The organism is Cellulophaga baltica, from assembly GCF_900102165.1.
Taxonomy (GTDB): domain Bacteria; phylum Bacteroidota; class Bacteroidia; order Flavobacteriales; family Flavobacteriaceae; genus Cellulophaga; species Cellulophaga baltica.
Genome location: NZ_FNBD01000003.1, coordinates 173,015 through 230,354, shown reverse-complemented (window position 1 = coordinate 230,354; position 57,340 = coordinate 173,015). Strand labels below are relative to the sequence as shown.

Annotated in this window: 58 protein-coding genes and 1 pseudogene (1 of these 59 only partly in view); 44 read left to right on the top strand and 15 right to left on the bottom strand. The window is 34.6% G+C overall.

Translation table 11 applies throughout. The features are described 5' to 3' along the window. From BLQ19_RS06705 to BLQ19_RS06690, 4 genes are all read left to right on the top strand, one after another. On the top strand, positions 1-492 hold the 3' portion of the coding sequence (locus BLQ19_RS06705; RefSeq protein ID WP_074537812.1) for an ABC transporter ATP-binding protein. The gene continues 336 nt to the left of window position 1, outside the view; 492 of the gene's 828 nt are visible here — the last part of the coding sequence; its start codon lies off the left edge, out of view; the stop codon is at positions 490-492. 42 nt (positions 493-534) lie between these two features. Continuing rightward, entirely contained in the window at positions 535-1,821 is a 1,287-nt protein-coding gene (locus BLQ19_RS06700; protein ID WP_074537811.1) for an alginate export family protein, read from the top strand. Positions 1,822-1,960: 139 nt separating this feature from the next. Continuing rightward, positions 1,961-3,385: a DNA/RNA non-specific endonuclease gene (locus tag BLQ19_RS06695; protein WP_074537810.1), complete on the top strand. Its 1,425-nt coding sequence runs from the start codon at positions 1,961-1,963 to the stop codon at positions 3,383-3,385. A 137-nt stretch (positions 3,386-3,522) separates the two neighbouring features. Further along, positions 3,523-4,194, top strand: a complete 672-nt coding sequence (locus tag BLQ19_RS06690) for a response regulator transcription factor (protein WP_029450481.1) — start codon at positions 3,523-3,525, stop codon at positions 4,192-4,194. A 3-nt stretch (positions 4,195-4,197) separates the two neighbouring features. On the opposite strand, the pseudogene BLQ19_RS06685 reads toward BLQ19_RS06690, so the two are convergent. After that, a pseudogene (locus tag BLQ19_RS06685) lies at positions 4,198-4,953 on the bottom strand (DUF5995 family protein). A 117-nt stretch (positions 4,954-5,070) separates the two neighbouring features. Between BLQ19_RS06685 and BLQ19_RS06680 the strand changes: the two are divergent. The 16 genes from BLQ19_RS06680 to BLQ19_RS06610 all read left to right on the top strand — a co-directional run bounded on the left by BLQ19_RS06680 (position 5,071) and on the right by BLQ19_RS06610 (position 23,372). Next, positions 5,071-5,820 carry an SDR family NAD(P)-dependent oxidoreductase gene (locus BLQ19_RS06680; RefSeq protein WP_025616380.1) on the top strand — a complete coding sequence of 250 codons (750 nt, stop codon included), beginning with the start codon at positions 5,071-5,073 and terminating at the stop codon, positions 5,818-5,820. Positions 5,821-5,901: 81 nt separating this feature from the next. Beyond that, on the top strand, positions 5,902-6,198 hold the full coding sequence (locus BLQ19_RS06675) for a carboxymuconolactone decarboxylase family protein (protein ID WP_254788265.1): 297 nt from the start codon (positions 5,902-5,904) through the stop codon (positions 6,196-6,198). After that, a complete protein-coding gene (locus BLQ19_RS06670) occupies positions 6,198-7,241 on the top strand; it encodes a flavin monoamine oxidase family protein (protein WP_074537807.1) in 1,044 nt (347 codons plus the stop codon). The genes BLQ19_RS06675 and BLQ19_RS06670 overlap by 1 nt, the downstream gene beginning before the upstream one ends. Continuing rightward, positions 7,241-8,116 carry a helix-turn-helix domain-containing protein gene (locus tag BLQ19_RS06665; RefSeq protein WP_074537806.1) on the top strand — a complete coding sequence of 292 codons (876 nt, stop codon included), beginning with the start codon at positions 7,241-7,243 and terminating at the stop codon, positions 8,114-8,116. Before BLQ19_RS06670 ends, BLQ19_RS06665 begins: the two co-directional genes overlap by 1 nt. A gap of 168 nt (positions 8,117-8,284) precedes the next feature. Beyond that, complete coding sequence (locus tag BLQ19_RS06660) at positions 8,285-11,815, top strand: nitrate reductase (RefSeq protein WP_074537952.1); 3,531 nt, start codon at positions 8,285-8,287, stop codon at positions 11,813-11,815. Positions 11,816-11,826: 11 nt separating this feature from the next. Continuing rightward, positions 11,827-13,263, top strand: coding sequence for a rubredoxin (locus BLQ19_RS06655; RefSeq protein ID WP_074537951.1), 1,437 nt, complete (start codon positions 11,827-11,829; stop codon positions 13,261-13,263). Positions 13,264-13,336: 73 nt separating this feature from the next. Further along, positions 13,337-14,407, top strand: a complete 1,071-nt coding sequence (locus tag BLQ19_RS06650; protein ID WP_074537805.1) for a sensor histidine kinase — start codon at positions 13,337-13,339, stop codon at positions 14,405-14,407. Then, a complete protein-coding gene (locus BLQ19_RS06645) occupies positions 14,404-15,090 on the top strand; it encodes a LytR/AlgR family response regulator transcription factor (protein WP_034666419.1) in 687 nt (228 codons plus the stop codon). The genes BLQ19_RS06650 and BLQ19_RS06645 overlap by 4 nt, the downstream gene beginning before the upstream one ends. 95 nt (positions 15,091-15,185) lie before the next feature. Next, on the top strand, positions 15,186-16,466 hold the full coding sequence (locus tag BLQ19_RS06640) for a DUF3500 domain-containing protein (RefSeq protein ID WP_083332207.1): 1,281 nt from the start codon (positions 15,186-15,188) through the stop codon (positions 16,464-16,466). 331 nt (positions 16,467-16,797) lie between these two features. After that, complete coding sequence (locus BLQ19_RS06635; RefSeq protein WP_029447590.1) at positions 16,798-17,157, top strand: fructose 1,6-bisphosphatase; 360 nt, start codon at positions 16,798-16,800, stop codon at positions 17,155-17,157. A gap of 19 nt (positions 17,158-17,176) precedes the next feature. Further along, the gene (locus BLQ19_RS06630) at positions 17,177-18,022 is read left to right on the top strand and encodes a cell envelope biogenesis protein OmpA (protein WP_074537804.1); all 846 of its coding nucleotides are present in this window, start codon (positions 17,177-17,179) and stop codon (positions 18,020-18,022) included. Then, positions 18,009-18,497, top strand: a complete 489-nt coding sequence (locus BLQ19_RS06625; protein ID WP_024482482.1) for a Rab family GTPase — start codon at positions 18,009-18,011, stop codon at positions 18,495-18,497. Before BLQ19_RS06630 ends, BLQ19_RS06625 begins: the two co-directional genes overlap by 14 nt. A gap of 1 nt (position 18,498) precedes the next feature. After that, positions 18,499-20,037 (top strand): hybrid sensor histidine kinase/response regulator, encoded by a 1,539-nt coding sequence (locus BLQ19_RS06620; RefSeq protein ID WP_074537803.1) that lies wholly within the window; start codon positions 18,499-18,501, stop codon positions 20,035-20,037. 417 nt (positions 20,038-20,454) lie between these two features. Next, entirely contained in the window at positions 20,455-20,619 is a 165-nt protein-coding gene (locus BLQ19_RS21220) for a hypothetical protein (protein ID WP_158399874.1), read from the top strand. 198 nt (positions 20,620-20,817) lie between these two features. Beyond that, positions 20,818-22,269, top strand: coding sequence for an SLC13 family permease (locus BLQ19_RS06615; protein ID WP_074537802.1), 1,452 nt, complete (start codon positions 20,818-20,820; stop codon positions 22,267-22,269). A gap of 107 nt (positions 22,270-22,376) precedes the next feature. Then, positions 22,377-23,372: a YiiG family protein gene (locus BLQ19_RS06610; protein ID WP_074537801.1), complete on the top strand. Its 996-nt coding sequence runs from the start codon at positions 22,377-22,379 to the stop codon at positions 23,370-23,372. A 49-nt stretch (positions 23,373-23,421) separates the two neighbouring features. Here BLQ19_RS06610 and BLQ19_RS06605 read toward each other — a convergent pair whose 3' ends face one another. Then, complete coding sequence (locus BLQ19_RS06605; RefSeq protein WP_024482486.1) at positions 23,422-24,177, bottom strand: sulfite exporter TauE/SafE family protein; 756 nt, start codon at positions 24,175-24,177, stop codon at positions 23,422-23,424. 78 nt (positions 24,178-24,255) lie between these two features. Between BLQ19_RS06605 and BLQ19_RS06600 the strand changes: the two genes are divergently transcribed. Together BLQ19_RS06600 and BLQ19_RS06595 are read left to right on the top strand one after the other, a co-directional pair. After that, a complete protein-coding gene (locus BLQ19_RS06600) occupies positions 24,256-25,347 on the top strand; it encodes an acyltransferase family protein (RefSeq protein ID WP_074537800.1) in 1,092 nt (363 codons plus the stop codon). A 47-nt stretch (positions 25,348-25,394) separates the two neighbouring features. Continuing rightward, positions 25,395-25,637 carry a putative signal transducing protein gene (locus tag BLQ19_RS06595; RefSeq protein WP_158399873.1) on the top strand — a complete coding sequence of 81 codons (243 nt, stop codon included), beginning with the start codon at positions 25,395-25,397 and terminating at the stop codon, positions 25,635-25,637. Here the strand turns inward: BLQ19_RS06595 and BLQ19_RS06590 are convergent. Beyond that, on the bottom strand, positions 25,634-26,224 hold the full coding sequence (locus tag BLQ19_RS06590) for a riboflavin synthase (RefSeq protein ID WP_024482489.1): 591 nt from the start codon (positions 26,222-26,224) through the stop codon (positions 25,634-25,636). The genes BLQ19_RS06595 and BLQ19_RS06590 overlap by 4 nt on opposite strands. A gap of 58 nt (positions 26,225-26,282) precedes the next feature. Between BLQ19_RS06590 and pdxA the strand changes: the two genes are divergently transcribed. The 6 genes from pdxA to accC all read left to right on the top strand — a co-directional run bounded on the left by pdxA (position 26,283) and on the right by accC (position 31,370). After that, entirely contained in the window at positions 26,283-27,338 is a 1,056-nt protein-coding gene (gene pdxA, locus BLQ19_RS06585) for a 4-hydroxythreonine-4-phosphate dehydrogenase PdxA (protein WP_025616392.1), read from the top strand. Positions 27,339-27,494: 156 nt separating this feature from the next. Continuing rightward, on the top strand, positions 27,495-28,031 hold the full coding sequence (locus tag BLQ19_RS06580) for a YceD family protein (protein WP_074537799.1): 537 nt from the start codon (positions 27,495-27,497) through the stop codon (positions 28,029-28,031). 9 nt (positions 28,032-28,040) lie between these two features. Next, positions 28,041-28,238, top strand: a complete 198-nt coding sequence (rpmF, locus tag BLQ19_RS06575; protein WP_013550138.1) for a 50S ribosomal protein L32 — start codon at positions 28,041-28,043, stop codon at positions 28,236-28,238. 174 nt (positions 28,239-28,412) lie between these two features. Further along, entirely contained in the window at positions 28,413-29,411 is a 999-nt protein-coding gene (locus BLQ19_RS06570) for a beta-ketoacyl-ACP synthase III (RefSeq protein ID WP_024482492.1), read from the top strand. A gap of 31 nt (positions 29,412-29,442) precedes the next feature. Then, a complete protein-coding gene (gene accB / locus BLQ19_RS06565; RefSeq protein WP_025616393.1) occupies positions 29,443-29,931 on the top strand; it encodes an acetyl-CoA carboxylase biotin carboxyl carrier protein in 489 nt (162 codons plus the stop codon). 89 nt (positions 29,932-30,020) lie between these two features. Continuing rightward, complete coding sequence (accC, locus tag BLQ19_RS06560) at positions 30,021-31,370, top strand: acetyl-CoA carboxylase biotin carboxylase subunit (RefSeq protein ID WP_024482494.1); 1,350 nt, start codon at positions 30,021-30,023, stop codon at positions 31,368-31,370. 73 nt (positions 31,371-31,443) lie between these two features. Here accC and BLQ19_RS06555 read toward each other — a convergent pair whose 3' ends face one another. Both BLQ19_RS06555 and BLQ19_RS06550 read right to left on the bottom strand, forming a co-directional pair. Beyond that, the gene (locus BLQ19_RS06555; RefSeq protein ID WP_074537798.1) at positions 31,444-32,268 is read right to left on the bottom strand and encodes a formylglycine-generating enzyme family protein; all 825 of its coding nucleotides are present in this window, start codon (positions 32,266-32,268) and stop codon (positions 31,444-31,446) included. Positions 32,269-32,330: 62 nt separating this feature from the next. Next, entirely contained in the window at positions 32,331-33,113 is a 783-nt protein-coding gene (locus tag BLQ19_RS06550) for a glycoside hydrolase family 11 protein (RefSeq protein WP_083332206.1), read from the bottom strand. A gap of 463 nt (positions 33,114-33,576) precedes the next feature. Between BLQ19_RS06550 and BLQ19_RS06545 the strand changes: the two genes are divergently transcribed. The 5 genes from BLQ19_RS06545 to BLQ19_RS06525 all read left to right on the top strand — a co-directional run bounded on the left by BLQ19_RS06545 (position 33,577) and on the right by BLQ19_RS06525 (position 39,601). Beyond that, positions 33,577-34,269, top strand: a complete 693-nt coding sequence (locus tag BLQ19_RS06545) for a hypothetical protein (RefSeq protein WP_051327673.1) — start codon at positions 33,577-33,579, stop codon at positions 34,267-34,269. A 26-nt stretch (positions 34,270-34,295) separates the two neighbouring features. Continuing rightward, the gene (locus BLQ19_RS06540) at positions 34,296-36,542 is read left to right on the top strand and encodes a DUF1573 domain-containing protein (RefSeq protein WP_074537796.1); all 2,247 of its coding nucleotides are present in this window, start codon (positions 34,296-34,298) and stop codon (positions 36,540-36,542) included. A gap of 16 nt (positions 36,543-36,558) precedes the next feature. After that, a complete protein-coding gene (locus BLQ19_RS06535; RefSeq protein ID WP_074537795.1) occupies positions 36,559-37,956 on the top strand; it encodes a hypothetical protein in 1,398 nt (465 codons plus the stop codon). A gap of 12 nt (positions 37,957-37,968) precedes the next feature. Then, on the top strand, positions 37,969-39,081 hold the full coding sequence (locus BLQ19_RS06530) for an NAD(P)/FAD-dependent oxidoreductase (RefSeq protein WP_074537794.1): 1,113 nt from the start codon (positions 37,969-37,971) through the stop codon (positions 39,079-39,081). A gap of 64 nt (positions 39,082-39,145) precedes the next feature. Next, positions 39,146-39,601 (top strand): 3-oxoacyl-ACP synthase, encoded by a 456-nt coding sequence (locus BLQ19_RS06525; RefSeq protein ID WP_024482502.1) that lies wholly within the window; start codon positions 39,146-39,148, stop codon positions 39,599-39,601. Positions 39,602-39,634: 33 nt separating this feature from the next. Here the strand turns inward: BLQ19_RS06525 and BLQ19_RS06520 are convergent, their stop codons facing one another. The 6 genes from BLQ19_RS06520 to BLQ19_RS06495 all read right to left on the bottom strand — a co-directional run bounded on the left by BLQ19_RS06520 (position 39,635) and on the right by BLQ19_RS06495 (position 45,416). Beyond that, positions 39,635-40,090: an FKBP-type peptidyl-prolyl cis-trans isomerase gene (locus BLQ19_RS06520; RefSeq protein ID WP_074537793.1), complete on the bottom strand. Its 456-nt coding sequence runs from the start codon at positions 40,088-40,090 to the stop codon at positions 39,635-39,637. Between the two features lie 39 nt (positions 40,091-40,129). Continuing rightward, entirely contained in the window at positions 40,130-40,639 is a 510-nt protein-coding gene (locus BLQ19_RS06515) for a DUF3124 domain-containing protein (protein ID WP_029447604.1), read from the bottom strand. A 69-nt stretch (positions 40,640-40,708) separates the two neighbouring features. Further along, a complete protein-coding gene (gene arfB, locus BLQ19_RS06510) occupies positions 40,709-41,113 on the bottom strand; it encodes an alternative ribosome rescue aminoacyl-tRNA hydrolase ArfB (protein WP_029447605.1) in 405 nt (134 codons plus the stop codon). Next, positions 41,113-42,090 (bottom strand): ABC transporter ATP-binding protein, encoded by a 978-nt coding sequence (locus tag BLQ19_RS06505; RefSeq protein ID WP_074537792.1) that lies wholly within the window; start codon positions 42,088-42,090, stop codon positions 41,113-41,115. The genes arfB and BLQ19_RS06505 overlap by 1 nt, the downstream gene beginning before the upstream one ends. 84 nt (positions 42,091-42,174) lie before the next feature. Further along, on the bottom strand, positions 42,175-44,334 hold the full coding sequence (locus BLQ19_RS06500) for a prolyl oligopeptidase family serine peptidase (RefSeq protein ID WP_074537791.1): 2,160 nt from the start codon (positions 44,332-44,334) through the stop codon (positions 42,175-42,177). Between the two features lie 92 nt (positions 44,335-44,426). Then, on the bottom strand, positions 44,427-45,416 hold the full coding sequence (locus BLQ19_RS06495) for an aspartate-semialdehyde dehydrogenase (protein ID WP_029447609.1): 990 nt from the start codon (positions 45,414-45,416) through the stop codon (positions 44,427-44,429). Positions 45,417-45,538: 122 nt separating this feature from the next. On the opposite strand from BLQ19_RS06495, the gene BLQ19_RS06490 reads away from it, so the two are divergent. Next, on the top strand, positions 45,539-45,985 hold the full coding sequence (locus tag BLQ19_RS06490; protein ID WP_024482509.1) for a response regulator: 447 nt from the start codon (positions 45,539-45,541) through the stop codon (positions 45,983-45,985). 133 nt (positions 45,986-46,118) lie between these two features. Here BLQ19_RS06490 and mscL read toward each other — a convergent pair whose 3' ends face one another. The 3 genes from mscL to BLQ19_RS06475 all read right to left on the bottom strand — a co-directional run bounded on the left by mscL (position 46,119) and on the right by BLQ19_RS06475 (position 48,355). Then, positions 46,119-46,523 (bottom strand): large conductance mechanosensitive channel protein MscL, encoded by a 405-nt coding sequence (gene mscL / locus BLQ19_RS06485; RefSeq protein ID WP_024482510.1) that lies wholly within the window; start codon positions 46,521-46,523, stop codon positions 46,119-46,121. Between the two features lie 91 nt (positions 46,524-46,614). Beyond that, positions 46,615-47,721 (bottom strand): alanine racemase, encoded by a 1,107-nt coding sequence (gene alr, locus BLQ19_RS06480; RefSeq protein WP_074537790.1) that lies wholly within the window; start codon positions 47,719-47,721, stop codon positions 46,615-46,617. Continuing rightward, entirely contained in the window at positions 47,714-48,355 is a 642-nt protein-coding gene (locus BLQ19_RS06475; protein ID WP_024482512.1) for a thymidine kinase, read from the bottom strand. The genes alr and BLQ19_RS06475 overlap by 8 nt, the downstream gene beginning before the upstream one ends. A 111-nt stretch (positions 48,356-48,466) precedes the next feature. Between BLQ19_RS06475 and BLQ19_RS06470 the strand changes: the two genes are divergently transcribed. The 5 genes from BLQ19_RS06470 (at position 48,467) to BLQ19_RS06450 (ending at position 51,167) form a co-directional block, all read left to right on the top strand. Further along, positions 48,467-49,153 (top strand): DUF8457 domain-containing protein, encoded by a 687-nt coding sequence (locus BLQ19_RS06470; RefSeq protein WP_024482513.1) that lies wholly within the window; start codon positions 48,467-48,469, stop codon positions 49,151-49,153. Between the two features lie 72 nt (positions 49,154-49,225). Beyond that, the gene (locus BLQ19_RS06465) at positions 49,226-49,582 is read left to right on the top strand and encodes a DoxX family protein (RefSeq protein WP_024482514.1); all 357 of its coding nucleotides are present in this window, start codon (positions 49,226-49,228) and stop codon (positions 49,580-49,582) included. A gap of 9 nt (positions 49,583-49,591) precedes the next feature. Then, positions 49,592-50,272, top strand: coding sequence for a 16S rRNA (cytidine(1402)-2'-O)-methyltransferase (gene rsmI / locus BLQ19_RS06460; RefSeq protein WP_074537789.1), 681 nt, complete (start codon positions 49,592-49,594; stop codon positions 50,270-50,272). Next, positions 50,269-50,613: a HopJ type III effector protein gene (locus BLQ19_RS06455; protein WP_024482516.1), complete on the top strand. Its 345-nt coding sequence runs from the start codon at positions 50,269-50,271 to the stop codon at positions 50,611-50,613. The genes rsmI and BLQ19_RS06455 overlap by 4 nt, the downstream gene beginning before the upstream one ends. A 5-nt stretch (positions 50,614-50,618) precedes the next feature. Then, positions 50,619-51,167, top strand: coding sequence for a hypothetical protein (locus tag BLQ19_RS06450; RefSeq protein WP_139150209.1), 549 nt, complete (start codon positions 50,619-50,621; stop codon positions 51,165-51,167). A gap of 294 nt (positions 51,168-51,461) precedes the next feature. Here BLQ19_RS06450 and BLQ19_RS06445 read toward each other — a convergent pair whose 3' ends face one another. Then, positions 51,462-52,064, bottom strand: a complete 603-nt coding sequence (locus tag BLQ19_RS06445; RefSeq protein ID WP_024482518.1) for a carboxymuconolactone decarboxylase family protein — start codon at positions 52,062-52,064, stop codon at positions 51,462-51,464. A 69-nt stretch (positions 52,065-52,133) separates the two neighbouring features. Between BLQ19_RS06445 and BLQ19_RS06440 the strand changes: the two genes are divergently transcribed. The 5 genes from BLQ19_RS06440 to BLQ19_RS06420 all read left to right on the top strand — a co-directional run bounded on the left by BLQ19_RS06440 (position 52,134) and on the right by BLQ19_RS06420 (position 56,800). Further along, complete coding sequence (locus BLQ19_RS06440) at positions 52,134-52,562, top strand: OsmC family protein (protein ID WP_034666399.1); 429 nt, start codon at positions 52,134-52,136, stop codon at positions 52,560-52,562. A gap of 109 nt (positions 52,563-52,671) precedes the next feature. Continuing rightward, the gene (locus BLQ19_RS06435) at positions 52,672-52,992 is read left to right on the top strand and encodes a four helix bundle protein (protein ID WP_254788261.1); all 321 of its coding nucleotides are present in this window, start codon (positions 52,672-52,674) and stop codon (positions 52,990-52,992) included. A 43-nt stretch (positions 52,993-53,035) separates the two neighbouring features. After that, positions 53,036-54,724 (top strand): single-stranded-DNA-specific exonuclease RecJ, encoded by a 1,689-nt coding sequence (gene recJ, locus BLQ19_RS06430; protein ID WP_074537787.1) that lies wholly within the window; start codon positions 53,036-53,038, stop codon positions 54,722-54,724. A 1-nt stretch (position 54,725) separates the two neighbouring features. Next, positions 54,726-55,430, top strand: a complete 705-nt coding sequence (locus tag BLQ19_RS06425) for a hypothetical protein (protein WP_074537786.1) — start codon at positions 54,726-54,728, stop codon at positions 55,428-55,430. A 110-nt stretch (positions 55,431-55,540) separates the two neighbouring features. Beyond that, positions 55,541-56,800: an MFS transporter gene (locus tag BLQ19_RS06420; protein ID WP_024482521.1), complete on the top strand. Its 1,260-nt coding sequence runs from the start codon at positions 55,541-55,543 to the stop codon at positions 56,798-56,800. Positions 56,801-57,340 lie beyond the last annotated feature (540 nt).

The window sequence follows — 57,340 nt, the reverse complement described above, 5'->3', positions numbered from 1 at the left end:
ACAGCGTTGCAAAATGTGCTTTTAGGGGTTAATCAAGTATTTCCGCATGCCACAAAAAAACAACGTATAGATATTGCTAAATATTATTTGCACAAAGTGGGTTTAGATGGGGCTTTTAATAAAAAGGCAACAGAATTATCACAAGGAATGCAACAGCGAGTGGGTATTGCAAGAGCTTTTGCTATTAAGCCTAAGGTATTGCTGTTAGATGAGCCTTTCGGAATGTTAGATTCTTTAACAAGGGGTGAGCTCCAAGATATTCTGATAGAAATATGGAATAAAGAAAAAATTACCGCAGTAATGATTACACACGATGTAGATGAAGCCATTTTTCTTGCAGATCGTGTGGTAATGATGACCAGTGGACCCAAAGCCAAGATTGGCGATGTGCTAAATATAGATTTTGAAAGACCAAGAACAAGAAAATCTGTTTTGGAACATCAAGATTACTACAAATATAGAAAGCATTTAATAGATTTCTTAGAACATTAAAACAAGTTGAAAATTTAAAATAACACAATCAAATTTCAAATTATGAAAAAGGAACAATACGTACTTTTAGGGCTCTTCTTATTGGCCACACAATTTATAGCCGCACAATTTACTATAGATGGCGAGTTTAGACCACGAACAGAATACCGTCACGGATTTGGTAGTCCAATAGCGGAAGATGCGGATGCCGGATTTGGAATTTCTACTAGAGCACGTCTAAATTTTGGGTATGCAGATGAATCATACAAAGTGTATTTAAGCTTACAGGATGTAATGACATGGGGAGAAAATAGGCAGCTATTACCTGCCGATGCAAACAATTCTTTTGCCATTTTTGAAGCCTGGGGAGAACTAACCTTGGGAGAAGGTTTTTCAACCAAAATAGGGAGACAAACCTTAGATTATGATGATCAAAGAATATTGGGTTCTGTAGGTTGGGCACAACAAGCACGTAATCATGATGCCGCACTTTTAAAATATAAGAAAAACAAATTTTTATTGGATGTAGGTTTGGCATTTAACCAAGATAAAGCAGATTTATCTGGTTTTTCATCAGTAGGTACAGCATATAGTACAACAGGATTCTTTTCCTATAAAACCATGCAATATGCGTATTTAAAACAAAGCTGGGATGCATTTTCAGGAAGTTTATTGGTATTAAATAATGGTTTTCAAGAATATGAAGATGATGCAACTACGCCAGATGGTACCAGTAGTTTATTAACAATTGGAACCCATTTAGCGTACAAAAAAGGGAAGTTAGGATTGGAGAGTAATATCTTTTTGCAAACAGGACAAAGACAAGGAGAAGTAGATGTAAAGGGGGCTTACTTAGCGAGTCTAGATGCCAGCTTAAAGGCTTCTGATAAAGTAACATTAGGTGCTGGAGTAGAAATTATTAGCGGTAATGATGGTGATGCAGGAGAAACAGGAGCTTTCTTTCCGCTGTACGGAACCAATCATAAGTTTAATGGGTTTATGGATTACTTCTATGTAGGCAACCATGCAAACTCAATAGGTTTATTAGATGTACATGTGAGTGCTAAATTTCAACTAAATGAAACTTCTAGTCTAATGGTAAAAGCGCTGAATTTTAGCGGCGAACAAGAACTGGCTAGTGGAGAGAAATCTTTAGGAACGGAAATAGATTTTGTATTTGCAAAGAAATTTAAAGGATATGGGCTAGCTATTGGATACTCTCAAATGTTTGCTAGTGATGGCATGTATGAATTAAAAGGTATTACAGAAGATGCTGCTGCAGGCGGTCAAAACTGGGCTTGGGTAATGTTGACCATTAAGCCAAAGTTCTTAAATACAGCGTCCAAATAAAGATAAGGTCACTCTTTCTATACACTAACTACTATGATGAAGAATATTTCATTGTAGTAGTTTTTTATTTTAAACAATAAGTAAGAATAATCTTACAAAATTGTATATTTGATGTTTCAACCATTAAATAAGCAAGTATATGAAAACTTATCTCATGCATCGGGTATTACTTTTAGTATTTTCAATATTCATTTTTAGTAGCTGTACTAATGATGATGCGTCTAATTACTATGAAGAAATGGCATCATCTTCTGAACTTTTTATTGCGGGCTCCAAAAATGTACCCACTTATTTTTTTGATAACGAAGGTTATTTTAAACACAATCATACCGCAAAAGGAATAGATGGTTTTATCGAAGGTTTTGAGGAGGCTTCAAAATCTAGTTATGCTGTCAATGATGTTGTTATTGAAAATTCTGGGAGTTGGAATCTTTCTGACGCATTGATTGGTTCTTTGACCAATGATAGAAAATATGGTTCTAAATCGGTTAGAATAAGAAATTCGGGACACTTGATTATGAATTTTGATATGACTAACGGGGTAGAATCTTTGAGTATACGGCATGCCGCATATGGTGCTGATGGAAGCTCTACTTGGCAACTAGTGCTATCTTATGATAGTGGTGTATCATGGTTAACGGTAGGGGATGTGGTGACCACCAATTCCACAATTTTAAACACAGTTGTTTATGAATTAAATGAATTAGGGAGTGCGCGTTTTGGTATTTTAAAATTATCAGGAGGATCTAATCGTGTAAATATTGATAATATTGAAATGAGCATACCAGACGTTTCTGTAGGCGCTGGTGTTGCTTCAAAAGATAGTAATATTACCTTCGGAAACCCTTCTGATGCCGGAGTATTGTCAGATAATTACTATTTAGATAACACAGATTACGTCTTGTCTTATAATAACTCAAAAGGAACAGCAAATTGGGTGAGCTGGCACTTAAGTTCTGCTTGGACAGGAACTACAGAAAGATGTAATTGTTTTAAACAAGATACAGCCCTACCCTCTAGTTTTTTCAGAGCTACTACATCAAATTATACCAATACAGGGTTTAATAGAGGGCATTTGTGTCCGTCTGCAGATAGAAATGGGGATGAAGACTCTAATGAAAACACCTATTACATGACCAATATAGCACCCCAATCTCCTAATAATAACCAAGGAATTTGGGCTAATTTTGAAGACTATTTAAGAGATGTGGCAGCCGAGGGTAATGAAATTCATATAATTGCAGGCGTTGCAGGCGTGGGTGGAACAGGTGCTAACGGAGCTGCAGATTATATTTACAATAACATGATTACGGTGCCCGATACTTTTTGGAAAGTGGCGTTGATATTACCTAATGGTTCAGATGATATTGCAAGAGTAAGCTCTTCTACAAGAATGATTGCCATTAATGTTCCTAATGATCAAGGAATTAGTAGTGATTGGACGCAGTTTACGACATCTGTAGATGCTATAGAAGTTCTTACAGGTTATGATTTATTTGAAAATATACCCAACACTATTGAATCAGTTATAGAAGCAGTAGTAGATAGTGGTCCTGCTATTTAATGATAAAATAAGCAAACAAAAACCCTATCACCATTTTTCAAGAGTATAGGGTTTTTTGTGTGCTATCGGTGTTCAAATTTTTCTAAGTATTCAACTACGTATTTTTAATTTATATTTGTAGAAATATCATTTAATATATGAGCCAGACGATACGAATAGTTTTAGCAGATGACCACTCTTTAGTAAGAGATGGAATTCGTGCTTTGCTTGAAGAAGAAGAAGATTTAGTGGTTGTTGCGGAGGTTTCAAACGGTAAAGAAGCCATTGATATGGTCAATGAGAAAAAGCCAGATCTTCTAATTATTGATATTCGTATGCCGGTAATGAATGGTATAGATGCGGTTGAAATTTTAAACAAGCAAGGTACTGAGACAAAAACAATTATTTTGTCCATGCATGATTCAGAAGAGTATATTTTAAAATCGGTTAGTGCAGGGGCTAATGGGTATTTATTGAAAGATACAGGAAAGACAGAATTTATTAAAGCAATACGTACGGTACAACACGGAGGTAAGTATTTTAGTGGGGATATTTCTAATGTTTTGGTCAATAACCTTTTGAGTGGGAGTAAGCCTGTTTCTGAGAAGCCAAAACACATTAAATCAAGCGATAATCCATTTGATTTGACAAGTAAAGAACTTCAAATTTTAGAATTGATATTGTCAGGTTTAACGAACAAGCAAATCTCGGAAAAATTGGAGAATAGTAAACGTACGGTAGAGACACACCGGTTTAATTTAATGCGCAAGATGGATGTTAAAAACCTTATCGACCTATCTAAAAAAGCACAAGAATTTAACCTAGTCTAAGGGCTAATCGCGTTGTAGTTTGGTAATAATTTGACCTACATTTTTTTCTTCAAAAGATCTAATTCCTTTTAATACGTAGCCAATTATTTTGGACTTAGGGTCTTTTATAAATTTTGCTAATTCTAAAACCAATAAATCTATTTTAGCGATAGCCTCAGGTTTTTGGCTTTCGTCAAGGGCCCATAACAGATTTGTACTGTTCCATGATTGTTGTCTGGCCTTACGCATGCTAAAATCAATCACCTTTTCATCTGTGTTTTTTCCCAAAAGATCTAATAAGAAAAGTAATGGGGAAACACGACTTAAACGGTCTTGCATTTCATTGGTGATATTAAAAAGAATATCATTTACAGTATTAAAATCTTTTTCAATAAGCGTTAGCTCTTTTCCTTTCATAGTAGCCGCCGTTGCGATGCCTAAATCTAGATTTATGTGCGCATTGATTCCTAACATAATATGTTGTAGAATGGTCAGTTCTTCTGTTGCATTTTCAAAAGAAAATAACCAAGAAGCACTTACGCTATTCCCTTTAGTATGCTCTTGGTAGGCGTCTATGTACAAATTGGCAAAAGCAACATCCATCTATTCTAATTGTGCATTGTCTTCAAAACTGCCACGTTCTACTTCCTTTAAAATTTCGGCAGTAGTTCTTCGGTATAAATAAGCAAATAAGCCCAATCGGCTATTTTTAGCAATACATTCTTCTATGATAGTATCCAGTACAACCAGTACTTCTTTGATGGTTTTAGGTTTGTTCATTAGAGCAATAAAAAAGTTTTACTTCCTAAAAGTACCATTTTCTCTCTAGTACCTACCATGTCGGGCGCTATATGCTGCATAATTTTGTCATTAAGTTTTAATATAAAAAATAAACAAATGAAAAAGACGGCATTAATTGTAGGAGGAAGCAGTGGAATAGGAAAAGCTACAGCGCAAAGATTATTAAAAGAAGGAGTAGAAGTGCATATTGTTGGTACCAATGACACGAAACTCAATGCTTTTAAAAGTGAGGTTTCGGAGAATTTACATTGTCATAAGGTTGATATTACAAACCTTAGTGCAGTAAGTGAGCTAAATAGTATGGTTGATGGATGGGAAAATTTGGACTATCTCGTAAATGCTTCTGGGATTTTTGGACCTAAACCATTCTTGGATCATACGGTAGAAGATTATGATTCTTATCAAGATTTAAATCGTGGTTTCTTTTTTATTACACAAAATGCGGCCAAAAAAATGGCGGCTACAGGTGGCGGAGCCATTGTAAATGTAGGTTCTATGTGGGCAAAACAAGCCGTAAAAGCAACACCTTCTTCGGCGTATTCTATGCAAAAAGCAGGATTGCATTCTCTTACACAACATTTAGCTATGGAGCTTGCGGATCATAAAATTCGTGTCAATGCAGTTTCTCCTGCTCTTGTAGAAACACCGGTGTATGATAGTGTTTTTGGTGATGCAGAAAAAGCACACGAAGCTTTAAAGGGGTTTAATGCGTTTCATCCAATTGGAAGAATAGGGCAGCCGGAAGATGTTGCGGAAACCATACATTTTTTATTATCAGATAAAGCCTCATGGGTAACAGGTGCCATTTGGGATACTGACGGTGGTGTAATGTCTGGGAGAAATTAAGTCCAATTTTTAATAAAGGATAAGAGGGGTGTCTTATCTTATTTTTTTTAATCTTTATAAAATATAAGTAATATGTATACAATGGATAATTTAAAGCACTTAGGTGCTTTGGAAAAAAATGCGAGTCCGGCTATGAAAGCATTTCAAGCTTTTGACAAAGAAGCCCTGAGTGATGGCGTAATTCCTAAAAAATACAAAGAATTAATTGCGATTGCAGTAGCATTAACAACTCAATGCCCTTATTGTTTAGAAATACATAAAGAGCAAGCTGTTACAGCGGGTGTTACACAAGAAGAATTAGCAGAAGTAACCTTTATCGCAGCTGCCTTGAGAGCAGGAGCAGCCGTGGTTCATGGAACTCATTTAATGAATAAGTAATGATACAAACTACCTCTAAGTATTTAATAATAGGCGCAGGCCTTTCAGGATTAATAACAGCATATGAGTTGTACAAAGCGGGCGAAAAAGATGTTATTGTTTTAGATGCTAGAGCAACCATTGGAGGTAGGATTTTGACTACTAATCAGATCGATTTTGGCGCTACTTGGTTTCAAAATCATCACACACATGTGGCTGGCTTGTTGAGGGAATTGAAGATTAAAAAATTCCCTCAATATACGAAAGGACAGAGTGTTTTGGTGTATAGTACTATGGCACCTGAGCATTATTTTCAAAATGATCCTAGTGCACCATCTGCACACAGAATTGCAGGAGGATCTATGGCAGTAATTAAAAAATTAGCAGCACCTTTCTCTAATCAAATACATACAGATACCACAGTTCTAGCGATGGAAGATCTTGGTAATAGCATAAAAGTAGTAACCAATAAAGGTGTATATAGCGCAGAAAAAGTTGTGAGTACCATTCCGCCACGGATTGCAACACGAATAGATTTTTTACCAGCATTACCCAACAATGTTACTGAGGTGATGAAAATTACGCATACTTGGATGAGTAATGCTATAAAGGTTGGACTAAAATTTAAGCAGCCTTTTTGGAGAGCTAGAAATTTATCAGGAACGGTCATTGGGCAAGTAGGTGCTGTAACAGAATTGTATGATCATAGCAATCATGCGGAAACGGAATTTGGTTTAATGGGCTTTGTAAATGAAGCGCTAAGAGATGTAACTCCTGAAGAACGACAAGCAAAAATTCTTGCGTATCTTACTAAATATTTAGGCGAAGAAATCATGGAGTACACCTCCTATAATGAAAAGGATTGGTCGCAGGATAAAAACACTTCTTGTGAAACTATTAAATCTATTTATATGAGTCCGGCGTATGGAAATCCTGTTTTTGCCGACTTCTATATGAATGGGAAACTGTTGTTTTCTGGGGCAGAAACATCGCCCCTGTACGGAGGTTATATGGATGGGGCTATTTATAGTGGAAAATTAGCGGCCGAAAAATTAAAGCACTAGTGAAAGATTCTCAAAAAATAGAGCAATATCACCTACATAAAGCGCACCCTAATAAGTTGCAGTTTCAACTGCATGATCTTAAAAGCTACCGAAAAAAAAATCCAGAAAAAGCAGCCGTACCACATTCACATAGTTACTATCAATTATTATGGTTTTTCAATGCAGGAGGTACACACACGGTAGATTTCAATTCATATGAGATTAAAGAAAATATGGTGCTTTTTACGAATAAAGATCAGATTCATTTTTTTGATGATAACCTAGAAGTAGAAGGTTGGTTAATTCATTTTAATGAGAGTTTTTTTATGCATTCAGATGTTGATATTTTCTTGAAATATAACATTTTCAATATCGAGCAAAATCCTTGCTATCTATTGGATTGTAATACGGTAAAAATTGCAACCCATCATATAGAATTAATAGCAAAAGAATTGCCCAATAAACTAAGTTTTGGTCATGAAGATATGATTCGTTTTTTGCTTAAATCGCTCTTAATAACCATGGAGCGTATTCATTATTCAGATAGTAGTAGAAAGCTGCAAATAAATAACCATTATGAGCGACAGTTTTTTGCCTTCAAAGATCTTTTAGAGCTTCATTATAGAGAGGGGCTCGCGATAAAAGATTATGCCAATTTGCTAAATACTTCCGCTAAGACATTAACCACCATTACTAAAAGTGTGGTAGGTAAAGCACCATCCGAATTGGTGAAAGAACGCATAATACTGGAGGCTAAACGCTTATTAAAATTTACAAGCCTACCTATAAATGAAGTAGCATTTCGTTTAGGTTTTGAAGACGACTCTTATTTTATTAAATATTTTAAAAGAACGATAGGCATGTCCCCTAAGGCCTACCGGGGCACTATATCATAGCTTTTTTACCTACATTTCTGAGCATAAATCTGTTTTTTTGATATTTGTTAATTATTGATATATCAAAACCTTAGGCTGATTATTATTAAATCAGCACTACGTATTTATACGTATTTTTTGTACCTTTCGATGGCTAATTATGATGCGTTTGCATCTAGATTTAAAATCATGCAAAAGAATACAACACACAAAACGATATGTTCCTACTGCGGAGTAGGCTGCGGAATAGTAGTAGAGAAAGATTCAAAAGGTGTTTTGAGTGTAGAAGGAGATGAAAATTACCCTGTGAATTCTGGAATGTTATGCTCTAAAGGTAAAAACCTAAACTACGTAGCGCAAGATACTTCAGATCGAATTTTGTATCCTGAAATGCGTTGGAGTAGAAACCACCCTTTACAACGGGTCTCTTGGGAAACTGCGTTTGATCGGGCGGCAGCAGTTTTTAAAAGTATCATAGCAAAGCATGGTCCGGATAGCGTAGGTTTTTATGTGTCTGGACAGTGTTTAACAGAAGAATATTACTTAGCAAACAAAATTATTAAAGGGTTTATTGGGAGTAACAATATAGATACCAACTCTCGTTTGTGCATGAGTTCTGCGGTAGTAGGCTACAAAAAAACAGTCGGTGATGATGCAGTACCTATTGCATATGCTGATATAGAATTAGCAGATTGTTTTCTAATTGCTGGAGCAAATCCTGCTTGGTGTCACCCCATATTATTTAGACGTTTAGAAAAACATAAAGAGGAAAATCCGAATGTAAAAATTATAGTAGTAGATCCTCGTAAAACGCAGACCTGCGCTTCTGCAGATTTGCATTTACAAATCCTTCCAGGAACAGATGTTCTCTTATTTAATGCTATTGCTAGGCTCTTAATAGAAAAGAAAAAGATAGATAAGAATTTCATAAAAAAGCATACAGAAAATTTTGAGGCGTGTAAAGCAAGTGCTTTTGAGTTAACCATTCGTCAGGCGGCAGATAAATGTGGAATTCCAGCAGATGAAATTAAAAAAGCAGCTCAGTATATTGGTAATGCAAAAGGCTTTATTAGCATGTGGACTATGGGGCTCAACCAGAGTGTTATTGGTGTTTCTAAAAATGTATCCTTACTTAATTTATCGCTGTTAACAGGCCAAATAGGAAAACCAGGATCAGGCCCTTTTTCACTTACAGGGCAACCAAATGCTATGGGAGGTCGTGAGGTTGGCGGAATGGCAAACTTATTGGCGGCACATAAAGATTTAAGTAATCCTGAACATAGAAAAGAAGTGGCAGATTTTTGGGGAGGAAAACCTATTCAGGAAAAGCCAGGGTATACAGCAACAGAAATGTTTGATGCGCTTGATGAAGGAAAGCTAAAAGCTATTTGGATTATTTGTACCAACCCTGTGGTGAGTATGCCTAATTCTAATAAGATAGAACGGGCTTTAAAGAAAGCTAGCTTTGTTGTGGTGCAAGAAATCTCTCATAATTCTGAAACTACAAAATTTGCAGATCTAGTTTTGCCAGCAGCAGGTTGGCTAGAAAAAGAAGGTACAATGACTAATTCAGAACGTAGAATTAGTTATTTGCCAAAAGTAATTGATGCTCCCGGAGAGGCTTTGCCCGATGCGGAAATCTTATGGCGTTTTGCACAAGCAATGGATTTTGAAGGGTTTAATTATACCAATGCTAGTGAGGTGTATGATGAGCATTGCTTGTTAACAAAAGGTACCGATATAGATATATCAGGATTGTCTTATTCTAGACTTAAAAACGAAGGTAGTTTTCAATGGCCAGTACCACACAATACCCATCCAGGAACGCCAAGGTTGTTTACTGACCTAGTTTTTAGTACACCAGATAAAAAGGCACATTTTAATGCGCCAGCCGAAGTTTATAATACATCAGAAGAAACAAATATAGAATACCCACTAATCTTAAATACAGGTAGAGTTCGTGATCAATGGCATACCCGTACAAAAACAGGGAAAGTAAATAGATTACTCACTCATATTCCGCATCCTTATTTAGAAATGAATAAGGTGGATGCTTTTTTAAGGCGATTAAAAGAAGGCGATATAGCAGTTATTAAAAGTAGACGTGGAGAAGTTCAGGTAAAAGTGACTATTAATTATGACATTCGGGAACAAGTAGTCTTTATGCCTATGCATTGGGGTAAAGTTTTAAATAATGACTTTGGGCGTGCCAATAATTTAACCAATGATATTGTAGACCCTGTGTCTAAAGAACCAGATTTTAAATATTGTGCCGTTCAAGTGGCAAAATATGTCAAACCAAAGCAGAAAGTTGTCATTATTGGTGCTGGTGCTGCAGCATATCGTTTTATTCAATCGTACAGAGAAAAGAATGATGTTGATGAGTTGCATGTTTTTTCAAAAGAACAGGATCCATTCTACAATCGGGTATTACTTCCAGAGTATGTAAGTGATGAACTTTCCTGGGCAGCCTTAGAGAAGCTTAAAAAAGGAGAACTTAAAAAGTTAGATGTCGTGTTACATCCTGGAGTTGGAATTTCTCAAATTGAGGATAAAGAAAAATTCGTGGTAGATGCTAATGGTGTGAAGCATATGTTTGATTTGTTGGTCATGGCAACAGGGAGTAGGGCATTTGTGCCTAGTGATGTGCAAATAAAACTTCCGGGCAGATTTACCATGCGTGAACGTGGTGATGCAGATCGATTAAAAACCTATTTGAGAGAAACAGGCTTGCAAAATGAAGAGCAACATGTGGTTATCGTAGGGGGTGGTTTATTAGGACTAGAACTTGCGGCGGCACTAAAAAAAATACAGGTAAATATTAGTATTATTCAGCGTGCACCTAGATTAATGGAGCGCCAGTTAGATGATGTTGCTAGTAAATTATTAGCACAGGATGTCGTAGAGCGTGGTATTAATCTTTATTTTGATAATGAAGTAAGTACCGTTTTTAAGGAGAAATCTAGTGATCATACTTTACTGGTAAATTTAAAAACAGGAAAAACTATTAAATGCAATGCTATTGTTTATGCTATTGGTACCAGGCCAAATATAGAACTGGCAAAGCAAACCAAATTAAAAACAAGAAGAGGTGTGGTGGTTAATTCCTATTTGCAAACCAGCAATCCATCTATTTATGCTTTAGGAGAAATAGCAGAGTTTAATAATCAATTGTTCGGAATTACGTCTGCAGCAGAACAGCAAGCAGATATTGCTGCGAACTATATTTTAGGAGATTTCAGTAGCATCTATAATGGCTCTGTTTTAATGAATATTCTAAAATTTGAGAATTTAGACCTGTGTAGTATAGGAATGGTAAATTCTCCTGCAGGCGACAGTAGTTTTGAAGAAATTATTCTGATGGATGTAAACAAGCGTTTTTACAAAAAATGTATCGTTAAAGACGATACCCTCAAAGGAGCCATCCTAATGGGTGATAAGAACGAGTTTGCAGAATTTAAGCGTTTGATAGAAGAAGAGATTGAACTCTCGGAAAAACGAAATGAATTACTTCGTGGAGCTTCAAATACGGCTCCGATGAAAGGAAAACTGGTATGCTCTTGCAGTCAGGTAGGAGAAGGTAATGTTATAGAAGCCATCCAAGGCGGATGTTCAGATTTCACAAAATTATGCTCAGAAACAGGAGCAGGTCTGGGATGTGGAAGTTGTAAACCAGAAATAAAAGAACTATTAAAAAATCAGCTTCAATTAAGCCATTAATGCATACAATTATGAATGATGATTTACATAGAATATTGCTAAAAGGAGGAGTTACCTCTCCCGGAGAATTAAAAGATGTGATTACCATGTTGGAAGCAGCAGGGCTTAAAGAAGTTTACTTTGGTTCTAGGCAAGATTTGCTTTTTCCATTAAACAATGCAGATGAAGAGCAGCTAGAGCGCATTTCTAAATACAATACAACAATTATTGGCGAGCGTTCCTATCAAAATATAGTATCTTCTTATGTCTGTGCAGATATTTTTGATATGACCTATTGGTTAAAAGGATCTACCTATTTGTACATACTTGAAGGGTTTGATTATGCGCCAAAACTTAAAATAAATATTACAGATGCTAAACAGCGTCTTGTCCCTATTTTTAGTGGGAATTTAAATTTTATAGCCTCAGAAAGTGAAGACTACTGGTATCTGAATGTAAAATTACCACACTGGGATGCAGGGGCATTTTATCCTGTTCTAGTGTACAGCTGGGATATTAATACCATCTCAAAAGCAATAGAAGCTATTTTTGATGATATTCAAGATGTAGATGAGTTGTTTTTTGTGTTGAATAAAAATCTAGAAACCAATAATAAAACTATAGAAAAAGAGCTAGAAGTCCCCTACCTAACATTTCCTTATTATGAAGGGATGAATAGGATGGGGCTAGATCAATATTGGCTAGGATTGTATTGGAGAAATAATAGATACGATTTAAATTTCTTAAAAGAGTTTTGTGGTTTTTGTTTGGATAATAGTGTGGGTAAAATATGCATTACCCCTTGGAAGTCTTTTATTGTAAAAGGAATAAAAAGACAGAGTAGACCAGATTTAGAAAAATTTTTAGGACAGTGGGGTATCAATATTCGGCATTCACAATTAGAGATGAACTGGCATTTGCCTGTTGATGATATTGAGGCCTTAGAATTAAAGAAATTTTTGGTATTAAGTTTTGATCAAAATGATATTAGTACGTATGGGTTAACCTTCGGACTAAGTAATGAATCTGGAAAACGCACCCATTTTTCTTCGGTGGTCATTGAAAAAAATACAGCGCCAACCATAGTAAAAGACTTTGCAATACGGCCAACGTATAATGTACTGCATTTTAAAAACTTTGATCCTAATACTCAAATCTATGAGGTGTACGCTCAGGATGTAGATAAAATAGAATTGCCAGGTTTATTAATGGAACTGAGTAAAAAGTACTTTAAACAATTAGGGCAAGAAAAAATCATCAAAGAAGAAACTAAAAAGGCATCAGAGCAATTAGTTAGAGAAGTCTACCAATGTACATCGTGCTTTACGGTTTATGATAAGGAATATGGAGATGTGTCATTAGGGATTCCTGCAGGAACGTTATTTGAAGATTTACCAGAAGATTATTGTTGTCAAGTATGTGATGCAAAAAAAACAAATTTTGATAAAATAGAACTTCAACTATCTTAAAATAAATAATTGGTTATATTGTTTCTGAAATGCGTTCCATAAAAAAATAATTTTTTAGAACCTGTAGTAAGATATGATAGGCGATTTTAAAATTTTAGAAAAGCAAAAACTTCGTATAAATGTATTAATAGGCTTAGGTCTTACGACTATTCCTATCCTAACTTCTCCTGATGTAAATCTGGGCTTAGAATTATTCAAAGTGGCGCCTTTTCAAAGAAATTTTCTGAGCTATCAATTATTAACGATTTTCTTTTTTACTAGTTATTATTACATCATACCTAATTTTTATTTTAATAAAAAATGGTTGTATTTAGTGCTAATTTTAATCGTTGGATATTTGTTGGTTATAAAATTTCCACAATTTTTGATTAGTGATTTTTCTGTGCATAAATCAAATAATCTGCATTTAAGACCACTTAGAGATGGTGTTTCTAGGTCAACTAGATTCGGTTCAATAAATTTTATTCTATCGAGAGATAGTCATTTGCTTCATTTCATTGGTATTTTTTTCCTTTCGCTCTACTTAAGAGTAAATGAAAGATTGACAGAGATAAACAATGAGAAGCTTTTAACAGAAATAGCTTATTTGAAATCTCAAATAAATCCTCATTTTTTATTTAACACGTTAAATAGCTTGTTTGCGCTAGCCTTGACAAAATCAGACAAAACACCGCAAGCTATTTTGCAATTATCAGATTTAATGCGTTATGTAATTACCCAAAATAATCAGCAGTTTATAGCTTTAGATAAAGAAGTTGGATATTTAAAAAGTTTCATTGATTTACAAAAACTTAGATTGACGAAAAAAACAACTTTAAGAACTGAATTTCGTGGAGATTTTGAAAATCAGGAAATAAATCCATTAATGTTAATCTGTATTATTGAAAATGCTTTTAAATATGGTTCTGATGTTGAGAATAACTCTGAAATTGAAATAAGTTTAGTTCTCGAAGACAATATTTTAAAACTAAACGTAACTAATACAATAGTAAAATCAACAGAGAGAATAAAAAATCAGTCCACTTCATTGGGGCTAAAAAACACTAAAAAACAACTAGAGCTATTTTATGCAAATAAGTATAAGCTGAATGTTGTTAGTAATATGGAATACTTCAAAGTTAATCTTGAGATAGAATTAAAATGATAAAAGCAATTGCTATAGATGACGAGCCATTGGCCTTACAGGTTATTCAAGTTTATTGTGATTCATTGAGCAATATTTCTTTAGAAAAAACTTTTTCTGATTTAAACAAAGCTAAAACCTTTCTAAACAAATTTCCTGTAGACGTAATTTTTTTAGATATAGAAATGCCAAATAAGAGTGGAATAGATTTCTATAAATCCTTAAATATAGATGTGAAAGTAATTTTTACAACGGCCTATGAAAAATATGCAATAGAAGGGTTTAATGTTGATGCAATTGATTATTTACTAAAACCAATTTCATTTGAGCGCTTTAAAAAAGCAGTTCTGAGAGTTCAAAATTTTAAGGCTATTACCGTTGATAATTTTGATGCGAATACGCATTTATCTATTCGTGCTAATTACAAATTAAACCGTATTCCTATTGATCTAATCATTTATGTAGAAGCTATGAATGATTATGTTAAGATTTATATAGATGGTGAAAGGGCTATTGTAGCACGTGCTACAATGAAAAATATTTTACAAGAATTACCATGCTTAAAATTTATCAGAATACATAAGTCTTTTATAGTTTCCATTAACTATATAAAAAATATCAGTGCAATAGATGTAGTTATTGCAGATAGGAGTCTTCCTATAGGTAACAGTTATAAAAAGGATTTAGACCAGCTCTTTCCTTAATATTAACCGCAAACATTGCTGTGTTTATCGCATTTTTTTTTATACCGTTGCAGTATCAAATACCTTTATTTTTTAATAGTTTAAAATCTTAGAAAATGAAAGTTCAAAAATTAAAACCAATATTTTTATCTTTTCTTTTCATTGTATTTGTGGCATGTGGTTCAGACGACACAACTAATGATGAGATAGTAGATACAACTGATGATGATACAACAAGCGCAACAGAATGTACCACAACTGGTACTGTTGATCAATCTACAAATACCGAGATAGAAACTATGCGAGCTGCAGTAGTGAGCTTTAGGAATTCTTTGTCTGATGATTTATTGGAGGAAATTTCAGTTTGTTTAGATGATGAGCGTTTCTATTTATGGCATAATACACCAGCAAACGATGACAATAGAGATGGTATCACATATGGCGATTTAACAGCTGATCAATTAATAGCTTTTAAAGATATTTTACAACTATTCTTAAGTTCTCAAGGATATCAGAAAGTATATGAAATTACAGAATTATCTGAAGGTTGGTTAAATAACGTGATGAGTGATGTTTGGAACCCTGATTTTTACTCAATTGATATGTTTGGTGACCCAGAAACGAGTGGCTCTTGGGGTTTTCAATTAGACGGCCACCATTGTGTGCTTAACTTTTTGGTGCATGGCGATAATGTTTCTATTGTACCTGCTTTCTTAGGAGGGGAACCTGCAGCTGATACTTGGAACGGCGAAGATTTTGATATATTTTCTGATGAAAGAGATTTAGCGCTAACACTGTACAATAGCTTTGATTCGACAGAACTTGCAGCGGCTTCAACAACCTCTACAACACACTCTTTAGAAGTGGGGCCTGCTGATATGAATGGGGATCCCGATCCTTATAGAGGAACTTATGATTATTCAGGATTCGCCATAGGTTTAAAATATTCCGAAATGTCTACAGCTGCACAAGCAAATCTATTACTGGTAATGAAAGAGTATGTCTATAATTTAACAGACAATTTCGCGGATGTTTGGTGGGCAGATGTTAGCGCAAATATAGATGACACCTATTTTGTTTGGATAAATGACTCTGGGACCACGCCTACTGCAACATCCGAATTTTATTATAGAATTTACAATCCATATTTATGGGCTGAATTTAATACCGAAGGTTCTACAGGGGCAAATGCTAGTACAATAGCAGATTATAATCATATTCATACTATTACGCGTATCCCTAACAATCCTACTACAGATGACGGTGGAGATTATGGTATTTTTGCGCTAATGATAAATCAAAATGGTCCTAAAACGCTTTTAGAGCATTACGCCCATGCAGACCATCATAAGTATACGCACAAGAAATTTGACTATACCCTTAGTGTTACGTTATAAGATTTTTTAAAAAAAACGGACATTGAATACTATTAAAAGTGAAAACTGATACTTACCAAAGTGTTAGTTTTCACTTTTTGGCTTGTAGCCATCTAGATTTAAGTATAAGGGTTACTTTATCCAAAAAAGTAAACTAAATCTATGAAAACTTGTATTTCAAATTTTCTAATAATTTAGATAGAGCTCTACTGTCCTTGCGGTCTCGGCTAAATTTAGTAATTTTACCTACTTATTTATTTGTGATCGAAGCCATTTTTTATGTTTAAAATGGTTAACTTATAGATAAAAAAGCGGGAACATAACAAAACAATTTCAACCAATTTCTCTGCATATGTCAACAAATAGTAAGCCGGTAATAGATTTAAACAATAAAGAAACGCAAGCAGGTTCAAAAATCGATTTAATTAAGAATCTTATTTTTGGCGATGATATTCAGGCGTATGACTCTGAATTCGAGGCGCTTAAAAAAGATATTCTTGAAAAGAAAAGAATTTTAGAGGAGCTTGTTGAAGAAGTAAGAACAGAACTTAATACAGCTTTAGATTCTGTAGCTACAGACGTTAATATTAGAGTAACGGAGTTAGAAGAAAAATTAGAAGACAAGATTGAAACTCTAGATGCTGAAAAGCTTGATAAGAAAGCTTTGGGCAATATTTTAATTGAACTAGGTGAAAAAGTAAGCAAAAAGTAATTTTTTAAATAAAATTATTATGGTCGAGAAAGACAAAGTAGAGCTTCTTAGAGACATTTTGTTTACAGATGACCGTGTTTTTGCCGAAAAAATCGCCGATCGTATTAAGATTATAGAAAAAACGGTTAATGAAAAAGATCAACTTTCAGAAAAAGTAGATCCTATTATTACGCAAAGGCTTAATGAGTTTATAGCTGATATTCCTAAGACACTAGGTCCTACAATTACCCTCACGTTAAAAGAAGAAATAAGGAAAAACAAGGATGATATTGTAGATGCGTTGTATCCTATTTTGGGTAAAATGATTAAAAAATATATCTCGCAAGAGATGAAAATCTTATCCGAGAAAATCAACCAAAAACTATCAGCATCACGCTGGAAGATAAAGTTTAAATCTTGGTTTACGGGGGTTAAAGAAGAAGAGATTATTCTTAGTGAACTAGAATCTGCGAGTATAGAACAGGTCTTGTTAATAGAAAGAGGCTCTGGGATTTTAGCGGCGAGTTATACCAAATCAGAAACCATAGATGAGGATATGATTTCTGGAATGCTAACCGCAATAAAGGGCTTTGTAGAAGATGCCTTTGGACAGAAAAATCAAAATTTGGAATTAATAGAATACGAATTATATAATATTCACTTACAGAGTTTTGTGTCTTATTATGTAGCTGTAGTTATATCTGGTAATTATTCTATCAGCGCAAAAGATAAAGTTCAAGACCTTATTTTTGATTTTTATGATGATTTTATGGGAAAAAATTTAGATTCACTTTTCGCTTCAGAAAAGGAATCAGATAAAAAAATAATGGACAGAGAAACACTTGAAAAAGAGCTACTCGTAAAATTTGAAAATGCAAGTATCTAAAAAAATTGTAGTCTTAGGACATTTTGGGGTTGGTAAAACCTCATTAATTAGGCGTTTTGTAGAAGATAGTTTTTCAGACAACTATAAGGTATCTATTGGCGTTCATATCACAAAAAAGGTAGTAGAGGTTTCTCCTGAGGAAGAAGTTTCTCTAATTCTTTGGGATTTAGAAGGAACAGATGATCTAACAACTATAAGAGATGCGTATCTATTAGGAACGCACGGTGTTGTATTTGTTTTTGATGTAACAAGACCCTCTACATTCCAAGCATTAAATGCTGATTTAGATATTGTAAGATCTAAAATATCAAAAACACCCCTATTGGTAGTGGGTAACAAGGTAGATTTAGTCTTGAAAGAAGATTTAGAAACGCTATTTACAAAAAATAATATAGAAACAAATTTCTTAACGAGCGCCAAAACAGGTAATGCGGTAAATGATTTATTTCTACATTTAGCCAAATTATTACATTAGAATGCTAGATCAGTATCAGAAAGAATATGCTACCCAAAACGTTCAATTTATTTTAATCGATGAAAAGGGCACTATTCTAGAAACAGATCAAGCCTTTTTAAAGTTAGAAACAAACAGCTCAATCTTTGATGTACATGCGTTCTTTTATACCTTTGAATCTATAAAAGATACCTTAGAGAACGCGTTGCTATTTAGTTGCGTTCATATACACTTTAAAGATGAAGATTATGTTACAGACATAAGATTTGTTAAAAAAAAAGAAGGGTATTTAATAATTATTACAGACTATACTAGTCATTATACAGAGTACCAAGCCATTGCTCAAACACGTAATGAGTCTATTATAAATGGGGAGCTTGTTGCCATAAAAAATGCTGAATTAGAGGAAAGAGAAAATTTTAAAAATTCTTTTATCCGTAATTTTAGTCATGAACTACGTAACCCACTTACCAGTATCATCTCTATTACCAAGATACTTTCAGATACGGCATTAACCAATCAACAGCAAGATATGGTTACTTTTCTCCAACAGTCAAATGCGAATCTAAAACAGCTTTTAGATGACATATTAAGTATCAGTATGATTTCTTCCGGAAGGTTAAAACTTCGGGAGAATATTTTTAGTTTATCGCAGCTTTTTGATTTACTACGTTTTACGTATAAGACTAGAGCCCTTGACAATAATATTGAATTTGCTGTTAATGTAGACAAGAAGATTGTAGATCTTGTAGAAGGTGATAGATTGCGATTGTTTCAGGTGCTTACCAATTTGCTTGATAACGCTTTTAAATATACGCAAACGGGTAGCATACGTTTAGACATTCAATTAAATCAGAAAAGAGCCAACAGATTAAACTTACGCTTTGAAATCGTAGATACAGGAGTAGGGATATCCGTAGAAAACCAAACCGCTATTTTCGAGAGTTTTTCACAGCTGAGTGGAGAACAAAATTCTGATGCACCTAGGGGCACAGGTTTAGGCTTGTCTATTGTGAAGGGGTTATTAAACTTAATGGATTCAGAAATTAAGGTAATTTCGAATGTTGGTGAAGGATCTTCTTTCTATTTTGATTTAACACTAAAACAACCATTAGCTACTACATCTAAAACCAGTATTATAACACCGCGTAAAAAGAAAGATAAAAAAGCGAAGTTTAGAACAGACAAAAAATTTAGAATATTACTAGCCGAGGATGATATTAACGTGCAAACGGTACTGTTTAAATCTCTGTTAGACACCAATTACTTCTATATAGATCTTGTGAGTGACGGTGCGCTAGTGATGGAGAAACTTATTAATGAAGAGTATGATCTGTTATTAATTGATATTAACTTGCCTAATGTAACAGGAGATCAAGTGGCACGGTTAATTAGAGATTTTCCTTTTAAGAACATTAAGAGTATACCGATTATAGGCATCACTGCGTATTCTTATGAAGATGATTTTAAGGCTTTTAAGAAATCAGGGATGAATGCAGTTCTTTCCAAACCCTTTGAACATGAGGAGCTTTTGAGCACTATGGCGAAATACCTGAAATAGCCAAAGTTATACGTCTTAAAGGACTACAAATTTATAGTATGTAGCATTCTTTCAATTTATGAAATGAATGCTTTTTTTTGTTTCATTCGTAAGAAAAAACTTACAATTGTGCTTTTTGTCGATAATTAAGCATATTTCAACGAAGAATCAATTTTGCTCTTGTAGGATTCTTAAATAAGGAAATAGTACTATATTTTTACAAAAGATTTGAGGGAGTAACCAACCTTAAATTCACGAAAACACATGACCAACTTAATGAATACAATTAATTTTTAATATATGAATACTTCATATTTAGTGATTTTTTTGTTTGTATCGAGTACGATCTGTTTTCTGTATTCACTCTTTTTAGTGTTGAACATTTTCTCCGTTAAAAAAAGATTGAATAGTTATTTAAAAAAAAAGACAGTCCGATAGATGAAGCAATTAACAATATCAGTAGTAATGGGTCTATTATGTGTATTCACATGGATATTAGCGGCGCCAGTATTAACAACAAGTAAAGTAGAAGTTGAAAAAGAAAAATCAACTACAGAAAATAATAGTTTAGCGAGTAGAGCACAAACACTAACCATGTTATAAGAGTGCAAAAACGATAACAAACCCATTTACAATGGTTGAAAAGTAAAGTGTTTGTTATGTTCCCCTAAAAGGGCATTTTGGAAGCAATTTCAAATGCCCTTTTTTCATGTTTAATAATGCCGATTCAAATTAATTTATAGCTAGCATTAAAGAATAGGGTTTTTTGCCCTAAATTGTTTGGCAGATTATCTCAGCCAAATGAAAATTACCAGAAAAACAGTGGCCCTACTATTGGGTCCCTTATTATACTTATTTTTTTATAATTCAAGTCCGCCTTTGGGCATGTCTGATGATGCTTATCTAATGGTGGGAATTACACTTTGGATTGCCGTCTGGTGGATTACAGAGGCAGTGCCCATTGCGGTTACTTCTTTATTGCCCATAATATTATTTCCTCTTTCCGGAATCCTAGACGTGGCTGCTACTACTTCTGCTTACGGAGATAAATATGTTTTCTTGTATTTAGGAGGGTTTATTCTTGCGATTGCCATTGAAAAATGGAATCTCCATAGGCGTATTGCTATTAATATTATCAACTTAATAGGAACTAATATCTACAGAATAATTCTAGGGTTTATGGTGGCTACTGCATTTCTTTCTATGTGGATCTCAAATACGGCAACTGCTGTAATGATGCTACCTATGGGAATGTCTATCGTATCAGAATTAAAAGACAATCCAAATACGGCGGCCAATGAAAACAGTATTTTCGGAAAAACCTTAATGTTGAGTATTGCGTATGCTGCATCTATTGGAGGGATTGCTACACTTATAGGTACTCCGCCTAATTTAGTTTTTGCGGGTTTTGTAGAAAAAACATATGGGATAGAAATTTCTTTTTGGCAATGGATGAAGTTTGGTTTGCCTATTTCTGTTTTATTACTTGTAATAGCGTGGTTTTATTTAACGCGAGTGGCATATACCTTTAAACAAATTGAATTCCCTGGCGGTAAAAAGGAAATACAAAGGCTTAAGAAAGAATTGGGTCCAATGAAAAAAGAAGAAAAGGCCGTTCTTTTTGTTTTTGTGCTCACGGCTTTATGCTGGATTTTTAGATCGTATGTACTGCAGAAATTTATACCTAAAATAGATGATACTGCGATAGCCATTGCAGCTGCAGTGCTTTTATTTATTATTCCATCGACTAAAAAAGAAGCGTTAATTATTTGGGAAGATGCGGTCAAAATACCGTGGGGAATTATTTTATTATTTGGTGGTGGAATGGCACTTGCTTCAGGGTTTCAAATTACGGGTTTGGCAGCATGGCTGGGGGCTCAAATGGGGTTATTGCAAGGGCTATCTTTATTCTTGTTGGTGCTTTTTATTATTGCTGCTGTTAATTTTCTAACCGAGGTAACTTCAAATTTGGCAACAGCAGCTATGCTTATGCCAATATTAGCGCCCATAGCATTGCAATTAGAGGTTAACCCATTTATTTTAATGGTCGCCACAACACTCGCGGCTTCTTGCGCTTTTATGCTTCCTGTGGCTACGCCCCCTAATGCCGTGGTGTTTGGCTCTGGCTATCTTAAAATTTCAGACATGATAAAATCTGGATTTTGGTTAAACATCATTTCTATTATAATACTCACTTTAATCGTGTATTTCCTGCTTCCTTTAGTTTGGGATTTAGATGTGCTTACGGTATAACTGAAAACAGGTATAGCAATTGTACTAGACCTAGGGGCTTTTTGTTTTAATTGCGATTATAACTTTGTCACATTCTATATATGACAACCACAATTTAAACGACTATTATGAAAAAAACATTTGGTACCCTAATCTGTATTTCCCTTTTCCTAGCAAGTTGCGGAGATTCAAAAGAAAAACAAGTTGATGAGCATGGTACAACGACTACCTCTGCAGTACCCGAAAGTAAGTTTGATTCAAACGAATTTATAGGGAAATATAATGCATATATTGATTTTGGCAATGCCTTCCACAAGAGAGCTAATGATACTTATAATCATTATTTTGATTGGGCATCTGTTGAAAACGGGCCAAAAGGAGCTAAGAATATTAAAGGGGTGTATGGGTTACCAGAACATTCTTTGAACGCTTTGGAAAAAGGCTTGTTGATGAATGTAGAGATAGCGGGTGTAGATGCGCCTATGAAGGTGGTGCATGAAAAAGCAAAAAACCTGTTTAATATTCTTGAAGAAGCAGACGGTTACTATAAAAAGCAAGACTATAAGGATGATGCTTTTGTGAAAGGACAGGAGCTACATGAGCGCTTAAAAAAAGCATTTGATGCATACTTTATCGCATATGATACTATGTTTTCAGAATTTGTAGTGGTACAAGATGAGTTGTTTGCGTTTGATGTAGAAAAATTCAAATCTAGTGGACAATTAATAAAATATAATTTAATGATGGGCTTGCATACCTCTGAAGCTGTCTTAGATGTCATAGGAGGTTTAGATGGTCCCGAATTAAAAAATATAGACATGAAAGCTTTTGATACTAAAGTTGCAGAATTTAGGCTTTTTTATGATGCGTTAGAAAAATTAGCTCAAGATGAAACACAGTTTAAAAAAGAGTACGGAACGTCGGTGGGTGCAAAGCACAGTCTCAAAAGTTTTATAACTACGGGAGAGCAGTTTATTCGCGAGATAAGAAACTTAAAAGAGCGTGTGGAAGAGGGTGATTTTAAATATAGTATTGTGCATCCTAGTATCCCAGACAATGGCTCGACGTTAAAATTAAGTAAGACGTATTCAAAAATGGTAAATGAATACAACCGAATTCAATAAGGTATTGGAAAAAGTGTATGATAGAGGAGCGGTTAATACGGCTCCTTTTTTATTTAAAAAGAATAAGCAAAGCACCAAGAGCGGTTAGTATTAGAATCATTTTTCGGTAAAAATCATCTTTAATTATTTTAACCAAGCGCACGCCAATAAATAAACCGATAATAATTCCAGGAGCTAATTTTAAATTGATGAGGAGCGTGTCTGTTGTGATTGTTTTCCAAACAAAGATGTGAAATGGTAATTTAAAGACATTAACTATAAAAAATAACCAGGCAGCAGTACCTATAAATTCATTTTTAGGCAAACGCATCGCTAGGAAAAATATATTAGAAAATGCTCCGGCCAAATTTCCAATCATAGTGGTGATACCTGCCATAATACCTGTAAATCCAGCAAAGGCCCAATGAGTAGGAACAGATTTACTCTTTCTCCTGTCCCACCAGTACATCATTAGTACACTGCCAAGAATTATAAAAGCCATTCCAAATTTAAAAGCTTGCTCATCCAAGTCTTTCCCGATAACCACGCCAATAAGTACTCCAGAAATCATCCAAGGTAAAAACCGGATAATGTATTTCCATTGCGCATGTCTGTTGTAATAAATCACAGCAAAAATATCACCAACAATAAGTAAGGGTACAATGAGGCCTGTAGATTCTCTTGCGCCAAAAGCAATAGCCATTAAAGTTACAATGATAATTGCTATTCCTTTAATGCCCGATTTTGAAATTCCTAAAATAATAGCAGCCAAAAAGGCTAATATCCAAGAAGATTGAGGGATTGTTGAAGAAAGGGTTAAATACATGAAAACTGTTGCTCTGTGGTTTACAAAAGTATTGTAAAATAATTAACTTTAAAGGCAGACATATAAATTCCTAATCCCATGAAAGAGAGAATTGCAGCGGTAGATAAATTTAGAGGAATGACAATTGTGTTAATGATATTGGTAAATAATCCAGGAACATGGGCTAGTGTGTATCGGCCATTTTTACATGCAGATTGGCATGGATATACCCCAACAGATATGGTGTTTCCATTCTTTATATTTATTGTAGGAACATCAATTTTCTTTGCGTACAGTACTAAGAAGAGTAATGTAGCGACCTATAAGAAAATAACAATTCGCAGTCTTAAATTAATAGGCTTAGGTTTGTTTCTGGGTGCTTTTACCTTGACCTTCCCATTTGTCAAGGATTTTTCAGAGATTCGTTTTCCTGGCGTATTGCAGAGAATTGGTGTCGTATTTTTTATTACTTCAATCCTATTTCTAAATTTTAATTGGAAACAATTAATGGCCGTAACAGCGGTAATTCTTGTAGGGTATTGGGTGGTCATGGGCTTCATCCCTGTAAACGGTATAGCATCAACTTTTGATAGGGCTCCTAATAATTTAGCCAATTATGTAGATTTAAAGCTTTTGGGAACCCATATGTGGAAAGATGATTATGATCCTGAAGGAGTGTTAAGTACAATTCCAGCTGTAGCAAGCTGCCTTTTAGGGGTATTCACGGGGCAGATCTTACGTACAAAGCGGCAAAATAAAATAACTATTTTAATGGTGCTCGGGAGTGCTTTAGTACTTCTTGGTCATGCTTGGGATTTTGTTTTTCCTATAAATAAAGCGCTATGGTCTAGTAGTTTTGTATTGGTAAGTGCAGGTTGGGCTAATCTAATTTTAGCACTAATTTATTATATCACAACCATTAGAAAAGTGCAATTTGGGACTATTTTTAACTATGTAGGAGCTAATGCAATAACGGTATTTTTCTTATCTAGTTTTGTAGGTAAGTTATTTGGTTTGATACATGTTGGTACGGCCAATGTTACTCTAAAATCATGGCTCTTTACGAAGTTTTACGTTCATGATTTTTTACCCGCAGAACTCTCTTCCTTTTTATATGCCTTCACAATTATGAGCTTTTATTGCCTCATCGCTTTGGTATTTTACAAAAGACAAATTTTTATTAAAGTGTAGTGGCTATTCAATTAGATTGTGTAGTTTTATTTGAAACAAGAATGATTATGACAGATAACGAAAAATACACGAAGATATATAGTGGTACTCAGGTTGGGGTGATTCTCTTAAAAGGATTATTTGAAGAGGCAGGTATTCCATACATTGAAAAAAACGAACAAAATTCTGGAGTGATTGCTGGTTTTGTAGGTGGTACCTCTTCAACAATATCTTTAGCGGTACTGGAGAAAGATAAAGAAAAGGCGCAAGTTATTATTGCGGGTTATGAAAGCGGAGTAGCTAAAAATTAAGACCTATTGGCCATTAGTTTTGCCACGTATTTCCCTATAACGTCAAACTCAAGGTTTACAATAGTTCCTTTTTTATAGGAGTTAAAACGGGTGTGCTCATAGGTATAAGGAATTATTGCTACACTAAACGTATTAGATCCAGAGTTAACCACTGTTAGGCTGGTTCCGTCAATAGTGATAGATCCTTTTTCTATTGTTGGATTATTTAGAGTAGCATCATATTCAAAAGTAAATACCCAGCTACCCTCTTTTTCTTCTATTAGGATACAAGTTCCAATTTGATCAACATGTCCTTGAACAATATGGCCATCTAGTCGAGAACCTAAAATCATGGCGCGTTCTAAATTTACGCGGTCACCCACCTTTAAGTGATCAAGGTTGGTTTTCTGTAAAGTTTCATCAATAGCGGTTACGGTATAGGAATCATCCTGTATGCCAACTACAGTTAAGCAAACACCATTATGAGATACACTTTGGTCTATTTTAAGATCAGGAGTAAGAGAAGACTTCACGGTAATGTGCAAATTGGTGTCTTCTTTCTTTAATGTCTTTACTTCTCCTAAAGTTTCAATTATTCCTGTAAACATGTCTCGTTTTAATTAACTAGTTTTGTGCTGTAAAATTACTATAAACCCATAAGATATCATGGAGGAAAGACAAAAAATAAAAGTAGGGGTTTCTATTGGCGATTTAAATGGAATAGGTTGTGAGGTAGTATTGAAAACTTTTGAAGACAATCGAATGTTAGATTTCTGTACTCCTGTGATTTTTGCATCTAATAAAACTATATCATACCAAAAGACAGAGCTTAAGTTAGATATTAATTATCACGGGGTTCAAGAAGCTTCAAAAGCGTTGGATGGTAAGATTAATGTGGTTAATGTATGGCGTGAAATTCCAAATATTAAGTTTGGAGAAGCTACTGCAGAAGCAGGTGATTTTGCTATTAAATCTTTAAAGGCAGCTGTTCAAGCCTTAAAGGAAGGAGCGATCGATGTATTAGTTACCGCGCCTATAAATAAAAATAACATTCAGGCAGAGGATTTTAAATTTCCAGGGCATACAGATTTTCTTGCACAGGAATTAGAAGGAGAGAGTCTAATGTTTATGATCACGGACGACTTGAAAGTAGGTTTGCTCACAGATCATATAGCCGTTAAAGATGTTGCCGCAGCAATAACACCAGAATTAATAAAAAGTAAAGTAGCGACCATAGAGCAATCTTTAAAAGTAGATTTTGGAATCTCTAAGCCTAAAATTGCGATACTAGGTATTAACCCACATAGTGGTGATAATGGTATTATTGGTAAGGAAGATGATGATACGTTAAAGCCAGCTATTAAAGAACTTTCAGATAGCGGGAGCTTAGTTTTCGGGCCTTATTCAGCAGATAGCTTTTTTGGATCTGATGGATATAAGAGTTTTGATGCTATTTTGGCGGCATATCATGACCAAGGGTTAATTCCGTTTAAAACATTATCATTTGGTAGAGGCGTAAATTACACCGCAGGATTAAATAAAGTACGTACTTCTCCAGATCATGGTACTGCTTATGAAATAGCAGGAAAAGGAAAAGCAGATCATAGCTCATTTGAAGAAGCTGTTTTTAAGGCGATAGAGATCTTTAGAAATAGAAAAGAATACAGCGAGCTAACGGCAAATCCTCTTAAAAAGTCAAGATTAAAAAGAGAATTTAGATAAATAAGTCGAGCGAGAAATAATTTTTAGCTAATTTTATTAGTAAATACAGCCTTTGAACGCTATTTTACAAAAAAAGCTAAAAAGTTGGGTTTTAGTAAAATAATAGTATCTTTGCACCCGCCTTTACGTGGCAGGAGCACTAAATAAGTGTCAAACATGAAGAAGCATAAAGAGTTTGTGATTCCTTTTTCAGGATTGAAGCAAGGAAGGCATGAATTTAATTTTGAAATAGACAATACGTTCTTTGAATCTTTTGAATACGATGAGTTTAATAGCGTTGCAATTAAGTTAGCAGTTGTATTAAATAAATCTAGTACGATGTTGGAGTTAGAGATAGCTGCGACGGGTACTGTAAATGTTTATTGTGATGTTACCAATGAACCATATGACCAACCTATTGAAGCAGATTTGGAACTGCTAGTTAAATTTGGTGATGAGTTTAATGATGACAATGATGAAATTCTGATACTTCCTCACGGAGATTTTCAGGTAGATATTTCGCAATATGTTTATGAAATGATCGTTTTAGCAGTGCCGCTAAAAAAAGTTCATCCTGGAATAGAGGACGGAACTTTAAAGTCAGCAGCATTGGATAAACTAGAAAAATTGCATCCAAAAGAAGTAAAAGAAAATAAAAATAAAGAAACGGATCCTCGTTGGGATTCATTAAAAAAGTTATTAACGGATAAATAAGTTTTAAAAATGGCGCATCCAAAACGGAAGATTTCCAGAACAAGAAGAGATAAAAGAAGAACACATTATAAGGCTGTTGCCCCTACTCTTGCAAAAGATCCAACAACTGGTGAAATGCATTTGTACCACAGAGCACACTGGCATGAAGGTAAATTATACTACAGAGGCCAAGTTTTAATTGATAATACAGAAGAAGCAGTTGCTTAATTAACTTCTGATATAAGTATATGGACTCCCACTTGCAAAAGTTGGGAGTTTTTTTATGACAGCAATCCAAAATCTTAAAAACAAGTCTTTTTAAGATAAAAAGTCGCAAAAAATCACTAATTTTCACCAAATTTGTGGCTTTTTTAAAGATTTTAAGCACAAAAACATTTCTAAATGGGTAAACTATCAGCGGCCATCACGGCGGTAGGGGCTTATGTTCCAGAGTTTGTAATGACTAACAAAATGTTAGAAGATCTAGTGGATACTAATGATGAATGGATCACTACTAGAACAGGCATAAAAGAAAGAAGAATACTAAAAGAAGAAGGAGCCGGTACGTCTTATATGGCGATTAAAGCAGCGGAAGATTTAATAAAGAAAAGGGGTATAGACCCTAAAGAAATAGATTTAGTACTTGTAGGTACAGCAACTCCAGATACTTTGGTGGCTTCTACAGCAGCATTTGTAGCCTCAGAAATAGGAGCAACCAATGCTTTTGCCTTTGATTTATTGGCGGCATGTTCAAGCTTTTTATTTGGAATGTCTACAGCAGCAGGTTTTATAGAATCTGGAAAGTACAAAAAAGTACTTTTAATAGGGGCCGATAAAATGTCATCTATTATTGATTATAAAGATAGAACTACCTGTATTATTTTTGGAGATGGAGCAGGAGCTGCACTTTTTGAACCTAATGAAGAAGGTTTAGGAATGCAAGATGAATACTTACGTTCTGATGGAAACGGAAGAGCTTATTTAAGTATGAATGGTGGTGGGTCTATTATGCCCGCTACGGAAGAGTCTGTTAAAAACAAACAACACTATATATTTCAAGACGGTAAAACCGTATTTAAGTTTGCTGTATCTAATATGGCAGATGCTGCAGCAGAAATTATGGAACGAAATTCCTTAACACATGATGATATTGCCTGGTTGGTACCACACCAAGCCAATAAGCGTATTATAGATGCCACAGCGAACAGAATGGGCTTAGATCATGATAGTGTGATGATGAATATTCAAAAGTATGGAAATACGACATCAGCCACTTTACCGTTATTATTAAACGATTACGAAAAGCAGTTAAAAAAAGGAGACAACTTAGTTTTTGCAGCTTTCGGAGGTGGATTCACCTGGGGATCTATCTATTTAAAATGGGCATATAACTCAAAATAACAATATCAACTATATATTAAACTAGAATTCGATGGATATTAAAGAAATTCAAAGCTTGATTAAATTTGTAGCCAAATCTGGTGCTAGCGAAGTTAAATTAGAGATGGAAGACATCAAAATAACGATTCGCACAGGAGCAGTTGGTCCTGAACCAGCTACTTATGTTCAACAGATACCAATGGCACACAACCCAATGGTACCTGCAGCGCCTGCACCTGCACAAGAAGGAACTCCTTCAGTGGAAATTGCAGCAAAAGCAGAAGTTAGTGATGATGATAAATACATCACAATTAAATCTCCTATAATTGGTACTTTTTATAGAAAAGCATCTCCAGAAAAACCAGTTTTTGTTGAGGTAGGTAGTGTCATAAATAAAGGTGATGTGCTTTGTGTTATTGAAGCAATGAAATTATTTAATGATATTGAATCTGAAGTTTCAGGTAAGATTGTTAAAGTTTTAGTAGACGATTCTTCACCAGTAGAATTTGATCAACCATTATTCTTGGTAGATCCATCATAAGAAGTTTTAGATACTTAAATTTTAAGTGGTTGTCGTCAACCATTTAAAATCATTTAAAATTTAGGACTCAACTAATAAAATTTCAAAAGATGTTTAAAAAGATATTAATTGCAAATAGAGGAGAGATTGCACTGCGTATTATCAGAACTTGCCGCGAAATGGGAATTAAAACTGTTGCAGTTTATTCCAAGGCAGATGAAGAAAGTTTGCATGTGCGTTTTGCAGATGAAGCAGTATGTATTGGCCCAGCTCCTAGTAGCGAGTCTTATTTAAAAATACCTAATATTATAGCAGCCGCAGAAATTACAAATGCCGATGCTATTCACCCAGGATACGGGTTTTTATCTGAAAATTCTAAATTCTCTAGAATTTGTGCAGAACACGATATTAAATTTATTGGTGCCTCTGGGGATCAGATAGATAAAATGGGCGATAAAGCTACTGCAAAGGAAACAATGAAAGAAGCGGGTGTGCCATGTGTACCTGGCTCTGAAGGTTTGCTTAAAGATGTTGCCGATGCTAAGAAGATTGCTAAAAAAATGGGTTATCCTGTTATGATTAAAGCAACTGCTGGTGGTGGTGGTAAAGGTATGCGTGCGGTTTGGAGTGAAGATAAGATAGAAGATCTTTTCAACAGTGCTGTTCAAGAAGCTAAAGCTGCCTTTGGGAATGGCGGTATGTACATGGAAAAACTTATTGAAGAGCCAAGGCATATCGAGATTCAGATTGTGGGAGATCAATACGGAAAAGCATGTCACTTGTCAGAAAGAGATTGTTCTGTGCAAAGACGTCACCAAAAGCTTACGGAAGAAACACCTTCTCCTTTCATGACCGATAAGTTAAGAGAAGAAATGGGTGCCGCTGCAGTAAAAGCTGCTGAGTTTATAAAATATGAAGGTGCGGGTACTATAGAATTTTTGGTAGATAAACACCGAAATTTCTATTTTATGGAAATGAATACACGTATTCAGGTAGAGCATCCAATTACAGAACAAGTGATAGATTACGATCTAATTCGTGAGCAAATTCTTGTTGCTGCCGGCGTGCCAATTTCTGGTAAGAATTACTTGCCAAAATTACATTCTATTGAATGTAGAATTAATGCAGAAGATCCGTATCATGATTTTCGCCCTTCACCAGGAAAAATTACAACATTACATACTCCAGGAGGTCACGGTATTCGTTTAGATACGCACGTTTATAGTGGGTATACTATACCGCCAAACTATGACTCTATGATCGCAAAATTAATTACCACTGCTCAAACTAGAGAAGAGGCAATTAATAAAATGAAGCGTGCATTAGACGAGTTTGTTATTGAAGGAATTAAAACAACAATTCCTTTTCATAGACAACTAATGGATCATCCAGATTATTTGGCAGGTAATTACACTACCAAATTCATGGAAGATTTTAAAATGGATCCTCCTAAGGAATAAATAAAATAAAAAACTCCGGCGCTATGCCGGAGTTTTTGTTTTGTATGTATTTTAAAACAATCAAGTGAAAACTTTATTCTTTATTTCTACAGATTCTAAAGCCTTGATCCATTGCCTTTCTTTTAGCATCATTATAGCCTCTGTGAGCTACCTTAGCATATGTGTCTATGTTGATCCATCCGCCACCTCTTTGTGTTCGGTATGTTCCTTTAGAAATATGTTCTGTTACATGCCACTCTTCACACCATTCCATCACATTGCCGGTCATATCATAAAATCCCAGTTCATTAGGTTTTTTTAAACCCACAGGTTTCGTGACGCAGTGATTGCGTTGCATGCTTCGGTAGTTCCAGTTTCCAGAAAGAATAGTATCGCCTGTATCTTTCCAAGTCCACGCAACACTGTCAATTACATTACTACCGCTATACGTAAAACTTTTGCTTAGCTGCCCACCTCCAGCAGCATATTCCCATTCTACCTCTGTGGGTAATCTGTAACCGTTTGCTTTTTTATTTATAGGAATATCTCCATCTAAAGAATCTTTGGTAGTATCAATATTATAATAAGGAAGCAAGCCTTCTTTGCTGCTTCGTTTATTACAATAGGTGATACAATCATACCAAGTAACCATTTCAACAGGTAAACTGTCACCTATATGATTAGAAGGGTTTACAGGCATAATTTCGTTCCATTCTTTTTGGGTAACTTCAAATTTACCCATATAAAAGTCAAGAACTTTGCCTTTAATTCCATACAATTGAGAATTCTTATTTTTCATCATTCCTCCTTCAACAAAAATAAAATTAGCGGAGGTGACAGGAGCTGTCTTATTTTCTGCGCAGTAGCTATTTAAGAGAAGTATTAATGTGAATAAGAAGTATCCTATAGGTCTTTTCATAAAATAAGCAAGATTAAGTGTGTGTTTAGTAAAATTATTGCAGACACTCTTGTAAATTTATTTTACCAGATTGTAGCATTTATTTTACCCCAGTTGCCATTGCCGTCATTTTGACTTGGTGTGTAGTTAAAACTTTCAATACCAAAAACTTGGTACCATCCCCAGTTATTTAAACTACCTTCATTACCGTAAGTACCCCAATGTTCTGCATGTTTTTGAAAGCTAATTCGCTGATTTACATTTAATTCAATACTATTTGGGTTTTTGTTTTCAGAAATAAATTGCTTGAACTTCTTATCACCTTCAACAGAGGGTCCTTCTCTATCTTGAATTAAAAATCTGTAATTTTTATAGTTTACCGTAAAGTCTTGATTTTTGTTCACTCCAGGAATACCATCTCCTTTTTTCTTCTCTACGATATAATATTCAATTAATTCGCCTGAGGTAGCTTTGGCCCAGCCATACGCTCCAACAAATTTATAAGAACCTTCAAGGGTACCAATGTTGTAATTAATGACTCTGTTCCATTGGCCAAATTCCCAGCCTTTACCGCCAACAATATCTTGGTTGTTCTTGTATTCTATTTCAAAATTTCCAGGATAAGTTTGTGCCCCAGAAAAATTTAATTTTCCCCAACCACCTTCTTTGTAGATGGTCCACCAATATCCGCCATTTAATGTTGTAGCATCTGTACGATCATCGCCAACAAAAAAGGCTTGTGTTGCAGAAAATTTTAATACATCTAGTTCTTCAAGACTAGTGCTAGTGTCAGCATCTTCCGTTGAACAATTTACAAGAAGCATTCCTCCTAGTAAAAAAGTAAACATTTTTAGTTTTTTCATCATGTAATAATTTAGGTTTATTGTTATTTTAATTCAATTACCGGAAACTCTAGGCGTTGATTTTCAAATAATTATAGTCAAACTTACTGCTTGGTTTAGCGTAGCTCTATAAGTATTGAGTCATTATCTGCAAATCTTGAAGCATTTAATACAGCTTGAGAAAATATGCAACATACGATATTATGAGTGGCTGTTTATTTTGTAGGAGATGCTGATCAGTGCTCTTGATTTCAGCAGGTTACGAATGTTTTTGCAATAAAAATTTTCAAAAGTTATTTTGTAGGGTTACTGCTTTGGGCTATTTAGAAATTGAAAATCAGCTATTTATAGATTTTGAGATTCACGGTATTCAGGGTATTTTCAACGCGTTTTATGTTATTTCTTTGTACAGTAATCTAAAAATTAAAAAATAGTTCATACAATTTGTAACATAATTAGAAGTTTACATACTTAAATAGTACTACATATGCATATGATTAGAAAAACTACATTATATATTATTCTATTTTTTTCAATGACACTTTTTACGAGTTGCTTTGAAGTTTTGGAAGAGATAAATCTAAATTCTGATGGCAGTGGTACTATGCTAGTTACTTTTAATTTGAGTAGAAGTAAAAGTAAAATAGCCTCAGTGATGTTACTAGATAGTGTCAACGGCTATAAGGTGCCTTCTAAAGATGATATTAACTTGGCGTTAAAAGATGCTGAAAATCATTTAAAAACCATTAACGGCATTAGCAATATTAAAAAGACAGCAGATTTCGAAAATTATATTTTCACCCTTTCTTGTAATTTTGATAAGGTGGCAAATTTAGACGCTGTGTTTCAGGATTTAATTCGCCAACAAAACAAAAAGGAAAAAATAAATTTCAATACGACTAATTTTGCCTACAATAGTGCTACAAATAATTTTGAACGCTACTTTTCGTATGATACCAAAATCAAAAAAATCTTCTACAAGTTAAAAGGAGAAGATAGAAAAGTTTTTAATGATGCTACGTATACCAGTATTTATCGTTTTAAAAATGCAGTCAAAAGTATTTCTAATACTCATGCAAAAGTTGCTCCCAACAAAAAAGCAGTATTCTTAAAGATAGATGCGATGTCTCTTATTCTAGGAGAAAAAAGTGTCGCAAATACTATACAATTATCAAAATAATTCAACCACAACAAATACAATTTCCAATGAAAAAAGTATTACTTTTTACATCGCTTTGCTTTGCTACTTTAGTAGCTTCGGCGCAAGATTTAATCACTAAAGTGCCTAAAAATGCGAGTGTTGTAATAGCCCTTAAAGGAAAAAATATAACCAATTTAGTTTCTATTTCAGAATTTGAAAATTCTAAAATGGGAAAAATGTTTATAAAACAATTATCTAGAAAAACAGATGGTGCCGTCGTAGATTTAGAAACCTTAGGAATAAATTTATCTGAGAACTTCTACTATTTTATGGAGACTCAAGAGGGTGTTTTTACCCACAATTTTCTAGTTCCTTTAAATGATAAAAGAGGTTTTTTTAGCCTTTTATCAGAACATCAAAAAGAAGGCGTGCAGTACGATGGTGATTTTGCCTATATCGTAGATAACTACGATAATATGGTAACCATGTGGAATAACAACACCTTGTTATTCACAGTTGCTCAAGAAGAGACTGATTATGATGATGTGTACGGATACGATGATTACGATTATGATTATGCGGAAGATGCAGCTGTAGCCGTAGAAGAAGCAGTAGATGCTGCTGAAGCTACCTATCCTATATTGAGTTTTGATCAAACCACCTATAATTTCGGAACCATTAAAGAGGGTGATATTGTAGAGCATACTTTTAACTTTGTAAATACAGGATCTTCTTCTTTAGTTATTTCCGATGCTAAAGCTAGTTGTGGTTGTACGGTTCCTAGTTTTTCTTCAGAAGAAATTGAGCCAGGGGCGTCAGGAACTATTTCTGTAAAGTTCGATAGTTCTAATAAGAGCGGTAGCCAAAGTAAAACAGTGACTATTACAGCTAATACGGAGAATGAAGTGGAAAGATTATACATCAAAGGTATGATCACGGAAGACGGTGTTGCCGAAGTTGAAGAGGTAGTAGAAATTGTAGAAGATGTTTACGAAACGGAAATAGAAGAAACGGTAATAGAATCTACGGAATATGATGATTCTAGCTATTATAATGATGATTATTATGCGGAGCAAGATAGAAAGCGTGAGATTAGAGAAGCTAAAAGAGCTGAAAAAAGAAAAGAAGCTATGGCTTCTGTTATAGAAAAAGCAAAAGCTACGCTTACAGGTAATTATGCAGAAGGAAGCATTTTAAAAAATAGTTCTTATCTAAAAAGTGTAGGTACAGGAAAAGACGAAGCAACGCTATGGGTTAATGATTTTACAGCCATTTATAATGATGCTATTCCTTCTTATTTTGGAAGTGGCTATTACGGTAGTAACCCTTATGAAATGTTCAATTTAGAAAGGTTATACAGCGGAATGTCATTGACTTCGAAATTAAATTTTGATGATACCAATGCATCGATCAAAACATCGTATACGATGAATGATGAAATGGCGCAGTACCATAAAGACATGTACAATGGAAAAATGAATAGCAATTTCTACAAGTATTTTAATGAAGATACGATGCAAGGCTATTTTTCAGTTAACACAAGCACAGAAGGTACTTTAAAGGCATATCCTAAATTGGTAGATGCGATGTTTGAAGGTGTAGAAAAAGAACATTTAGAAGATTTTGTTCCTATTGCAACACGTTTGGTATCTATTTTATTAGACGAAGAAGCTATTGCTAAAGTGGTTCGTGGAGATATGTTATTGGTGATGAATGGTATAGAAAATGTTGAAGTGACCTATACTACGTATGATTATGATGAAAATTATGAAAGTGTAGAGGTGACTAAAACAAAGACAGAGCCAATTCCAAAATTTATTTTGATGGTTACTTCAGAAGAGAAAGAAATCTTTAACCGTATCATGCGAATTGGGATAAAAGAAGGAGCAGTAACTGCAGAAAACGGATTCTACCAAGTTGAAATTCCTGACGCACCATTTAAAGTAAACATGCTGTTTAAGGACAATACCTTATTAATTAGTAACTCTAAGGCAGATATTACAGCAATGAGTAATGGTACTTATAATGCTAAGGTTTCAGGAAGACATAAAAAACTTATCTCTAAAAACTCTGGAAGTATTTATGTAAATGGTAAAACTATTACGAGAGATATTCCAGGAGACATGATTCCTAATGCGTATAAAGAAAAATTAATTTACATTTCAGACAATGTAGAAGATGCTACATTTAAAGTAAGTAAGATGAAAGGTAATGTTCTTGAAGGTGAAATGATTTTAAATACACCAGAAGGAAAAGGGCATAAGAATAGCTTGGCTTATTTCTTAAATATGATTGATGCTTTAATAGATTAAATTAACACAGCAATTCATGAAAAAGTTTTTAAAAATCAACTTATCATTGCTAGGAATAGCAGTGATAGGGTATTTTATTTATGTGCAGTATCAGAAATCGGCCTCGTTAAAAAATCGCATTCATGTAAATGCAGACAGTGTACTAAAAGTTGGCTTTCATGATTTTCAAAAATCTATTTTGCTAGATGCTTTGTCTTCTCCTATGTTTTATTGGGATAATGCTGATTTTTCAAGTAGCTCAAAAGATGTTGAGGATAAAAAAGAAGATAAGAAAGGGATAAATCTCAAACCTTACTCCCTGGTTTTTTACACCATGAAAGAGGTGAAAAACACCTTATTTACCACCCTGCCAATTAAAGATTCAGAAGCATTTAATGCTTATGCTTTAGCCTATTTAACTGCTAAAAAAGTTACAATTATTGAGGGCGATTATACATATGCCTTAGATGAAAAAACAAAAATTATATATGCATGGAATAATGAAAATCTTGCAATAGCCTATGCTCCCAAAAAATCATTTGAATTATGTAAACCTGTTTTTGATGATGTTCTTTTAAATAAAAAGCTTATTTCCGATACAGGCCATCCTTATTTAAAAAGCTTAATAGCAGCAGATGATCATGTGACGTATGTGAAAGATAGTAGTGTCGTTCATTTAAATTTTAATGATGGGAACGCTTATTTGTCTGGAGTCATGTATACAGCTCAGCCTAAAGAGTTTAATGAGTCTATGAAGTATGTAGCCACTCCAGAAGCATCCTTACTGTTGTATATGGATGCAAATTTTTCTAATACCGCTCATGCATCTAGTGTAACCGATTTGTTGAAGGATTTTTCATTTTTCGAGAAAAATAATATAGAAGCAGATTCCTTGGTAGCTAAATCTACAGGTATAGTAAGTTTGGCGGTTAAAGGTACTACCCTGCAGACAGATAGTATTGTTACCTATGAGTATGATGATAATTTTGATAAGGTGGCCACTGTTGCGCTACAAGAGAAAGAGGCGCCGTCTATTTTTCTAAATATAGCTTCAGATACTACCCTAAAATCATACTTAAAAAAGCAAGGGGCTATAGAAAATGGCGTTTTAAAAGCCTTACCAATGTATCTCTTTTACGAAAAAGACACGACCTCAGAAGTATCTTTCGCTACTCAAAAAGAAACCCTTAACCATCCGTTCAAAACAGGTAGTTATTTTTTTAGTCTCTCAGCCAATTTTAAGAGCTTGCAAAAAGATTTAAAAATTCCGAAAGCAGATAAGCTTGCGGCTTTATTAAAAACAGTTAGAATTAATGCCCAACAAGTAGAGGGGAATAAAATAGTCCTTGAAGGGAGTCTAACAGCAGAAAATAACGAAATTAATATTATTTCACAGTTGTATTTTGGACTTCAAAAAACAGATTCTATTCCTTAACTTAGGCTACTTATGAAGTTAAGTTATTGGGAATATAAAACGTGGTTATCTCATATAGATTTTACAATTGTCGGTAGTGGAATTGTAGGTTTAAATTGTGCCCTACAATTACGAGCTAAATACCCTGAGGCTAAGATTTTAGTTTTAGAAAAGGGTATTTTACCACAAGGAGCAAGTACTAAAAATGCCGGATTTGCCTGTTTTGGAAGTATTTCTGAGATCTTATCAGATTTAAAAACACATACAGAAGAAGAGGTGTATGAGTTAGTAGAAAAACGTTGGAAAGGAATTCACCTCTTACGGGAAAATTTAGGAGATAAAGAAATAGGGTTTAAAAACTGGGGAGGGCATGAAGTATTTACCGAACAGCAAGAAGTGCTTTTTACAGAATGCTTAGAACAAATCGCGGCAACAAATTCATTTCTAAATCCAATTTTTAAAGGCGATGCGTTTAAAGTGCAATCCAATACATTTGACTTTAAAAAGGTACAGGAGGAATATATTACAAATGTATTTGAATCTCAGATTGATACCGGTAAAATGATGTCTCAGCTCTTACTCCGTGTTCAATCAAGTGGCGTCATTCTATTAAATTCAATAGAAGTAGAGCATTTTGAGGATTTAGAAAATCATGTGGTGGTGAATACCAATGAGTTTGAGTTTAGGACTAAAAAATTAATCATTGCAACCAATGGTTTTGGAGCTGCACTTTTAGAAGAAGAAGTAAAACCAGCACGGGCTCAAGTATTAATTACGAAACCCATTAAGGATTTAAAAATTAAAGGGACTTTTCATTTAGATGAAGGGTATTACTATTTTAGAAATATAGATAACCGAATTCTGTTTGGCGGGGGTCGGAATTTAGATTTTAAAGCAGAAGAAACGAGTGCTTTTGGAGAGACACCACTGGTTCAAAATAAATTAGAACAATTATTAAAGGAGCTAATACTCCCGGATTACGATTTTGAAATTGCGTATAGCTGGAGTGGTATTATGGGTGTAGGTCCGCAAAAAAGACCCATAATTAAGCAAGTTTCTAACCGGGTGTATTGTGGAATACGAATGGGTGGAATGGGAATTGCAATTGGTAGTATTATTGGTAAAGAATTGGCGGATTTAGTCTAGATTTGCGCGCGCAAAAATTGGATCTAACAACTATTTTTTTGCTTTAATTTAAATCGGATTTGTGATGGAACAAAATTTAAAAAAACAGCTATATGACTTCTGTAAGAATTTTGCAGATAACAGAATATCTCGTATTCGGTTGAATATTGCAGATTTTAAAGAGTCATTAGATAGTGAAACGAAGAGTAGTGCTGGTGATAAGCATGAAACGGGAAGAGCTATGCTTCAGTTAGAATTAGAAAAATCTGGAGTACAACTAGCAGAAGCAGAGAAAATGGCTAAGGTTTTAGATATGGTAAATATTAAAACTAAAACAAATTTTGTAGGCTTAGGTAATTTGGTCAAAACAAATAAAGCAAACTATTTTCTAGGCATCTCAGCAGGAGAATATAAGGCAGATGGTATTTCGGTCTATTGCATTTCTTCAGAAACACCAATGGGAAAGTTACTTTTTGGTAAAGAAAAAGGAGCTATAGTTACTTTTAATACCAATGAAATTACAATTAATGAAATTCTCTAAACAAGCTTTAGAGAATTTCATTTCTCATTACTTTTAGTTTTCTACTTTCAGTAAATTAATATCAAAAATTAGTACAGATCCACCTGGTATTGGGCCATATGTGTTAGAGCCATAGCCTAAATGTGCAGGAACAAATAATTGACCAGAACCACCTTCATTAAAATAGGCAATACCTTCGGTCCATCCTTTTATGACACCATTAATATTAAATGTAATACCATTAGCATCACTCTCGTCAAAAACTTTACCATCTAAGTAGTAGCCTTTGTAAGCAACGGTAACATCAGAATTACTTAAAGGTTGTTCCCCTTCGCCTTGTGTTTCAATACGATAATACAAACCAGATTCACTTCTAGTGGCGTCTATATTATTTTTGGCGATATATGCTGCGATATCAGCTTCATTTCTTGCAACGTAATCAATATTTTCTTTCTCTTCATTACATCCTAGAAATAGGATAAGGCATAAAAAAAGGATACTATTTTTCATTTGGATTTTTTTATCAAATATATGTAGGCTATTTTAATTCTAGTCTATTTTTTTTCCTTGAGTGGTAAAAGACAAACCTTGTGAGCCAGATGTAGAAATCATTACACCTTCAAAAATAGGTTCTGAAGTATTTGGCTTTACTTGCCAATCAAAAATAAAATTGGCTCCCGGTCCACCCTGCTTATCTTTTTCGGCAATAACAATAGCTAAGGTCTCTAACGGATTTAAATAGATTGTCTTGTCTATGTAGGTGTTAAGAAGCTTGCCCTGTGAGTCAAAATATTCTCCTTTAGTAATATACAATGTATCTTTTCTGCTGGTGTTTCTAATGCTTACCGTGGCCGTTAAATCGTGTGTTACGTGTTCTGTGACGCTGTAAATCTGCGAATAAACAGATAAATAGCTACTCCCATTTTCAAGTGAGTCTGGTAAGGTTGTCGTGTGCATTCTTTCTTCCCAGTTCAAATTACTATCTACTGATTTTGGTTGGGGGTCCTCACAAGATGCAAGGAAACATAATAGACTGCAAAGACATAATAGGGTTTTCATCTGCTCAACTTTAGAGCTATAAAAATACGTAAAGTTTAGTAGTTATTTAGGCCTTAAATTTAGGAGTACTTACCAATTGTTTTTATTCCGATTTGCTTTTTTCTCCGCAGCTTTCTTTTTACTGTGTAAACGTTTTTCAATAGAAGATCTACTTGGTTTTGTTCGTTTACGTTTTTTAGGTTCTTTTAGCGCATTTTCTAAAATAATAAGGAACCTTTTAATAACGAGTGCTTTATTTTTATGTTGGCTTCTGCTTTCATCACATTGCAGTTGTAAGACCTTTTCTTTGTTTATTTTATTTTTTAACTTTAAATAAATTCGTTCTTTATCAAGGGTATTTATACTGCTGGAGTTGGCCACATCAAAGAATAACTCAATTTTAGTAGCCACTTTGTTTACATGTTGGCCACCAGCACCGCTACTTCTAACTGCTTTAAAATGTAATTCTTGAATAATCTGTTCTTTATGAAGCATTAATCTTTAAGTCTTGCATTGATGGTTTCAAGTGCTACATTTAAGAACACTTCTTTTTCTGCCTCATAGGCATGAGGAGCGTTGAATAGAATAGGATCGGTCTCATTAAGTTGGGCTTCAATTAAATAATGAGAACCTTTAAAATACGAGTTTTTAACCCATACCTTTAAACCACTATTTTCAGAAATAATCAGTTCTGATGGATATACTAAAATAGATTTCTCAAGCGTAGCATAAGGTTTTAATAAAGATATAGGGATAAGGTTTACATCTCCAAATAAGGAAGCGGTATAGCTATTTTTGGGATGCATGTAGAGTGTTTCAGGATGTTCTTTTGCTAAAATTCTACCTTCTTTTAATACCATAACCTCATCTGCAAAAGATAAAATATCATGAGTGTCATGTGAGGCTACGATGCAAGTGATCTGTTCTGTTTTTAAATAGTTGAAAAGATTTCTTCGCAAACTATTTTTCCTAGAATTATCAATGTGACTGAAAGGCTCGTCTAATAAAAGAATTTCAGGTTTTTGGGCAAGAACTCTTGCTAGTGCTACTCTTTGCTGTTGGCCGCCACTTAAGAGTTTTACTTTTGTCTTAGCAAAAGCTGTCATCTCAATCATTTCTAAAAGCGCTGCAGTGCGCTCTTTAAGTTCTTGAGGGTAGAATACAGATAAATATTGACTCACATTTTCTTCTACCGATACATAGGGCATCAAATCAAAATCTTGAGAAAGGTATTTCATGAAGGTCTCTCCGGGAACCAATTTAAAGTCGGGACCTAAAATAGGATTATCGCCCCAAGAAATATTTCCATGAGTGGGTTGTAAAATACCATACAAAAGTTTTAACAAGGTACTCTTTCCGCATCCGCTTTCACCAATAATAGAAATATGGGCTCCTTTATCAGCGGTAAAACTAATATTAGAGATAATCTGATGTGAGGAATAAGAAAAAGTTAAGTCTTTTACGTGTAACATAGTGTATTCTATAGCAGACAAAATTAGAAATAAAAAATCCGTTTCAGTTAGAAACGGATTTTAATCTTAAATATTGAAAATGTATTACTCTTTAAATTCTTTCAAAACGGCTTGGTTTGGTAGCGTTTCAAACCCCATGTTAAACAAAGTGAAAGCTTGTAAGTCTACTTGCTCATTTATGATAGCCTCGGTAGATTTTCCAGCACCATGGCCTGCATTTACATCAATACGAATTAAAGTAGGATTGTCTCCTGCTTGTGCTTCTTGTAAAGCTGCGGCAAATTTAAAACTATGCGCAGGTACCACACGGTCATCATGATCACCAGTAGTAACTATGGTTGCTGGGTATGCTGTTCCAGCTTTTACATTGTGTACTGGAGAATATCCTTTTATGTATTCAAACATTTCTTTAGAATCTTCAGAAGTTCCATAATCATATGCCCAGCCAGCGCCAGAAGTAAATGTATGGTAACGTAGCATATCTAAAACACCAACAGCAGGCATTGCTACTTTCATTAAATCTGGTCTTTGGGTCATTACAGCTCCAACTAATAAACCTCCATTAGAGCCACCTTTAATAGCTAAATATTCTTTAGACGTATATTTTTTCTTTGTTAAGTATTCTGCGGCAGCAATAAAATCATCAAACACATTTTGCTTCTGTAATTTTGTGCCGGCATCATGCCATTTCTTACCATATTCTCCACCACCTCTTAGGTTAGGAACTGCATATACACCGCCTTGCTCCATCCAAACCGCATTAGAAATACTAAAGGATGGGGTTAGGCTCACATTGAATCCTCCATATCCGTATAGTATGGTTGGATTTTTGCCATTAAGTTCTAAACCTTTCTTATGGGTGATGATCATAGGAATTTTAGTACCATCTTTAGACGTATAAAATACTTGTTTTGATTCGTAATCTGACGGATTAAAGTCAATATTAGGTTTCCAGTATTGCGTATAGTCTCCTGTTTCTACATTGTATTTGTATAAAGAACCAGGTGTATTATAATTGGTGAAAGAAAAATAGAACTCTTTGTCTTCTTTTTTTCCGCCAAATCCTCCGGCAGAACCAACACCAGGGAGTTTAACTTCTCTAATTAGTTTGCCATCATAATCATACTGAAACACTTTAGAGATCGCATCCACCATATATTCCGCAAAAAAGTATCCACCGCCGGTATTAGGAGATAATACGTTTTCTGTTTCTGAGATAAAATCTACCCAATTTTCTGCAGCAGGATTTGTGGCGTCTACAGTAACTATTTTTTGATTAGGGGCGTCCATATTTGTCATAATATACAATTTGGAACCCTTGTTTTCTATGATATAACTATCGGTGTCAGTATGATCTAAAATAGTCACAAATTCAGCATCTACCTTGCTTAAGTCTTTCATTAAGAGCTTATTTCCTGAAGTAGATGTTCTAGGGTATACAAATAGGTATTGGCCATCTTCAGTAACGCTACCACTTATGTAACGGTGTTTTTGATCAGGAGTACCACCGTAAATTAAAATATCTTCTTTTTGAGGGGTTCCTAATTTATGATAGTATAATTTGTGCTGATCTGTTTTGGCAGATAATTCACTTCCTTTTGGCTTATCATAGCTAGAGTAGTAGAACCCGTCATTTTCTTTCCAGGAAATGCCACTAAATTTAATATCGACTAAGGTATCTTCAATAACTTCATTTTTGGCAGCGTCTAAGATAATTACTTTGCGCCAATCACTACCGCCTTCTGAAATAGAGTAAGCAGCCTTGCTGCCATCTTTAGAAAAGTCTAGACCTGCTAGAGAAGTTGTGCCATCCTTAGAAAAAGTATTTGGGTCTAAAAATACTTCAGCGTCTGTATCTTCTCCTTTTTTTCTATAGACGACATATTGGTTTTGTAGTCCGTCATTTTTATAGAAATATGTATATTCTCCTTCTTTGAATGGGGATCCTAATTTCTCATAATTCCAAAGCTTTTCTAAGCGCTTCTTTAAATCTGAACGAAAAGGAATGTGCTCTAAATAGCCGTACGTAACCTTGTTCTGAGCTTTTACCCAGTTTTCTGTTTCAGAACTTTTATCATCTTCCAACCATCGGTATGGATCTTTTATTGCTACACCAAAATAGGTGTCTACGCTATCTACTTTAGCTGTTGTTGGGTATTTCACAGTAATTTTTTCTTTTTTAGGTGTTGTTTCGCAACTGACTAGTAGTAAGGTAGTCGCTGCTAAGCTTGCTAGTTTTTTCATAGATTGTTTAATTAGTCACTCTAAAAATAGCATAAAAAAACCTTTGTAACGAGCTTGTTACAAAGGTTTTAACATTCTTTAAAGTTATGCGCTTACACTAAATTGTGCGCAACTAAGTATTCTCCAATTTGTACGGCATTTGTCGCAGCACCTTTTCTAAGGTTATCAGCAACAATCCACATGTTTAATGTATTTCGTTGGGTTTCATCTCTACGAATACGTCCTACAAACACATCATCTTTATCATGTGCATAGATAGGCATTGGGTAGGTGTTGGTGTCTGGATTATCTTGTACGATAACACCAGCGGTTTCACTTAATAATTTACGTACTTCTGTTAAATCAAAATCGTTTTCAAATTGAACGTTTACCGATTCTGAATGACCACCAGCTGTTGGGATACGTACCGCAGTAGCGGTAATTGAAAAAGTACGGTCATCAAATATTTTTTGAGGTTCACGTGCTAACTTCATTTCTTCCTTAGTATATCCATTTTCTAAGAAAACATCACAATGGGGTAACGCATTTCTTCCAATAGGATAAGGGTAAGCCATTTCTCCCTGAATACCAGCTATTTCATTTTCTAATTGTTGAACCGCTTTTACGCCCGTTCCAGAAACAGATTGGTAGGTTGAAATTACCACACGTTTCATTTTATATTTTTTATGTAGCGGAGCTAAAACCATTACCAATTGTATGGTAGAGCAATTTGGATTTGCTATGATTTTATCTTCCTTAGTTAATTGGTCTGCGTTAATTTCTGGTACTACTAATTTTTTAGTAGGATCCATTCTCCATGCAGATGAGTTATCAATAACGGTAGTTCCTACTTCTGCAAATTTAGGAGCCCATTCTGTTGAGGTATCTCCACCAGCAGAAAATATTGCAATCTCTGGCTTTGCTGCTACAGCATCTGCTAAACCTATAACGGTATATTCTTTATTTTTATAGGTCATTTTCTTCCCTACGGAACGTTCAGAAGCTACTAATAATAATTCTGTAATAGGAAAATTACGTTCTGCTAATACTTTTAGCATTACTTCCCCTACCATGCCTGTTGCACCTACAACTGCTACTTTCATTGTTATAAATTTAGATGGCAAATGTAATTCAATACAATGTATCGGACAAAGAAATTAAAGATGAATAATTATAATTTAACAAAAAGTTATATTTGTAACAATTTTACATTATCTTTCAGCATATGGAAGCTAGGACATCTAAAAACCATAAATTTACGAAAACAAGCTCTTTAGTAGAATATATGAAGGTATGGATTATTGATGATGACCTAGTGTCACGATTTGCAACACAATATGGGGTACAACAAGCTTCGGCATTATGCAATATTGCTATTTTTGAAAGCGCAGGGGAAGTACTAGATTTAATTAGGGAAGACTCATTTACAGGAGACGACTTACCAGACATCTTATTGTTAGACCTGGTAATGCCGGAAATAAATGGGTGGCAATTTTTAGAAGAATTAGAAGTAACGGGTAAGACTAAAGATACTTTGCGTATTTATGTGTTGTCTGCTTTTACAAATTATAAGGATCGAATTTTGGCAAAGGATCATCCTTTAGTATACGGTTATTTTGATAAGCCTTTATCGCGAGTAAGTGCAGATGCTATTTTTAAAGCACTAGAATAACCTTTCTTTTCCATCAACTTAATTTATTGGAACAAAGAAAAACCGTCAAATACATTAGCGTAATGTACTTGACGGCTTAAGATTACTACTGTAGTGCAGCGGTATTACCCAATAATTGGATAATGAATATTATTTATTTTTTCAATAAATCTCTAATTTCAGCAAGAAGATCTTCTTGTGATGGTCCAGCAGGAGCTGCAGGAGCAGGAGGAGTTTTTGTTTTGTTGTAAGCTTTTACAATCAAGAACATAACGAAACCAACAATGATTAAATTAACGATAGTGTTAATCCAAGAACCGTAAGCAATAACAGCACCACCAGCTTCTCTTGCAGCTGCTAAGGTTGCGTAATCATTTCCGTCCATTGCAATGTGCATGTCCTCAAAATTCATTCCACCAGCAAAATATCCAATAAATGGCATAGCGATATCTTTAACAAATCCATTAATTACGGCTCCTAATGCGCCAGCCATAATTACTGCAACTGCAAATTCAATGACGTTACCCGTCATAATGAAATTCTTAAATTCTTTTAACATGATTTAGTGTTTTTAATTATTAGTTAATTTGTTTAATGTAGCGCAAGATACAAAAAATTTAAATCTTAAATAAATGTTAATGAATATTTTGTTATTCAATGATAACACGCTTTACCCTTTGAGAAATGCCGGTAAGTACTTCATAAGAAATAGTATTGGCTCCTTGGGCAAATTCTGTAGCTGTTGGTTTCTCACCAAAAACAATAACTTCATCTCCTTCATGGCAGCCAATAGCCGTAACATCTACCATAATCATATCCATGCAAGTGTTGCCAATAATAGGGGCATAGTGCCCATGAATACACACCACACCCTTGCCGTTTCCGTACTCTCTTCCAATACCATCTGCATGGCCTAGCGGTAGAGTGGCTGTTTTTATGGGGGAATTAGAAGTAAAAGCGCGGTTGTAGCCCACACTTTCATTAGCTTCTAGGTAATGTATCTGAGAGATGTTTGTTTTAAGGGTAACTATAGGAATAAAATTTTTATCTTCTATAGGGTCATTGCCAAAACCATAAAGACCAATGCCACTGCGTACCATATCAAAATGGGCTTCCGGGTAATTTATAATTCCAGAAGTATTGGCTAAATGTTTAAAAGGAATATAAGGTAAAGCAGCATCTATTTGCGTACAAATTTCATGGAAACTTTTAATCTGACTTAAGGTGAACTCCTTCTCGTTTATATCTTCGGAAGCAGCCAAATGTGAAAAAATAGACAACACTTTTATAGTAGAAGTTTCCGCTAGTTTACGGGTTATCTTAGAAATATCATGGGCGTTAAACCCCAATCTATTTAATCCGGTATTAAATTTTAAATGTACAGGATAATTTTTTTGTTGGTGGCGTTCAGCAGCAGTTATAAAGGCGGTTAATATTCTTTCAGAATAGATATTGGGTTCTAAGCACCGTTCAATAATAGTATCAAAACTCACAATTTGTGGGTGTAAAACTAAAATGGGAATTTTAATTCCTGCATTTCGGAGTGCTACCCCTTCTTCTGTATAGGCCACAGCAAGATAATCGGCACCTACTGTTACTAATTTTTGAGCAATAGCAACCGCGTCACTGCCATATGCATAGGCTTTAACGACTCCTAAAAATTTAGTTTTTGAACTGATTTTACTTTTTAAGTACCTGTAATTGTGTTCTAGTGCGTTTAAATTAATTTCTAGAACAGTTTCTTGAGCCTTAGCCATTAGAATTGGTATTATCTTTTACTTGCTCCACATCTATATCAATATCTTTTACTTTTTCACGGAGCATAGCCTTGTAATATGCGCCACGACTCAAGGGCTCATAAGCATCTATTTCTCCTAGTAGTACCAAATTATCATTGGTAGATTTTCTAAAGCTATAGTTGGCTAGGTTACCTGTACGCGTACATATTGCATGTACCTTAGTAACATATTCTGCCGTAGCCATTAAAGCGGGCATTGGACCAAAGGGGTTTCCTTTAAAATCCATATCAAGACCTGCGACTAAAACACGAATACCCTTGTTGGCCAAATCATTGCATACCGCAACAATTTCATCATCGAAAAACTGCGCTTCATCAATTCCAACAACATCACAGCCGTCTGCTAGCAAACGAATATTAGCAGCTGCCGGTACCGGAGTAGAGCGTATTTCATTAGCATCATGAGATACGACCATTTCCTCATGATAGCGTGTATCTACTTGAGGTTTAAAAATTTCAACTTTTTGCTTTGCAAATTGGGCTCTCTTTAGCCTTCGGATCAGTTCCTCTGTCTTACCAGAAAACATAGAACCGCAGATAACTTCGATCCAGCCAAATTGTTCTTTAGGGTTTACAGTATTTTCGAGAAACATTTTGTAATTTTAGACGAAAGTTATACGTTATTCGTTTTATTAAAACGAAGCCATAAAATTACTAAACAAACACGGTCTTTTATAATAGATTAGAATAAAAAGTTTTGACAGATGAAAAAACAGCTGAAAAAGAAATTGGTTAAAATTGCTACAAATATTATTACTGCTGATGACATTAGTGATATTACTGAAATGTATGCTGCATCAAAAGAGTTGTATGAAAAGCTAGCTGTACTTAAATTTATTGAAGAGGAGCTAAATGATATAGAGATAGATGTTTCTAAAAATGCAATTGCAGCTAAATTTGAGGAATTAGCAAATGCCGTTATGCATGAAAATAAACACGTTCCAGAAAGCAATCCGCATCAAGAAGATATCATTATTCCAGGAATGGATACCATTAAGGATATGGTTTCTGAAATGCCTATGAGTGCAGAAGCAGAAGACGTATTCGCAGATTTTATGGCAAAACCTGCATTAATGAAGAATGATAAGGAGCTTTTTATGCCTGTAGAAACAGAACAAAAAGTGAATGAAGAGGTAAAGAAATCTGTAAATGAAACTTTTCAGAAAGAAATAAAAGTAGGTCTCAATGATCGTTTAGCTTTTGTAAAGCACCTTTTCAATAATAATATGGAAGATTATAACCGTGTTATTTCACAGTTAAATACGATTGCTACAGAAGAACGCTCTATTGCTTTTATCGTAAATATGGTGAAACCAGATTATAACCATTGGGCAGGCAAAGAGGAATATGAAAATAGATTCATGGAATTAATAGCACGCAAATTTTCTTAAACATTAATTTGTAAGCAAGCGCAATAAAGGCTGACTTATAGCATAACTTATTCTATATATCAGCCTTTTATTATGAAATACCTTAAAATTCTCTACTGGATTGGAACTGCATTATTAACTGCAATTATGCTATTTTCCATTCAAATGTACTTGTTAAATACAGCAGCAATACAAGGTGCATTTGTAGCCTTAGGATACCCTGCTTACTTGGTGTATCCCTTAGCTTTTGCTAAGATCTTGGGTTTAATTGCTATCCTTGGTAATTTTAATACATCTTTAAAACAATGGGCATATGCAGGCTTTTTCTTTAATATCAGTTTAGCCTTTTTTGCACACATAGCAGCTAATGATGGGCAATATTTATTTGCGCTATTAGCCTTTATAGGATTAATAATTTCTTATTTTGCGGGTAAAAAGGCAAGGCCGTAATTTTACCCAATGGGAAAACTCTATATTGTACCAACACCAATAGGAAATTTAGAAGACATTACACTAAGAGCCATACGTATATTAAAAGAAGCAGATTTAATTCTAGCGGAAGACACACGTACGAGTGGTAAACTATTGCATCATCTTGAAATCTCAACGCATATGCAGAGTCACCATATGCATAACGAGCATAAGACGGTAGATGCCATTGTGAAACGTATGCAAGCAGGAGATATTATTGCTTTAATTTCTGATGCCGGTACGCCAGCAATTTCAGATCCAGGGTTTTTGTTAACTAGAGCTTGTGTAGAGCATCATATAGAGGTAGATTGTCTTCCCGGAGCTACGGCTTTTGTTCCTGCATTAGTAAATAGCGGATTGCCTAATGATAAGTTTGTTTTCGAAGGGTTTCTACCTGTCAAAAAAGGAAGACAAACAAGGTTATTGCTGCTCGCAGAAGAACCAAGAACTATTATATTTTATGAGTCACCACATAAGCTTGTGAAAACACTTGGAAATTTTGTAGAATATTTTGGTGCAGATCGGCAAGTTTCTGTTTCTAGAGAATTAACCAAATTGTATGAAGAAACAATACGTGGCACGGCAGAAGAAGTATTAAAGCATTATACAGATAAGCCGCCTAAAGGAGAGATCGTGATTGTCGTTGCCGGTAAAACCAAACAAAAATGAAGATAGCAGAGTTTAAAAGTAAATTAGAAAATACCCCTAAAGAAATTGAATTTTCTGAAACGATGGCTGTTATAGAGGAGCATTATAATTTTTCTCCGACAGCATTCACCAACGGAACATTGAAAAATGCTGCAGGTGAAAATTCAGGATCGTGTAAATTATTTGCTTTTGCAGTAGATCAAGAATTGACCAAGGAACAGACTTTAGCTGCTTTTGGGGCTTTTTATTTCAAAGATGTTTTGAATGATATAGAAGGAAACGGACATCAGAATATTCGAAATTTTATGGCGACAGGTTTTGAAGGATTACATTTTGATGGTGTGGCTTTACTCCAGAAGTAATGGCTATGAAAATCCCGTCTTATAAAATACTGTTTGCGATTACGCTACTAGCCTTTTTTGTGTCATGCACAGATAAGGTAAAAGAAACAGTGACTAAAAAGAGTGAAATGTTACCTAATGGGATGCATCTTACGATTGAAAAAACAGACATTAAAAAAACCTCTTTTGGGATATTCACCAATCATAACTACGGAACTTCTCATAGGTTTAAATACCGCGTTGCTGTAGATCAGGGAAGTATAGAATGGGATTTTGGTGTAGGGGAGCCAAAACACTTTCTTTTTTGTGACAAAGGGATCTATATTCATTACTTAAATGAAAATAGTTATACCGAAGAAGCTAGAGATACTATCAATGATACGATTGAAGAAGTACGAGTTACAAAAATTGAAAGTCAATACCAGAAATATATAGATGAACGGTATTTATTCAAATTATTTGGAGATGCTTACTGGGTAGATGTTACAGAAGAAGAATATGCTAGAAACAAATCACTATGTTCTGAACAGGCCATACCAAACGACAATGAATTGACAATTGATGCTGTTGAATAGTTTGAGCTTAAAAATAAACCCCACCAATTGGAAGGGCTTGATTTTTAATTTTTTATAGTCATCGGTTCTCGATACTATTTTTGTTTTATAACGCTGCACAAAAATCATTGGAACTGACGCTATGCTGTCTTGATTTTTAATCTGAATACTATTGTCACTTCGAGTGAATTTTAAGCTTTTTTGCTTTAGATTAGTATCGAGAAGTATTCGTGTTCCTAGCGTTTGTCCATATTATCTTTTTACACGGAGCCATTCAAAAATCACTGGAACTCATATTTTTGAAATTACCATCAACTAATATTTAGATCCGTCGTGTTTGCCTTTCTCCCACCCCGTTTTTCCTAAATATTGGTCCGCACTTTCAACCGCACCATTTTCTATAGTGGTTCCCATAGAGTCATTCCATCTATTTAAATAGCCAAAAAGAGAAATGACACCTAGCATCTCTACAATTTCACCTTCATTCCAATACTGGTATAAACGTTCTTTTATTTCGGCATCCACACCATTTGGTACTTGAGACGCTTGCAATGAAAAATCTAGCGCAGCACGTTCTGCCTCAGAGAAAGCAGCATGAGTTCTGTATTCCCAAATATTATCTAATTGCTCTTGCTCTGCTCCGTAGCGTTCTGCGGCTCTAATGGCATGTGCTTGGCAATAGCGGCATCCTGTGGCATTACTACTTACCCAAGCAATCATACGTTTTAAGGCAGAGGTAACTCTACCTTCATTAGCCATAACAGCTTTGTTCAAATTAATAAATGCTTTAGAAATTGCAGGTCTGTGCTGCATGGTTAACACAGAATTTGGGCAGAAGCCCAAGGTTTCATTAAAGAATTCTGCTAATTCTTTGGTTTCTTTATCGTGATTCGGATCTAAAGGTTGTACTAAGGCCATATCGTTCTTAATTTATATTCTTTTATCGTATTTTTGAGTAATCAAATCCCTTACAAGAAACGAAAAATTATGAGCACAACAAATCATATATCAACCAAATGGTTGGGCAACATGACCTTTGAAAGTAATAACCCTTCTGGGAATAGTTTAAAAATAGATATTGCTAAAGAAGATGGTGGTGATGGAAATGGGTACAGGCCTAAAGCTTTAATGCTTTCTTCTCTTGCAGGATGTTCAGGATTGGATGTAGCAGCATTAATCAAAAAAATGAAATTAGACGTAGAAGAATTTCATATTGAAACCATTGCAAATTTGACGGATGAGCACCCAAAGTTTTACGATAAAGTTGCGGTAGAATATCATTTTCATGGCGCTAATCTTAAAGAAGATAAATTGCAAAGAGCAGTAGATTTATCCGTAGAAAAATATTGTGGCGTAATGGAAATGTTTCGTCAGTTTGCTGAGGTCGAAATAAATACGTTTTTCCATAATAAATAAGGGTATTCAAGTTCAAGTATCAAATTCAATATCAAGGCTGAAGACTAAAGTTTAAGTTTATTTTTTAAAGGATATGGAAAATAAAAAATATAATTTATAGGATAGACTGGTGGCTTTTGCGGGAGATATTATTTTATTCTGCAAAGACTTGCCAAATGATATGACTGGAGAGTATTATGGGAATCAATTACTGAGGTCTGCAGGTAGTTCTGCTCTTAATTTTGGAGAAGCTCAGGGAGCTAGTTCGGTTAAAGATTCTATTCATAAGGCAAGTATTTGTTTAAAAGAATTGAAAGAGTCTAGAGTAAACCTGAAGATTTTGAATAAGGTTTTTTATGGTGATGAAAGTATACGTTTGAATCTATTAGAAGAAGTAGAACAACTAATAAAAATTATTGCAACAATTATTAAAAATAAGAAAAATCAGTGACTTTAAGTTTTTTGAACTTAAACTTGATACTTGAACTTGATATATGCGCTGGACGATTAAAGCCAAACCCGAAGAAGAAAAAATTAAGGAACTTGCCAGTGCTTTAAACGTAGAAGATCTCGTAGCGCAATTGTTATTGCAACGCGGCATTTCTACTTTTGAAGAAGCAAAATTGTTTTTCAGACCTCAGTTATCAGACCTACATGATCCTTTTTTGATGAAGGATATGGATATTGCGGTAGCGCGTATAGAAACGGCAATTAATGAAGGAGAGAATATTCTGGTTTTTGGCGATTATGATGTAGATGGTACTACAGCGGTAGCCTTAATGTCTTCGTATTTATTATCTTTTTATCCTAATGTGGCTACCTATATTCCAGATAGATATGCAGAAGGTTACGGCGTATCTTATAAAGGAATTGATTTTGCAGAGGATAATAACTTCTCTTTAATAATTGCCTTAGATTGCGGGGTAAAAGCGGTAGATAAAGTGGCTTATGCCAAAGAAAAGGGCGTAGATTTTATTATTTGCGACCACCATAGACCTGGTGATACCTTGCCAGATGCTGTTGCTATTTTGGATCCTAAGAGAAGTGATTGTACGTATCCGTATGATGAACTCTGCGGGTGTGGGGTAGGTTTTAAATTGATACAAGCTTTGGGTTCTAGGCAAGGAGAAACCATTCAAGATTTAATTCCTTATTTAGATTTAGTAGCTACCGCTATTGGTGCAGATATTGTGCCTATTACGGGTGAAAATAGAGTGCTTGCCTATTATGGGTTAAAAGTAATAAACTCAGACCCAAGAGCTGGTTTCAAGGCAATTATCAATCAGATTAAAAAATCCGTATTAACCATTACCGATGTTGTTTTTGTCATTGCCCCACGGATTAATGCAGCGGGGAGAATGAAGCATGGGCAACATGCTGTTAATTTATTGACGGAAACTAATGAAGCCCAAGCTGAAAAGTTTGCGGGTGAGATAGAGAAATACAATATTGATCGGAGAGGTTTAGATCAAGAAATAACCAAAGAGGCACTTACTCAGATTATTGAAAATAAAGAGGAAGAAGGTTTTACGTCTGTGGTGTATAAAGAAACATGGCACAAAGGAGTAATCGGTATTGTAGCTTCTAGACTTACGGAAACCTATTATAGACCAACTTTAGTGTTCACAAAAAGTGGCAATAAATTGGCGGCTTCCGCACGTTCTGTAAAAGGCTTTGACGTGTATAATGCACTCGAAGGTTGTGCAGATTATATAGAACAGTTCGGGGGACACAAATATGCAGCGGGACTTACTTTACTAGAGGACCAGTACAATAATTTTAAACATCAGTTTGAAAAAGTAGTTTCAGAAACCATAGATCCTAATTTGTTGATTCCTGAGATTGCAGTAGATATGCAAATTGAAATTAAAGACATTACACCTAAGTTAATGCGGATTATAAAACAGTTTGAACCTTTTGGACCGGAGAATATGACGCCTGTGTTTATGGCGGAAAATATTCAAGATTCTGGGTATGCAAAGGGCGTAGGTGAAGAAGGGAAACATTTAAAATTTTCGGTTACCCAAAATGGCTATGGCCCTATTGGGGGAATAGGTTTTAATTTAGGCGATAAATTACCCATGTTAACAGGTAGAAAACCTTTTAGCGCTGTTTTTTCTATTGATGAGAATGAATGGCAAGGTAATGTGAGTTTGCAATTAAAATTAAGAGATATTAAATAAGATGGAAAAAATTAAAAAAATCTTAGAAGGAAAATCTAAAAATGAACTTCTAGTTATTGCTAAAAAAAGCGGGACTAAAAGGTACTCTAGTTTATCTAAAGAAAAATTGATAAATAAGCTGCTAAATGATAAGCAAAACCATGCGAATTTAAATAATCAAATTGGCTTAAAATCAAGAAGTTTATTTACAAATACTTGGTTTCAAGGATTAATCTTTTTGATATTATCTTTCTTAGTTGCATGCTATTTCTTTCAAAACTCTGCTTCAAAGGAAGATTTAAACAATGTAATTGAAATAGTGGATAAAAATGAGTTATATATACGAGAAATTGAATTTTTAGGAAAGTATAAGAAAAAATTTTTAGAAAGTGAAATGAATTTCCAATATAAACTTTTTGGAGAAAAAGGTGGGAATATAACAACAATAGATGAGCTTAAAAGCCCAAATGCTAAGTCCAATTATACAAGTAACATTCAATTGAATTTTGATGAAAATGTTATAAATGTTGATATTTCAATAAATGAATTAAATTTTGACGCAAGAACTACTCTTGATAATAGCGTGTTAAAGCAGAAATTTCCCTTAATTGAAGACAAATTTTATATTTTTCGTACGTTTAAATTTAATGGTAATGTTATGAAGTTTGTTTTATTGAAGGCTGATAGGGAGCAACCGGTTTACGCTATAGGGATTGGGGCAGAATAAATGTTTTTTGAAAATCTTAAAGATATTGGTTTTATTCAATATGTTTATAATTGCTGGATTTATCTTTGTGTTTTAATACCTTTACCACTTACTTTTTTGAATGCTTCGCTATGGATCCGTATGCTGCTTTACGCTATAAAGAGTTCAATATATTTTTACTAGTCCGTTTTGCCATGGTTTTTGCCTGGTCTATGCAATTTATTGTAATAGAATGGCAAGTGTATACCTTAACTAAAGATCCGTTATCCTTGGGGATTATTGGCTTAATGGAGGTTATTCCTGCAGTTTCTATGGCGCTTTTTGCTGGGCATATTGTAGACCAGAAAGAAAAACGAAATCTGTTGATGCTTTGTATTCTGGGGTTTTCTGTTATTAGTTTTGGGCTGTTTGTGATTAGTATCCCTTCTGTGATCGTTGATTTAGATACCAAAACTATTTTATATACCATATATGGCTTAGTATTTTTAGGGGGTATTGTGCGTTCTTTTATTGGTCCCACTATTTTTTCATTAATCGCCCTAATTGTTCCTAAAAAAATATATCCCAATGCTGCGACATGGAGCAGTTCTACCTGGCAAATGGCGTCTGTTTTAGGCCCAGCGTTGGCAGGGTTCTCTATCAGTTATATTGGTGTGCATTGGTCCATGTGCTTGATCTTTGGTTTTTCTATAATGGCATTAATAGCACTTTTCAAAATTGAGCGTAAGCCTATTCTAAATCCGAAAATAGGAGAGCCAATTTTTCAGAGTTTAAGTGAAGGTTTAAAATTTGTATTTACGAATAAAGCCATTTTAGGGGCATTAACACTAGACATGATCGCCGTTTTATTCGGAGGTGCCGTGGCGCTATTGTCTGTCTTTGCACAAGATATTTTACATGTGGGCGCAGAAGGTTTCGGGATTTTAAGAGCAGCTCCAGCAGTAGGTGCGGCAATTACTATGCTTGGCTCTACCCGATTTCCTATTCATAAAAATGCTGGGAAAAAATTACTCTTGGCGGTATTTGGTTTTGGTCTTTGTATGATTGTTTTTGGATGGTCTGTATATTTTTGGGTATCTGTTGCGGCCTTATTTTTAAGTGGAGCGCTAGACGGAATCTCCATGGTCGTACGCCAAACTATTTTACAATTAAAAACTCCAGACCATATGCGAGGGCGTGTGGCATCTGTAAATTCTATTTTTGTAGGTTCTTCTAATGAATTAGGTGCTTTTGAAAGCGGCGTAACTGCAAAATTAATGGGCACGGCTACTGCTGTAATTTTTGGAGGTATTATGACCATAACTACAGTAGGGATAACTGCTCTTGCTTTTCCTAAATTTAGAAAGCTAGACCTTCAGAAAGATGTTGAGGAACATGAGGCAGAAGATTAAATACTTTAGCTTTTGAGTACAATAAAAGCCCAATGAAGGGCCTTTTTGTCTGTAGGTAATTTAAGATTCGGGGAGAACACTTATTTTTTAGTAGGTTGATTTTTTCGATTTGGGATCAATAACTCAACTTTAATAACAGGGTAAAGATAGTATGGTAGTTCGGTTTTTTATAATTTATGTTGTGAACTCATAAATAGTAGTTGTAGGAAAAGGATTACATGTTGTTTGATGTTTATTTTAGGCAAATGTTCTTCTAATAATTTTAAAAGGGTATGCATAAGGGATAAATATTTTTTTAGGAATGGCTTCTATAATGACTGAGTTTGGGCAATAAAAAAAGCCCAATGAAGGGCTATTTTTTGCTGTAGGTAATTTAAGATTCGGGGGAATACTTATTTTTTAGTAGAGTAATTTTTTCGGTTACGTTATTCAACATAATAACAAGGTAAAGATATCGTAGGAGAGTATTTTTTTCTAATTTATGTTGTGAACTAGCTCAAAAAACGTTGTAAGAAAGAGCTTACTGTTGTTTGGGCGATA

Excerpts from the sequence above, each read along its gene's own strand:
- BLQ19_RS06680 (WP_025616380.1), top strand. The coding sequence starts at position 5,071 with ATGAAAAAGACGGCATTAATTGTAGGAGGAAGCAGTGGAATAGGAAAA.
- BLQ19_RS06420 (WP_024482521.1), top strand. The coding sequence starts at position 55,541 with ATGGATCCGTATGCTGCTTTACGCTATAAAGAGTTCAATATATTTTTA.
- BLQ19_RS06670 (WP_074537807.1), top strand. The coding sequence starts at position 6,198 with ATGATACAAACTACCTCTAAGTATTTAATAATAGGCGCAGGCCTTTCA.
- BLQ19_RS06535 (WP_074537795.1), top strand. The coding sequence starts at position 36,559 with ATGAAAAAGTTTTTAAAAATCAACTTATCATTGCTAGGAATAGCAGTG.
- BLQ19_RS06675 (WP_254788265.1), top strand. The coding sequence starts at position 5,902 with ATGGATAATTTAAAGCACTTAGGTGCTTTGGAAAAAAATGCGAGTCCG.
- BLQ19_RS06440 (WP_034666399.1), top strand. The coding sequence starts at position 52,134 with ATGAGCACAACAAATCATATATCAACCAAATGGTTGGGCAACATGACC.
- BLQ19_RS06515 (WP_029447604.1), bottom strand. The coding sequence starts at position 40,639 with ATGAAAACCCTATTATGTCTTTGCAGTCTATTATGTTTCCTTGCATCT.
- BLQ19_RS06555 (WP_074537798.1), bottom strand. The coding sequence starts at position 32,268 with ATGAAAAGACCTATAGGATACTTCTTATTCACATTAATACTTCTCTTA.
- BLQ19_RS06500 (WP_074537791.1), bottom strand. The coding sequence starts at position 44,334 with ATGAAAAAACTAGCAAGCTTAGCAGCGACTACCTTACTACTAGTCAGT.
- BLQ19_RS06525 (WP_024482502.1), top strand. The coding sequence starts at position 39,146 with ATGGAACAAAATTTAAAAAAACAGCTATATGACTTCTGTAAGAATTTT.
- BLQ19_RS06580 (WP_074537799.1), top strand. The coding sequence starts at position 27,495 with ATGAAGAAGCATAAAGAGTTTGTGATTCCTTTTTCAGGATTGAAGCAA.
- arfB (WP_029447605.1), bottom strand. The coding sequence starts at position 41,113 with ATGCTTCATAAAGAACAGATTATTCAAGAATTACATTTTAAAGCAGTT.
- recJ (WP_074537787.1), top strand. The coding sequence starts at position 53,036 with ATGCGCTGGACGATTAAAGCCAAACCCGAAGAAGAAAAAATTAAGGAA.
- BLQ19_RS06455 (WP_024482516.1), top strand. The coding sequence starts at position 50,269 with ATGAAGATAGCAGAGTTTAAAAGTAAATTAGAAAATACCCCTAAAGAA.
- BLQ19_RS06610 (WP_074537801.1), top strand. The coding sequence starts at position 22,377 with ATGAAAAAAACATTTGGTACCCTAATCTGTATTTCCCTTTTCCTAGCA.
- pdxA (WP_025616392.1), top strand. The coding sequence starts at position 26,283 with ATGGAGGAAAGACAAAAAATAAAAGTAGGGGTTTCTATTGGCGATTTA.
- BLQ19_RS06425 (WP_074537786.1), top strand. The coding sequence starts at position 54,726 with ATGGAAAAAATTAAAAAAATCTTAGAAGGAAAATCTAAAAATGAACTT.
- BLQ19_RS06690 (WP_029450481.1), top strand. The coding sequence starts at position 3,523 with ATGAGCCAGACGATACGAATAGTTTTAGCAGATGACCACTCTTTAGTA.
- BLQ19_RS06570 (WP_024482492.1), top strand. The coding sequence starts at position 28,413 with ATGGGTAAACTATCAGCGGCCATCACGGCGGTAGGGGCTTATGTTCCA.
- BLQ19_RS06600 (WP_074537800.1), top strand. The coding sequence starts at position 24,256 with ATGAAAGAGAGAATTGCAGCGGTAGATAAATTTAGAGGAATGACAATT.
- BLQ19_RS06650 (WP_074537805.1), top strand. The coding sequence starts at position 13,337 with ATGATAGGCGATTTTAAAATTTTAGAAAAGCAAAAACTTCGTATAAAT.
- BLQ19_RS06450 (WP_139150209.1), top strand. The coding sequence starts at position 50,619 with ATGAAAATCCCGTCTTATAAAATACTGTTTGCGATTACGCTACTAGCC.
- BLQ19_RS06550 (WP_083332206.1), bottom strand. The coding sequence starts at position 33,113 with ATGATGAAAAAACTAAAAATGTTTACTTTTTTACTAGGAGGAATGCTT.
- alr (WP_074537790.1), bottom strand. The coding sequence starts at position 47,721 with ATGGCTAAGGCTCAAGAAACTGTTCTAGAAATTAATTTAAACGCACTA.
- BLQ19_RS06620 (WP_074537803.1), top strand. The coding sequence starts at position 18,499 with ATGCTAGATCAGTATCAGAAAGAATATGCTACCCAAAACGTTCAATTT.
- BLQ19_RS06590 (WP_024482489.1), bottom strand. The coding sequence starts at position 26,224 with ATGTTTACAGGAATAATTGAAACTTTAGGAGAAGTAAAGACATTAAAG.
- BLQ19_RS06495 (WP_029447609.1), bottom strand. The coding sequence starts at position 45,416 with ATGAAAGTAGCAGTTGTAGGTGCAACAGGCATGGTAGGGGAAGTAATG.
- BLQ19_RS06655 (WP_074537951.1), top strand. The coding sequence starts at position 11,827 with ATGAATGATGATTTACATAGAATATTGCTAAAAGGAGGAGTTACCTCT.
- BLQ19_RS21220 (WP_158399874.1), top strand. The coding sequence starts at position 20,455 with ATGAAGCAATTAACAATATCAGTAGTAATGGGTCTATTATGTGTATTC.
- BLQ19_RS06595 (WP_158399873.1), top strand. The coding sequence starts at position 25,395 with ATGACAGATAACGAAAAATACACGAAGATATATAGTGGTACTCAGGTT.
- BLQ19_RS06635 (WP_029447590.1), top strand. The coding sequence starts at position 16,798 with ATGTCAACAAATAGTAAGCCGGTAATAGATTTAAACAATAAAGAAACG.
- BLQ19_RS06695 (WP_074537810.1), top strand. The coding sequence starts at position 1,961 with ATGAAAACTTATCTCATGCATCGGGTATTACTTTTAGTATTTTCAATA.
- BLQ19_RS06475 (WP_024482512.1), bottom strand. The coding sequence starts at position 48,355 with ATGTTTCTCGAAAATACTGTAAACCCTAAAGAACAATTTGGCTGGATC.
- mscL (WP_024482510.1), bottom strand. The coding sequence starts at position 46,523 with ATGTTAAAAGAATTTAAGAATTTCATTATGACGGGTAACGTCATTGAA.
- accC (WP_024482494.1), top strand. The coding sequence starts at position 30,021 with ATGTTTAAAAAGATATTAATTGCAAATAGAGGAGAGATTGCACTGCGT.
- BLQ19_RS06540 (WP_074537796.1), top strand. The coding sequence starts at position 34,296 with ATGAAAAAAGTATTACTTTTTACATCGCTTTGCTTTGCTACTTTAGTA.
- BLQ19_RS06630 (WP_074537804.1), top strand. The coding sequence starts at position 17,177 with ATGGTCGAGAAAGACAAAGTAGAGCTTCTTAGAGACATTTTGTTTACA.
- BLQ19_RS06640 (WP_083332207.1), top strand. The coding sequence starts at position 15,186 with ATGAAAGTTCAAAAATTAAAACCAATATTTTTATCTTTTCTTTTCATT.
- rsmI (WP_074537789.1), top strand. The coding sequence starts at position 49,592 with ATGGGAAAACTCTATATTGTACCAACACCAATAGGAAATTTAGAAGAC.
- accB (WP_025616393.1), top strand. The coding sequence starts at position 29,443 with ATGGATATTAAAGAAATTCAAAGCTTGATTAAATTTGTAGCCAAATCT.
- BLQ19_RS06700 (WP_074537811.1), top strand. The coding sequence starts at position 535 with ATGAAAAAGGAACAATACGTACTTTTAGGGCTCTTCTTATTGGCCACA.
- BLQ19_RS06660 (WP_074537952.1), top strand. The coding sequence starts at position 8,285 with ATGCAAAAGAATACAACACACAAAACGATATGTTCCTACTGCGGAGTA.
- BLQ19_RS06470 (WP_024482513.1), top strand. The coding sequence starts at position 48,467 with ATGAAAAAACAGCTGAAAAAGAAATTGGTTAAAATTGCTACAAATATT.
- BLQ19_RS06445 (WP_024482518.1), bottom strand. The coding sequence starts at position 52,064 with ATGGCCTTAGTACAACCTTTAGATCCGAATCACGATAAAGAAACCAAA.
- BLQ19_RS06530 (WP_074537794.1), top strand. The coding sequence starts at position 37,969 with ATGAAGTTAAGTTATTGGGAATATAAAACGTGGTTATCTCATATAGAT.
- BLQ19_RS06605 (WP_024482486.1), bottom strand. The coding sequence starts at position 24,177 with ATGTATTTAACCCTTTCTTCAACAATCCCTCAATCTTCTTGGATATTA.
- rpmF (WP_013550138.1), top strand. The coding sequence starts at position 28,041 with ATGGCGCATCCAAAACGGAAGATTTCCAGAACAAGAAGAGATAAAAGA.
- BLQ19_RS06625 (WP_024482482.1), top strand. The coding sequence starts at position 18,009 with ATGCAAGTATCTAAAAAAATTGTAGTCTTAGGACATTTTGGGGTTGGT.
- BLQ19_RS06615 (WP_074537802.1), top strand. The coding sequence starts at position 20,818 with ATGAAAATTACCAGAAAAACAGTGGCCCTACTATTGGGTCCCTTATTA.
- BLQ19_RS06505 (WP_074537792.1), bottom strand. The coding sequence starts at position 42,090 with ATGTTACACGTAAAAGACTTAACTTTTTCTTATTCCTCACATCAGATT.
- BLQ19_RS06645 (WP_034666419.1), top strand. The coding sequence starts at position 14,404 with ATGATAAAAGCAATTGCTATAGATGACGAGCCATTGGCCTTACAGGTT.
- BLQ19_RS06545 (WP_051327673.1), top strand. The coding sequence starts at position 33,577 with ATGCATATGATTAGAAAAACTACATTATATATTATTCTATTTTTTTCA.
- BLQ19_RS06490 (WP_024482509.1), top strand. The coding sequence starts at position 45,539 with ATGGAAGCTAGGACATCTAAAAACCATAAATTTACGAAAACAAGCTCT.
- BLQ19_RS06520 (WP_074537793.1), bottom strand. The coding sequence starts at position 40,090 with ATGAAAAATAGTATCCTTTTTTTATGCCTTATCCTATTTCTAGGATGT.
- BLQ19_RS06465 (WP_024482514.1), top strand. The coding sequence starts at position 49,226 with ATGAAATACCTTAAAATTCTCTACTGGATTGGAACTGCATTATTAACT.